This is a genomic window from Streptococcus suis (assembly GCF_002960445.1).
Taxonomy (GTDB): Bacteria; Bacillota; Bacilli; order Lactobacillales; family Streptococcaceae; genus Streptococcus; species Streptococcus hyiners.
Genome location: NZ_POJD01000066.1, coordinates 115,344 through 173,014 on the forward strand (window position 1 = coordinate 115,344; position 57,671 = coordinate 173,014).

Below are 57,671 nucleotides of genomic sequence, written 5' to 3' on the forward strand. Positions count from 1 at the left end.
AAAAGAAATGATGGAGGAAATGAAAGAGTGACATTTACAATCGTAACCGATTCGACATCGGATTTGCCAGTTAGCTGGCTGCAAGAAAATGATGTAACCGTGCTTGGTTTGACCATAAACCTTGACGGTGTGACCTATGAAACCGTTGGGGAAAACCGCTTGACTTCTGGGGAATTGTTGGAGAAAATGGCAACAGGGGGCCAGCCGACAACCAGTCAGGTCAATGTTGGTCAATTTGAAGAAGTATTCGAGGTGGCAGCCAAGGAAGGCAAAGAGGTACTTTACCTCGCTTTCTCAGCAGCACTTTCAGGGACCTATCAGAGTGGAGTCATTGCACGCGATATGGTTTTGGATGCTTATCCTGATGCTGCCATTGAAATTGTAGATACCAAGGCTGCTGCTATTGGTGAGGGGTACTTGGTTATGCAAGCAGCTCAAGCGCGTGCAACGGGCAAGTCGTTAGCTGAAACCAAGGCGCTCATCGAGGACTTGGTCCCACGTTTGCGGACCTATCTCTTGGTTGATGACCTCAACCACCTCGTGCGTGGTGGTCGCTTGTCCAAGGCAGCTGCTCTGATTGGCGGTTTGGTCAATATCAAACCTCTTCTTGCTCTCAATGCGGAAGGGAAGTTAGAAGCCATTGCCAAAATCCGTGGCCGTAAAAAAGGGATTAAGGAAATGCTAAACCTGACCTTGGATAATTTGGATCATTCTACGGTCATGGTGGCCTATACAGGTGATTTGGAAGCTGCGACAGCCATCAAAGCGACCTTGTTGGAAGATAGCCGTGTCAGCGATGTTCTTTTGACTGAGTTGGGACCAATTATTGCCACCCATACAGGTACAGGCGTTTTAGCTATCTTATCCATCAGTAAGAAAGAGAGATAATCTCTTTTCTTTTCTCAACAAAAGAAAGCGATTACAAAAAAGTTATACTTATCCATTTGGAGGTTCTTATGAAACGTTTATTGTCATGCTATGCCAGTGATATGGTGGGAGCGACCAAGGAGGAGCTCAAGCAGTCCATTCTATCCAGTGAAGGTCGGATTATCATGGGGGAAACGGTGGTGACGGCGGCTCCCTTGATTGCAGGGGTGACCAATGCGGAGATGATGGCTGCTTTTGGTTGTGACCTCTTGGTGCTCAACGAATTGGATGTTTTTCATCCGGAGATTGTTGATTTTTACGACTGCGACAATCCCATCGCTGAAATTAAGCGGTTGACAGGTCGATTGGTTGGGATTAACTTGGAGCCTGTGGATACTAGTCAGGAAGTTCAAGACCAGCAGGTCTTTCTTAAACCTGGGCGTCAGGTCAGTCCAGAAAGTCTGGGACAGGCCCAAGCCCTGGGCGTAGATTTTATCATGCTGACAGGCAATCCTGCTACGGGTGTGTCTATGGCTGCAATACGCTCTGCTATTGGCCTTGCCAAAGAACACTTTGAGGGCCTGATCTTTGCAGGAAAGATGCACGGTGCAGGTCTAGGGGAGTCGGTCGTGGACAGCCAAGCTCTGCTGGATTTTGTGGACTTGGGGGCTGACGGTGTCCTCATTCCAGCGGTCGGAACAGTACCGGGTGTGCGGGAGGAAACCGTGGCACCTATTATCAGTCAGGTCAAGGCGCGTGGAGCTTTGGTTATTTCGACCATTGGGACTAGTCAGGAGAGTGCGGACAGTCAGACGGTGCGGGAGTTTGGGCTCAGCAACAAACGGGTGGGTTCGGATATTCACCATATCGGAGATGGGGGCTATGGTCGGATGCCAGACCCTGAAAATATCTTGTCCTTGTCCTTGGCGGTCAGAGGCAAGCGGCACACTTATTTTAAAATGGGGCAATCGGTGAGGAGATAGGATTTGGCGTCATTTTTCTGCTATTAAAGCTCGTTTTTTCTATCCTTGCTTTAGGGTGAAGAAAAAATAAAAAAAGTAAAGTAAAATAACTTGACGGAGAACAGTAGTTTTGATAGAATGGTAGACGGTATTGTTTACCCCATTTGAAAGGCCCCGGAACCTTCCAAATACCCGCGGACCGGAACATCCGCCCAGTAAACAAAAACGATTCGTATAGGAGAAATCATGAACAAAACAACATTTATGGCTAAACCAGGCCAAGTTGAACGTAAATGGTATGTAGTAGACGCTACTGATGTACCTCTTGGACGCCTTTCAGCAGTAGTTGCTAGCGTTCTTCGCGGTAAAAACAAACCAACTTTCACACCTCACACTGATACTGGTGACTTCGTTATCGTTATCAATGCTGAGAAAGTGAAATTGACTGGTAAAAAAGCAACTGACAAAGTGTACTACACTCACTCATTGCACCCAGGTGGTTTGAAATCAATCACAGCTGGTGAATTGCGTTCTAAAAACGCTGTTCGTTTGATTGAAAAATCAGTTAAAGGTATGCTTCCACACAACACACTTGGTCGTGCACAAGGCATGAAGTTGAAAGTGTTTGTAGGTGCTGAGCACACTCACGCTGCACAACAACCAGAAGTACTTGATATTTCAGGTCTTATCTAAGGGAAAGGACGTAATCTAAATGGCACAAGCACAATACACAGGTACTGGTCGTCGTAAAAACGCGGTTGCACGCGTACGTTTGGTCCCAGGTACTGGTAAAATCACAGTAAACAAAAAAGATGTAGAAGAGTACATCCCACACGCTGACCTTCGTTTGGTTATTAACCAACCATTCGCAGTAACTTCAACACAAGGTTCATACGACGTTTTCGTTAACGTGAACGGTGGTGGTTACGGTGGTCAATCAGGTGCGATCCGTCACGGTATCGCGCGTGCATTGCTTCAAGTAGACCCAGACTTCCGCGATTCATTGAAACGCGCAGGCCTTCTTACACGTGACGCTCGTATGGTTGAACGTAAGAAACCAGGTCTTAAGAAAGCACGTAAAGCTTCACAATTCTCAAAACGTTAATTATCAGCGATATATCAACGTTTCAAAGCACTCAAGAGTTTACCTCATGGGTGTTTTTTTTGTGGTTTTTTGAAAAGTTCACCTCAAAATTTACCTTATTTTTACCTTATTGTTTCAGAGAGTTTAAGGCAAATTCTCCAACCGCCATAGGGATGACATTGGAGGTATTGACATAAATTTGAGTTGTAGTGGTATCGCTGTGGGTTAGAGCCTGTGAAATAGCTTCTAAGCTCATACCTGCTTGTTTAGCAAGTGTTGCACCAGTGTGCCGTAATTTATGAGGTGTAGCGTGTGTCAAATATGGGTGACGATTTTTAACTGTTCTCATCTTATTGTTAAGATAATCTGCGTGTAGGGGTTTATTTACGTTTCCTTTAGTATCTACATAGGTAAATACAAATTGCTCATAGTTCGTAATGATACCAAACTTTGCAAGTTCTTGCCTTTGTTGTTTTTTCCAATTCTGGAGAAGTTGAAGTAAGTCAGATGAAATAGCAAAGGTTGTTTTCTTGTTTCCTTTGGTTGATTTCACATCTCCATACCTATCTAGTGCTTGGAGTAATTGAATTTGGGATTTTTCAAAATTAATGTGTTTCCACTGCAAAGCATAAGATTCAGATTTTCGGTCTCCTAAAAAGAAGGTAAGATAAAATAGAACGTAGTCCTTAAGTGAAATTTTTCTGCTAGCCAAATCATCTTGGAAGGCTAAGAACCATTCCTGTAACTGCTCATGTGTTAGGTAGAGGTCTTCATCTCGCCTAGCTTCTGCCAACTGGATTTTCTTAGTTGATTTGATACGACGTAAGGTTTTAGCGATTTTATTTGATTCTATATATTCTAATTCCTCTGCCCAATCAAATATGGAAATTACATAGCTTCTCAAGGTCTTGAAATTGGCGTATTCATTAGCTTTAGCAGTCATCAAGTTTAGAATAACTTGCTTGTTCTGATTGAGAAATTGAATAGTGTAATTACCTAACATAGGTAAAATATGTTTTCTGAAACAAGTTTTTGTATTGGATATAGTTGACCTGCTTGGGGGCTTTGTAGTTGAAGTTGTCTGTCCTGCTTTATAATACTCCCACCAGACATTTTCGTAAAAATCTTTGAATAGAATTTCTCCCTTGCCTAACCCTGTAAATTCGTTATTCTCAATCTGATTGATTTTTGTTAGAAGGTCTATCTCTGCTTGCCTTGCCTCCTTTTTTGTCTTAAAACGCTTATCAAAGTAATTATTATTCACGATTCCGAGAGGCATTCGTGCTTCAGTTGGAATATATACCTTTAAGCGATATGTTCCATTTTTGGTTTTTGTGATAGTCATGATATTCTCCTTTTTGTCGAACCAGAAAATACCATGCTAATTATAAGATAAAAATACAGATATTTCTAGTTTTGTGCTAGTAGCCATGCATCAATGGATTGTTTGTTGAAACGAACCGTTTTTCCGATCTTAATAGATGGAAGCCCTTTGCGAATCCATTCGTCTAAAGTATTATTTGAAATCCCGAGATACTCGCATGCTTGTTTTTTGTTTAAATACGAATTGCCAATATTTTGATGATGAATTTGTTTTTCAATTTCTGATGTAATTAAACTTGAAATTAATTGTAAATGAAATTTAAGTTCTGTTCATGCTTTGACTTTTTTGAGAGCTAAATTACATTATTTCAAGGAACTTCAAACACTCTCAGAAATAGTTAAAGTTAGGCATAGAAAATGGTATAATAGGTGGAGATATAAACATTTTCAAGGAGTAGGTTTTGGAAGAGAGCTTAATTAAATCAAAACAACGTGTTCAAAAACATGGAGAAGTCTTTACACCTGCTTGGATGGTTCAGAAAATGCTGGATACTCCAGGAGTGAAAGAAGCTTGTGAAAGTGTATATAAGACCTTTTTAGAGCCATCTGCAGGCGATGGCAATTTTTTGCAAGCTATTTTAGAGAGAAAGCTAGAGGCTGTGGTCAGACAGTATGACAAACGAAATTGGAAAACAAAGTCTTTGATTGCTCTCTCGTCCATATATGGCATAGAGTTTTTAGAAGATAATTTGGAAGTGGCACGTTCACGGATGTTTCTTTGTTATTTAGACTGGTACGAGCAAGCTTTTGGAACTAGACTAAATAGCAAAAATGATATCTATCAATCAGCACACTATCTTATTCATAAAAATATTGTGAGAGGAAATACCTTGACTCAGCAGCATCCAGTCACAGGGGAGCCCATTAGGTTCAATGAGTGGCAACTGGTCAAAGGTCATCCAAGTTTGGTAAGAAAAATTTCTTTTGCACTTTCAGAACTTTTGGGTAAGGAAGTAGAAGACGATCGGACAGTCGTGGAAGGACAACTGAGTTTTTTTGATATAGATGATGAATTTATGATTGAGAATGAATCTGTTAAAAAAGCAGATACGATAAAAGAGATAACCATTCAAAAAGTGTATTTACTAGGAGATTAGGCTATGATTTCAAATTTTGATTTTTTGGCAATTGATATAGATACAGCCGAGCTTTTTAGAACCATAAATATGGCTGAAGAAAATTATACACATGGGGACTATGAAGGCACGCTGACTAAAGTGAGAAAAGTTGCTGAGAATACAGCGAGGTTGGTTGCCGATAGAGAATATTTAGATATTAGTGAGCGCGCCACCTTTAATGACGTACTAAGAGAGATAAGAGACTTTATTCCCAATAAAACAATCGTCGATCACTTTTATGATATCAAGGGAAGGGGGAATAATTCTGCCCATGTCCTTAATCCAGAAGATGCGACAAAAGAAAATGCATTAAAATCACTAAAACAAGTCTTTGACATACTAGCTTGGGTCATGTTAACCTATATTGAACCGGATATTAAAGCCAGTGCAATTGGTCATTTTTTAGAACCGAGAGCACAAGAAATGTACACTACGGCTGAGCGGAAGTTTATCTATATTCAAACAGTGAACAATGAAAGTGGACTATTTAATGCCTTCGAAGGAACTCAAAAAATTGGTGAGGGTAGCGTTTCTTCGGATGATATTGAGACAGATTGGTCGCCAAATAGTGACTTTTTACGTACTGTTGCCCCAAAACGTATTAATCAATACATGAAAACATCTGGTCTACCTTACACGCTTGGTTGGGTAGAGCTTGCTTACAAAAAGGCGACCAAGTCCTGGTTTCATGATTATGATGTGCATAATGTCTTGAAGCGTTCAGGGATTAAACAGGCTGAACAACTGGAAGGAACAGAGTGGTTCAAGACGGATTTAGAGACAGCTAAGGCTGCTATTAAAGCTGTTAAAGAAGGTAGAAATTATCTAAATATTACTGCCAAAGAATCATTTATTGAAGAACCAGTTATCACCCTTCGTCCAGAACAAGAGGCAGCGGTCGAGCAGACGCAAAAAGTCTTTAAGAAAAAAGACCGAATGCTCTGGAATGCTAAAATGCGTTTTGGCAAAACTCTGACGTCCTTGCAATTAGTCAAGAATGAGGCTTTTCAAAAAGTTCTCATCATGACTCATCGCCCTGTTGTGGCGCATTCTTGGTTTGATGATTTCAAGAAAATGAAGATGAGCGCCGATGGGTATGATTATGGCTCAGTCAATCAAGGAGAAACGCTTGAAAACCTGAAGCGAGGAGAAAAACCTTTTGTGTATTTTGCTTCAATCCAATTGCTTCGGTACAATGGCGGACAAACCAATCTGAAAGATTTTGCAGATGTGGATTGGGATTTGATTATCATTGATGAGGCGCACGAGGGAACGCAAACCGAGCTCAGTGACACCGTTATGAAAGAATTGGTCAAAGAGCATACAAAGATACTTGAATTATCAGGAACCCCCTTCAATCTTCTGGATCAATTTGACGAGGAGCAAGTTTATACTTGGGACTATGTCATGGAACAACAGGCTAAGAAGAAGTGGGAATTAGAACGTCCAAGTGAGCCAAATCCTTATGAAACTTTGCCAAAAGTATCAATGTACACTTTTGAAATGAAGCATAAGGAACGTTTTTCTGATGAGAGTAAATCGTTCAACTTTAGGGAATTTTTCCGTGTGGCTGAGGATGGTAAACTTGTTTATAAGCAAGAGGTTCGCCAATTCTTAGATAATATCACACATCCAGATAGTTGTACGAACTACCCTTTTTCATCGAAGTCTTATCGTGAAGAGTTGCGTCATACGCTTTGGCTTATGCCAGGTGTTAAGGAAGCTAATGCTTTTGAGGGCTTGCTTAAAGAACACCCTATTTTCGGGAAAGAATATAAAATTGTTAATGTTGTTCGAGGAGCAAGTAGTGATGATGGAATTGCTAACGATGCGGACATAGAGAAAGTTCGTTCTGCTATTGGTGAAGACCCTTCGCAGACAAAAACCATTACCTTGACTGTTCGTAAGCTGACAACAGGCGTCAATATCCCAGAGTGGACAGCTGTTCTCTTCTTGTCTAATACCAATAGTGCCATGAACTACCTACAAGCTGCCTTTCGTGCTCAGACGCCTTTTTCTCATGAGAAATTGGGAATGAAGACGAATTGTTATGTTTTTGATTTTGCCCCTGATAGAGCCTTGACTGTCATGGCGGAGAGTGCCCAGATTAACTCAGGTGTAGGGAAGAAAAATACGCAAGCACAAAAACAAGCTATGGCTCGTCTTCTAAACTTTATGCCAATCTTAGGCGCTTCAGACAATGGAATGAAGACCTACGATGTGGATAGAATGCTGACACAGCTCAAGAAAGTTTATGCTGAAAAGGCAGTGCGGTCAGGTTTTGAAGACGACAGTCTATATAATGACAATCTTTTAACTTTAACTGCTGATGATGCGAGCATGTTTACCAAACTCAATGCTATCGTTGGTAAGACACAGAGTCAAAAAACGCCTAAGAAAGTTGTAATCAATGAAAATGGATTGACAACTGAAGAGCATGAGCAAGCTGAAAAAGCTAAAAAGAAACCAAAAGCTAAACGAACAGCAGAAGATCTAGAGGTTATCGAAAAGCAAAAAGAAGCTAAGAAACAGCGGAAAAATATGATTTCTATTTTACGCGGGGTTTCTATCCGTATTCCAATGATGATTTACGGCATGGCGGTCGATTTATCAAAAGATATTACCATTCAAGACTTTATCAAGCAGGTGGATGATGAATCGTGGAAAGAGTTCATGCCAAAAGGCTTCACCAAGGGAATGTTTAGTGAGATTACCAAGTATTATGATGCTGAGGTCTTTATCGAGGCTGGTCGTATCATCCGTCAGCGTGCGAAATCATTTGATGACCTGGACTTCATCGAGCGGGCGGAGCAGATTGCGGAGCTGTTTGGGACCTTTAAAAACCCTGATAAGGAAACGGTACTGACACCGTGGCGCGTGGTCAATCTACAAGTATCTAAGTCTGTCGGTGGTTTGAACTTCTATGATGATAACTTTGAGTCGGCGACAGATGGTGCGAGGTCAAATCTTCACTGGGTGTCTAATGAAGTGACTCCATCAATCTATCAACGAGATACGAAAATCTTAGATATCAACTCAAAGACAGGTCTCTACCCTCTTCATAGTGCCATTAGCTTGTATTATCAAAGAGTGGCAGAAAATGATGACAACCATTTTGAAGCTGACCAAGTCTATCAAGAGATTTTAGCGAATAATATCTACGCTATTGCCAAAACACCAATGGCAAAAACCATTACTGAACGTACACTGACAGGCTATCGGAAGTACAAAACCAATGTGACTTATATAGAAAGCCTGACAGATACCCTAAAAACAGATAGTGAACAAGGTAAGAAACTAGTTGAGGAGGCATTTAACAAGGTGAAATTTGATGTAGTGATAGGAAATCCTCCGTATCAGGAAGAAACGAAAGGAACAAGTGATAATCCTATTTATCATAATTTTATTGACTTATCTTATCAAATAGCAGAAAAGGTCTGCTTGATTACTCCTGCTCGCTTCCTATTTAATGCAGGAAAGACTCCAAAAGTATGGAATCAAAAAATGCTGTCTGATGAACATCTTAAAGTGATTTACTTCTCTCAAAAGTCAGATGAAGTCTTTCCAAATACAGATATTAAGGGTGGTGTAGCGGTTACTTACCGAGATTCAAACGAAGTTTTCGGTGCGATTGAAACATTTACTCCATTTGATGAATTAAATGAAATGTATAGATTAGTTACCCATCATAAAGATTTTTCATCTTTAAGTGAATTGGTATATGCACCTGAAAGTTACAAACTGACAAGCCAATTACATGAAGAATTTCCACAATTGGAATCTCGATTGAGTAAGGGGCATAAATTTGATGTCACAACAAATATTTTTGAGAAACTTCCTGAAATTTTCAAAGATATCAAGTCGGATTCAAATTATGTAGAAATAATTGGACGTCAAAATAATGAGCGAGTAAATAAGTTTGTGAGAGCCGATTATATAAAGGGACCTGATAATTTTGAGAAGTATAAAGTCTTTCTTCCGAAAGCAAACGGAAGTGGGGCGATAGGCGAGGTTCTATCGACCCCACTCGTGGGTACCCCACTCGTGGGTCACACACAGACGTTTTTATCTATTGGTTCATTTAATACTGAGTACGAAGCTCATTCATTATTGAAGTACATAAAAACCCCTTTTGCTAGAACGTTGTTAGGTATTTTAAAAATCACTCAAGATAACAAGAAATCAGTTTGGAAATATGTTCCAGTGCAAAATTTTACTAATAAATCTGATGTTCCATGGGATAAGTCAATTGATGAAATTCATGATTATCTGTGCAGTAAATATGATTACGAAGAAAGCCATCGAAAATTTATGGATTCTTATATCAGTAAAATGGATTAGAAATTGCGTCTAACTCGGACATTGATTGGTCACAATCAATAGCTGAGTTAGACGCACAACTCTATCGAAAATATGGACTTTCGGATGATGAGATTGGATTTTTTGAAAGTAAAGTGAAGGAGATGGGGTAAGAATGGAAATCTTAACAGCGTTTATTACATCGGGTATTGTTGGAACGCTTGTAGCAGAATATTATCAACGAAAAATGTTAGTGAAGATAACAAAGCGCAATTTTGTGATTGAATTATTTAGTTTACGCCATACGCTAAATCAGGGGTATAATGGGGATTATTCCGAAATAAATAAAGCTTTAGGAAAAATTCCAATTATCTTTTCTGATAACAAAGACGTTCTATCTTGTTATGATGAAATACTGACTGGTGCAGATAATAAAAAATTTCTACGCCTGTTAAAAGCGATGTGTAAAGATAAAAATGTCAAAATAAATATTTCTGACTGGGACGATGAAATGCTGATGAGGACTCTCTTTGTTTAATATTTTGAGATACTCAGGAGCGGTATTAATTATTAAAAATTAGAAATACAGGAGGAACCGTGGAAAAAGGAAAATCAACCAATGCATTGATGAAGCATATTAGAACGATGCATGGAATAGATATAGGTGGTTCTAATCATAAGAAAATGTTGTTGCGAATGGGCTATTATCATGGATATAAGGGCTATCGTTTTTATCAAGAAAGAAGGAATTTATTCTCCTTTAGCCATTTTGATGAAATTATTGCTGTTTATAACTTTGATACTGCTCTCAAAGATTTATTATTTTCACCCTTAGTATCTATTGAAACCTCCATTAAAAATTATATTTTAGATGAGTTGGTCAGTGAGTCAAATCCAACATTTGAAAGTATCTACAGCGAAAAGTTAACAGACTACCATCGTTTTAGTGGTTCAGATAAAACGATGATGTTGAATAATCGGTTAAACCTTCAAAAAAATATTCACAGTAGCGTCCATATGAATTATGGTAAGAATAAAATGGTAACACATAAAATTAATTCAGGGGAACCTATACCGCTATGGGTAATGTTTGAGATTGTTTCACTTGGTAAGCTGGGCGATTTTGTAAAACAAATGCATAAAGAGGATCGAAAAGAAGTGCTCACTAATCTTGGAATATATGACCATATGGATACGAATGCAGATCATTTAACGAATCATATCTTTATTTTGAATGAATTAAGAAATGGTATTGCACATAATCATATTATTTTTGATACTCGCTTTAAGAATCGCAGGATAAATAATACTTTATTAAATGATTTGAGGATTAAATTTGGTATTACCAATATATCATTTAAATCTATAGTCGATTATTTATCTCTTATCATCATGTATCTAAAAGCTTTTGGTTATTCAAAGACGGAACTAAAAAGATTAACAAGAGAATTTAAACGAATTATCATCGATTTGAAGAATGTAATTCCAACTAGTGAATTTAATAGAATTCTTGGGACGGATGCTTTTAATAAACTGAAAAAAATCGATGATTACATTTAAAGAAGTAAGGATAAATAGTTGACGAAAAAATTTTCAAATGGTAAAATAGTAACATCGATAGCGGTGTAGATTGCTAGAGACTACACCTAGTGGCTTCTGAATTCATTTCGGGAGCCATTTTATTTTGCTATCATCACGTAAGGGTTCGTGAGATGAATAAAGGTGTTAAACGTATCTACTCGGAAATGGAATCAGCCTTTCTCCATGAACCAAAATACTCAGAACCTGGAAACAAGGTTGTTCTGACGCTTGAAAATAATATTGTCAGCCGACACCTACGAACCAGAGACAGTTTAGAGAAACAGTTTACTGATTTTGGCGACCTTAATGCGGATGAGCAACTGATTGTCCACTATATGTATAATTCAGGCGAGAGAATGACAACGGCAAAAGCCATTGAGCTTACAGGTAGGAGTCGATCATTTGTTGTTAAATTACTTCATAATCTTCGTGACCTAGAAATCATTACTTGGTTTGGTTCGAGTAAGAATGACCGCAATCAATATTATCTTTTGGTTGATAAGTGATTGCAGTCAGGGTACTATTAGTAATAAGAATACAGTAGAATACAGTAGAATACAGTAGAATACAGTAGAATACAGTAGAATACAGTAGAATACAGTAGAATACAGTAGAATACAGTAGAATACAGTAGAATACAGAAAAAGCGGTTATCAACAATCAGGTCGATAACCACTTTTTTTCATTTTAGGCTTTATTTCAAGAATCGGCTGTGAATCTGTCAAATATACTTAGTTAGAAAAATCATTTATCCACCAATTCTTTCAATAGTTCATTATATTGGTTCATAGCATTTTCTAATTTTTTGTCAAAGTCAACAGTTGGCTCAGCTTTGAGAATACTAGTTTCTACATTAGGTTCCTCTTTGCAAACTTTTGTAGTACTGATACTCAGTGGAGCATTCATTAGCTACGCCTCCTAATTTTGTAACTATATTATACATGGTATGCGTGAAAATTAAAAGTGAATATTTTTAGTTGATGTATTTTCTAGAATCAAGAATAAGGTAAACTTTTATATTTTCTGGTCCGATTTTGATTATTTTGATTGAAAATTTACCTTATTTTGATGAAATTAGTTGAAATTGGATGAAATTTTAAGTTTTGAAAACCCGTGAAAACGTTGATATTAAAAGCTTTTGAAATTGGTTGAAACAAAAGATGCCCCAACCAGGTCTTAAGAAAGCACGTAAAGCTAGCCAGTTCTCAAAACGTTAATCAAAACCTTATTATACCAACGATTATGGCACTTTTTTGGTGCCAGTTGGTGTTAATTATAATGATAAGTCGTTTAAGAGACTTAAAGCATCGGCATCTTGCTGGTGCTTTTTTTCTGGCATCAATTCTAGATAATACTGTTGTGTTGTTAAGATAGAGTTATGACCTAGACGACGAGAAATATAGTCTAGGCTAATATCTTTTGAAAAGAGAAATGAGGCATGCGTGTCACGAAGTCCATGAAATGTCGTTTTTGTTAATCCCAGCTGTTTTAACAGCTTTTGAAGTTGACTAGCTTGCTTGAATCCATTCCAATCAAAGATATAGCCTTCTTTTGTTTGTGCAAGTTTTGTCACAGCTTGATAAACATCTTCGTTGATGGAAATATCACGCTTAGAATAAAATATATGCGTAGGAACGAGGAAATTCCTCTGGTCTATTGTGTCCCAGAGCCTTTGTCACAATTTTACAAGCTTTTCTGTCGAGTGAGATGCCAACTAACTCTTTACGCAGATGGATAACTTCTTTACGATTTCTAATCTTGGAGATTTCGCGTGCTACACTGCGATAAACACGCTCTGCATACTCAGCACGATACTTATGTGGCTTTAATGCAGTGGGAACTTTCTTTCCATCAAAATCGTCGAGAATTAAATCTTTGGGAACATGAAAGACTTTCTTTTCTCCTGCTCGTTGGAAAATAGCAACTAACCACTCTTCTTCCTCTTGACTAGTAGCCATGATGGGAGACCAGCGATCTCTGCGTCCTTTTGTGCGATGCTTATGGCCGTCTAAATTTAAATACCAACGGCCATCACGGCCGCGTTGCAGAGCATCACCAGTGACGTGGATCAATTCACTTTTTCGTAAGCCTGTTGCGGTAACTACTTTATGCCAGTAGTCGTTATTTTTGTTGGATAAACGATAGTCTTTATGCACTACACGATTATTCATACGATTTGCACGAGTACGTGGTTGTGTAGCGATGAAATTAGTTGAGGAAACTCCGAGAACTTTGGCCAATGCTGCTTTGTAGGTCGCTTGTGTATATGGACTTAAACCAATCTCTATACAATATTGTAAGTATTGATTGACAAGTTCTATCCAACCTTCCGTATCTTTTTCAACATGACCTAATGCCATTAACTGTTCTGGCGAAATGTTAATCGAAACCCATTTTGCAAAACAGTGCCATGAACCCGAATAGTTAGAGTTTCCCATTTTATCGCTAAATGTGGAATAGTAAAGAAGTCCAAGTTTTCTTAAAAAGTGGATTTGAATAGAGGTCCATTATGATAGAAATAATGGTGTATTAGAGTAGCCCACGTCGATTTGCGATATGGACTTTTAGAATAATCCATATTTTCAATAATGTTGGAATACTAAAGAAAACCAAGAAAACTTAACTTGTTGGTTCATAGAGGAATCCATTTTTCTATGAAAGATGGGCCATTAAAGTAACCGATTCAGTCGTAAAAGATGGCTAACTTAAAACCACATTTAGTTTATGTTTATGGACGAATATAACCATCCATTATTTCTCAAAAAGTGGAATAGTAAAGAAGTCTGTGGAATAGGTAAAAGGCAGGAGATTTCGATATTTTCTGCCTATTTTTATTTATTCTACTGATGTTATTATTGAGATAATCTCATTTTTGATGAGATACGTGTTTAGCGTGAGTAAACTATCGTTACTCATCGCTAAACACGTAGGCTTGCAGCCCAAAAAGAAAGCACCATGCTTTCTTTTTTCCTTGCAGTCGGTTCTAACGAACCGATGTTTTGCGAACCGCGCAAAACCTGCTCGCGAAGATTGCTCGCATAATAAAGTTGTAATTATCATTTAAAACAAATGTTCAAAATTCCAACATATTCTTGTTTATTTTTGATATAATGTAAAAAAACAACAAAGGATTAAACATGAATAAACGAGAACGACTGGAAGAAATTACACGATTGGTAAACAAAAAAGGCACAGTTCGAATTTCTGAGATTGTTGAATTGCTAAATGTTACTGATATGACTGTTCGACGTGATTTTATTGAATTGGAAGAGCAAGGTGTCTTAACAAAAATTCACGGCGGTGCTAGAAGTAATAAGGCTTTTCAATATCGGGAATATTCCCATTCTGAGAAACACATTCAGAATAAGGAAGCCAAGCAAGAGATAGCAGAAAGAGCTGCACAGCTGATAGAAGATGGAGATACGGTATTTTTAGGCCCAGGAACAACAGTTGCCTTTCTGGCTGAGGCCATTAAAAATCCTCGCCTAACAGTCATCACAAACTGTATGCCTGTTTTTACCATCCTATCTCAAAAAAAGACCGAGGAGTTTCAAGTCTTTCTCTTGGGGGGAGAATATCGCCAAGTGACAGAATCTTTTGTAGGAGAAATTACCAATACAAGTTTAGAAAAAATGCGATTCAGCAAGATTTTCTTTTCAGGTAACGGACTTAAGGGAACTGATGTCATGACCTCTACCCTAGCCGAAGCCTATACGCAAAATATTGCTATTAAACATTCTTTAGAAAAATATCTACTTCTGGATGCCTCAAAAATTGGAAAAGATGATTTTACTTCCTTTTGTGATTTGAATGATGTAACTGCTCTAGTGACCGATATGAATGCAAAGGATGAAAATTACCAATTATTAAGTAAGCACATCGAAATTATTTCTACAAAATCATAAAGTTATCAAAACCAACAGAGAAATGTTGGTTTTTTGTTTGCATACGAAAAAAATAAACAAAAATAAAACAAAATATGTTGACTTTGTGTTTGTTTGGTTGTATAATTTAAACATAAAAAGCGAAAACGCTTTTTCTAAGTTTTGCAAAACAAAGATTTTCTGCCAAATATGGCTACAACTTTCTATTTTTGTTAGGAGATAGGTTATGACAATCATTATCGGTGCTGATCCAGCGGGTTCAAAACTAAAAGACGTTATTAAAGATTATTTGCTAGAAAAATCATATGACTTTAAAGATGTCAGTGATGGAAGTGATTTTGTTGATACAACTTTGGCAGTAGTTGCAGAAGTTAATCAAGAGGAAGGAAATCTTGGCATTGTGATTGATGCTTATGGTGTTGGTCCATTTATGACCGCAACTAAAGTCAAAGGGATGATCGCTGCAGAAGTTTCAGACGAACGTTCTGCCTATATGACAAGAGGACACAACAATTCTCGTATCATTACAATCGGTAGTGAGATTGTAGGAGAAGGAATTGCTAAAAATATCGTTAAAGGATTTGTTGAAGGTGAGTATGATGGCGGCCGTCACCAAATTCGTGTCGATATGCTAAATAAAATGTGCTAATTGTTGTAAACGAAGGAGAATAAGAGATGAAAATTGCAATCGGTTGTGACCACATTGTAACCTATGAAAAAATCGCTGTGGTAGATTATTTGAAAAATCAAGGATATGAAGTATTGGACTTTGGGACTTATGACAATGTTCGTACTCATTACCCAATCTTTGGTAAAAAAGTTGGTGAAGCTGTTGCAAGCGGACAAGCAGATTTGGGAATTTGTATTTGTGGAACAGGTGTTGGAATCAACAATGCTGTAAACAAGGTACCTGGTGTTCGATCAGCCCTGGTTCGTGATATGACCTCTGCACTCTATGCAAAAGAAGAGTTAAATGCCAACGTCATTGGTTTTGGAGGAAAGATTACAGGTGAGTTGCTCATGTGCGACATCATTGAAGCCTTCATTAAAGCAGAATACAAACCAACTGAAGCAAACAAACGCTTAATTGAAAAGATTGCTGCAGTTGAAACGCTCAATCAAGAGCAGGCTAATCCAGAGTTCTTTACGGAATTTCTTGAAAAGTGGGATCGTGGAGAATACCACGACTAGGAGGCTCACATGATTTTGACAATCACTTTAAATCCGTCGGTTGATATTGCCTATCAATTGGATACCTTTCATTTGGATACGGTCAATCGAGTAGAAAAAGTTCAAAAAACAGCTGGTGGTAAGGGGCTTAATGTCACACGAGTTTTGAAGCAAATTGGTGAAGATGTTGTAGCAACAGGCTTTATTGGCGGTGAGATTGGAAGCTATGTCAAGAAACAACTCACTCGAAATGCTATTAAAAATTCCTTTGTGGAAATTGGGAGCGAAACACGTAACTGTATTGCGGTTCTTCATGATGGCAAACAGACGGAGATTTTAGAACAAGGCCCAACTATTCATGAACACGAAGCCTTGAATCTTATCGAACATCTTGAAATTATTCTGAACAATGTAGATGTAGTTGTCATTTCAGGAAGTTTGCCTAAGGGACTTGCTAGCAATTATTATGTTGAGATTGTAGAACTTTGTAAAAAATACGGTGTAGCTGTTGTTTTGGATTGTTCTGGTGAGGCGCTGAAAAACGTTTTAGAAAGCCAGCAGAAGCCGACAGTTATTAAGCCGAATACAGAGGAATTATCACAACTGATTGGTAAAGAAGTTACTGATGATATTCAAGAGTTGAAATCAGTTTTGTCTGGTCAACTTTTCCAAGGAATTGATTGGATAGTCGTCTCATTAGGGGCGCAGGGGGCTTTTGCCAAGCACAATGACAAGTTCTATCGTGTTAGAATTCCAAAAATCAAAGTCGTCAATCCAGTAGGTTCAGGAGATTCAACAGTTGCAGGTATTGCAGCAGGTTTGGTACATGCTTTACCTGAAGCAGAATTATTAAAAAATGCTAATGTTTTAGGCATGTTAAATGCCCAAGAAGAACAGACAGGTTACGTCAATTTAGAAAATGCAGAATCGTTGTATTCTCAAATCGAAGTCGAAGAGGTATAATATGGTAGTAACAGCAGATAAAAGAAAATACATGGAAAAAGTAAGCAATGAAGCAGGTATTATTTCAGCTTTAGCTTTTGACCAACGTGGAGCCCTGAAAAAAATGATGGCAAAACATCAGACAGAAGAACCTACTGTGGAGCAGATGGAAGAACTAAAGAAACTAGTTTCAGAAGAATTAACACAGTTTTCTTCCTCAATTCTGTTAGATCCTGAATTTGGTTTGCCAGCATCACGCGCCCGTGATGAACAATGTGGTCTACTTTTAGCTTATGAAAAAACTGGCTATGATACCAGCTCTACTAGTCGCTTACCAGATTGCCTAGTAGAGTGGTCTGTAAAACGACTAAAAGAAGAAGGGGCAGATGCTATCAAGTTCTTACTCTATTATGATGTTGATGGAGACCAATATGTCAACCTTCAAAAATATGCCTATATTGAACGCTTGGGTTCAGAATGTCAGGCTGAAGGTTTACCATTCTTCTTGGAAATTTTGAGCTATGATGAAACGATTGAAGACAATGCCAGTGTGGAATTTGCAAAAGTCAAACCTCGAAAAGTAAATGAAGCCATGAAAGTCTTTTCGGATGAACGTTTTGGAGTAGATGTTCTCAAGGTAGAAGTACCTGTAAACATGAATTTTGTAGAAGGCTTTGGAACAGGGGAAGTCGTCTATACAAAAGAAGAAGCAGCTGAATATTTCCGTCAACAAGAAGCATCAACTCATTTGCCATACATTTATCTAAGTGCAGGTGTTTCTGCTAAGCTTTTCCAAGATACACTAGTGTTTGCACATGAAGCAGGTGCTAAATTTAACGGTGTTCTCTGTGGTCGTGCAACATGGGCAGGTGTTGTGCCAGTCTATATTGAACAAGGTGAAGAAGCTGCGCGTGAATGGTTACGTACTGTTGGTCGTGAAAATATCGAGGGACTTGATGCAGTCTTGTCTCAAACAGCAACTTCTTGGCTAGAAAAATAATTGAAAAAATAACCATTTTCTTAAAAGAAAGGGTTTACATTTTCTGAGAATATGCTATAATAATCTCATCAGCAAGAATAGAGTGGATTGTAACTAATTCGATTAGGCAAGACTACAAATGGATTTGAGAGTAGGATATTCTCGGTTTGTTTGTAGTCTTTTTTTGCTTAAAAATATAGGAGGGATATATGTTTAGGATTATACAGTCACTAAATAATAACGCTGCACTGGTGAAAAATGAACATGGGGAACAGGCAGTCGTGATGGGATTAGGTATAACCTTTCAAAAGAAGAAAGGGGATTTAATTGTCAAGGACAAGATAGAAAATATCTTTTCGCTAAAAAATGATGAAGCCAAAGAAAATTTTCTAACCTTATTAAAAGATATTCCCTTAGATTTTATTTCGGCAACCTACACGGTTATTAATCATCTGGTAGAAACTTATCATTACCCTGTACAAGAATATCTATATGTGACACTGACAGATCATATCTATTGTGCATATCAGGCGGTTTTAAAGAACAGTTATCAAGAGAGTAGGCTACCCAATATTTCAGCCGAATATCCATTGGAATATAAAATGGCGCGTGAAGCCTTAGCTATGTTTCGTGAAAAGTTGCTAGAAGATTTTCCAAATGATGAGATTGGTAAAATTGCACTTCACTTAATCAATGCAAAAGGTGAAACAATTCATCCCACAAGTGAAGAACATGACATCAGTAAGAAAATTATTGCTGAGGTTGAACAAATTTTGATAGAGAATGGGATTAAACGCTCTAAAGAAAATAGCAATTTTTATGATCGCTTTATGATTCATTTGTCCTATTTTCTGAATTACTTAGATAGATCCCATCAGTCAAATGAATCGATTGCTAGTTTGGAACAGTACATCAAGCTCCAGAATCCAAGAGCCCATCAGGTTGGAAGTCAGATTTTTGAGATGATTACATCATTGGTTGATGAGCCAGTAAATGATAGTGAAAGGTTCTATATTGTATTACATATTCAACGGTTATTGTAAATCAATTCAATTTTAAAAGGAGGTTCATATTATGAACAGAGAAGAAATTACTTTATTAGGTTTTGAGATTGTTGCATTCGCTGGTGATGCTCGTTCTCGTTTGATGGAGGCACTGGCTGCTGCTCAAAAAGGTGATTACGCAAAAGCAGAAGAACTAGTTGAGGCTGCCAATACTTGTATTGTTGAAGCCCACCATGCTCAGACAAGTTTGTTGCAGAAAGAAGCGGCTGGTGAGGATTTAGCCTTTAGTGTGACGCTCATGCATGGTCAAGACCATCTCATGACGACATTATTATTGAAAGATATGATGAGTCATATGATTGAACTTTACAAACGAGGTGATAAGTAATGAATAAATTGATTGAATTCATTGAGAAAGGGAAGCCTTTCTTTGAAAAGATTTCGAGAAACCCTTATTTAAGGGCTATCCGTGATGGTTTTATCGCTGCCATGCCGGTTATCTTGTTCTCAAGTATCTTCCTATTGGTGGCTTTTGTTCCTAATATCTTTGGTTTTACTTGGTCTGATGAAGCAGTTGCGGCTATCATGAAACCTTACGGTTATACAATGGGTATTGTAGCTGTCTTAGTTGCAGGAACGACCGCAAAATCTTTGACAGATGCGTTTAACCGTCAATTGCCAAAAACCAATCAAATCAACTTCATCTCAACCATGATTGCCTCAATTTCAGGTTTCTTATTACTGGCTTCTGATGGTATTGAAGGTGGATTTGCCAATGGTTACATGGGAACTAAGGGACTTTTGACAGCCTTTCTAGCAGCCTTCATTACGGTTAATATCTATAAAGTCTGTGTGAAAAACAATGTCACCATTCGTATGCCAGACGAAGTTCCACCGAACGTATCCCAGGCATTTAAAGATGTAATTCCATATGCATTATCTATCTTTGTCTTGTATGGAATTGATCTTGTGACACGTCAATTCCTTGGAACAAACGTTGCTGAGGCGATTCTGAAATTATTTGAGCCTCTATTTACAGCCGCAGATGGTTATGTTGGTATTACAATTATCTTTGGTGCCTATGCTTTGTTCTGGTTTGTAGGGATTCATGGTCCATCTATTGTTGAACCAGCAATTGCAGCCATTACTTATGCTAATATTGAAACCAACTTCCAGCTTTTACAAGCCGGTCAACACGCGGACAAAATCCTGACTTCAGGTACTCAAATGTTTATCGTGACAATGGGTGGTACAGGTGCTACCTTGGTTGTGCCATTCATGTTTATGTGGTTGACTAAGTCTAAACGAAATAAAGCAATTGGACGTGCTTCAGTTGTTCCAACTTTCTTTGGTGTAAACGAACCAATCTTGTTTGGTGCACCACTTGTACTCAACCCAGTATTCTTTGTTCCATTCATCTTAGCTCCAATTGCTAACGTATGGATTTTCAAATTCTTTGTTGATACGCTAAAAATGAACAGTTTCAGCGTCAACTTACCATGGACAACTCCAGGACCGTTGGGGATTGTAATGGGAACAAACTTTGCTCCACTCGCCTTTGCACTAGCTATCTTATTGGTGGTTGTCGATGTACTTATCTATTATCCATTCTTGAAAGTTTATGATGAGCAAATTCTCGCTGAAGAACAATCAGGGAAAGTTGAAAATAGCTTGAAAGAGAAAGTGGCGGCTAACTTTAATACTGCAAAAGCGGATGCTATTCTTGAAAAAGCTGCAGTCGATACCGAAATTTCTGAACAAACCAATGTTTTGGTACTTTGTGCAGGGGGTGGTACAAGTGGATTACTTGCCAACGCTCTAACTAAAGCTGCAAAAGAATATGGTGTTCCAGTTACAGCTACAGCAGGAAGCTATGGGGCACACCGTGAGATTTTGCCAGAGTATCAATTAGTCATCCTTGCACCTCAAGTAGCATCAAACTACGATGACATTAAACAAGAAACCGATGCATTGGGTATTAAACTTGCCAAAACTGAAGGGGCTCAATACATTAAACTCACACGTGATGGTCAAGGTGCTCTTGACTTTGTCAAACAACAGTTTTAGAACCTATATTCACGGTTTAGCACTTCCATCTAAGGCTAGTTTTTCAGCTACTCATCGTTAGTTTTTTTCAAAATACAGTCAGTATTCCCTCAAAAAGCCGCCTTGATTAGCGAAAAACTATCTCTTATATACAAGCACTTCACTTGTGAATACAGGTTCTTAATCAAAAGGGGAGGGAGTAATAAATCTCCAACTCCTCCCCCTTTATCGTCATTTGGTTTATCTTTTATTACTTCGTTAACTCGCTTTGCCGTACTCTAGTACAGCCTGCATCTCGTTGCCTAGTACTAAAAGCAAACCAAAAGACTTTAGTTTTATATAGAAGAAGGTAGGCATATGGTTAAAACATTACCAAAAGATTTTATATTTGGTGGAGCAACTGCTGCATATCAAGCAGAGGGTGCTACACAGACGGATGGAAAAGGTCGTGTTGCGTGGGACAAGTATCTAGAAGATAATTACTGGTACACTGCGGAACCAGCTTCTGATTTTTATAATCGTTATCCAGTTGATTTAGAACTAAGTGAGCAGTTTGGTGTGAATGGCATTCGGATTTCAATTGCGTGGTCTCGTATCTTCCCAACAGGCTTTGGAGAAGTGAATCCAAGGGGAGTAGAGTATTACCATAAATTATTTGCGGAATGCCATAAACGTCACGTAGAACCATTTGTAACGCTTCACCATTTTGATACACCAGAAACGCTACATTCTAATGGTGACTTTCTGAATCGAGAAAATATTGAGCACTTCGTCAATTACGCAGCGTTTTGCTTCAAAGAATTCCCTGAAGTGAATTACTGGACAACCTTTAATGAAATCGGTCCAATTGGTGATGGGCAATATCTAGTTGGGAAGTTCCCACCAGGGATTCAGTATGACTTAGCTAAGGTATTCCAATCTCACCACAATATGATGGTTTCACATGCTAAGGCGGTTAAGCTCTACAAGGATGCTGGTTATAGTGGAGAAATTGGTGTTGTACACGCATTGCCAACGAAATATCCTTATGATCCAACCAATCCTGACGATGTTCGTGCAGCGGAACTAGAAGATATTATTCATAATAAATTTATCCTCGATGCTACATACTTGGGTTACTATTCTGAAAAAACGCTTGAAGGCGTTCGACATATTCTGAAAGTGAATGGTGGAGAATTAGACCTTCGTGATGAAGACTTCGCTGCCTTAGATGCCGCAAAAGATTTGAACGACTTCTTGGGCATCAATTACTATATGAGTGATTGGATGAGGGCTCATGACGGTGAGACTGAAATTATCCATAATGGTAAAGGTGAAAAAGGAAGTTCTAAGTATCAAATCAAAGGAGTTGGTCGTAGAGAATCCCCAGTCGATGTTCCAAAAACGGACTGGGATTGGATTATCTATCCGCAAGGCCTTTATGATCAAATCATGCGTGTGAAAAATGACTATCCAAACTATAAGAAAATCTACATCACTGAAAACGGCCTAGGCTATAAAGATGAGTTTGTAGATGGTACAGTCTATGACGATGGTCGAATCGACTACGTGAAAAAGCATTTAGAAGTGATTTCAGATGCCATCTCAGATGGTGCCAATGTTAAAGGTTATTTCATCTGGTCCTTGATGGATGTATTTTCGTGGTCAAATGGATACGAGAAACGATATGGATTGTTCTATGTTGACTTTGAGACCCAAGAACGCTATCCAAAGAAAAGTGCTTATTGGTATAAAAAAGTAGCAGAAACACAGGTTATTGAATAAAACTAATACAAGGATGCCTAGCTCAAGTTAGCATCCTTGTTTTCATATAAGGGAGGCAGTTTTTATGTTCGAATTAAAAAATGAGAACTTAACAGTACAATTTTCTGAATTAGGTGGACAAATTATTTCTATTAAAGACAAGGATGGAATCGAATATCTTTGGCAAGGCGATCCGACCTATTGGAGCGGTCAAGCACCAGTTCTATTTCCGATTTGTGGAAGTTTACGAAATGATTGGGCTATCTATGAACCTGCAGAAAGGCCGACATTTACAGGCACAATTCCAAGGCATGGACTTGTGAGAAAAATGATCTTCAAAAATGTAAATAGTACAGAGAACTCTTTGGAATTTTCTATTTCATCAAACGAAGAAACCGTAAAAAATTACCCTTTTGAATTTGAACTTTCCATTAACTACTCACTACTTGGCAATACAATTCGAACTGAATATCGGGTGAAAAACCTTGAGGGACATAGAAAGCTACCTTACTTTATTGGGGGTCACCCAGGTTTTAATTGTCCCTTGTTGGATGGTGAGAGTTATGAAGACTATTATTTAGAATTTGAAAAAGTAGAATCTTGTACAGTACCTAGAAGTTTTCCAGAAACTGGCTTACTTGATCTGCGAGACCGCCGGCCATTCTTGGAAAATCAAAAGACCTTGGACTTGTCCTATCAATTGTTTGAGCATGATGCCATCACATTGGATCAATTAGCATCACGAAAGGTAACCTTGAAATCAAAAAATCATCAGAAGAAACTTTCGATTGCATTTGATGATTTTCCATATTTAGTGATTTGGTCAACTACAAATCAGAGCCCCTTTATCGCATTAGAACCATGGAGCGGACTCTCTACTTCATTGGAAGAATCTGATATTTTCAATGCCAAACGAAATATTAGTTACGTTGCTCCAAAAGAAGTTGATACAAAATATTTTGATATTATTATCGACATAATGCCACCTCAAATCATGAGATAGCTGACTAGTCTATTCTATGGTGTTAATTGGTGTCAATTTTATCCAAACCAGTGGATTTTAGTCCATTTTCATGGAAGTTTTATTTTCGTAAATGTTGATATAACGGGATTTATAAGGGTTGAGAATTCTTCGTTTTCAATAGCGAAATTCTCAAAACGTTAAGAACCAGCTACAATACAGCATTTATCAGCACTTCATGGTTCACACCATGGGGTGTTTTTTGTTACTTACTCAAGGTACTCAGGCTAAGTTTGTTTTTGTCGCATTTGTCGAAGTACTTACAGCTTGGCCGTTCCGTGAGTAGCTGTGAAGCCGTGCACACAAAGAGCAGCACACCAACAAGTTCGGCTAACATGTACATTAGAATTATCTCCCCCACTTGCACTGCATGGTGAATGGGACTTAGATAATATACTATAAGATTAAGAAAAGAGGTAGTCTAACATCTGAGCTGCTCTTAATGACGACCATAGATATTAGCGAAGAAATGTTAGCGATAGAGCCCTCTGGTCTTCTTAGGCCCCTCTTGAAAGCCTTCTAATAGAGTGGCGGGTTTGTCCTAACCACGTTCAGAAAAATCCATGTATGAGCAAATAGTCCATACCAAGGTTAGGGCAGAGGTCTCAACTTCACTGTATTGTGCAAGTAGCCTTCCCCTTTTGAATAAACAACAATAAATATATACACACTGAAAGCAAGTTGAATATTTTTGCTCCTACATCAGCTAGTCTGTGTTAAAATAGGAATAGCAAATTGAAAGAGAACGCTTACGAATGAAATCTTGGGTTGAGAATGTGACCATAAAAAAATACGAAGATCGGTCTGGCTTGACTGGTTTGAAACAGGGGCCGTTGGTGTGGACAGAGGTCTTTTTGCGCGAGGTCAATCGTCAGACCGATACAGGCATTTTGCATTTTTGGCCCATGGATAAAACGGTCATTCTAGGTATGATGGATAGTCAGGTCGTCCAGCTGGACAGGGGATTGGCCAGTATTGGTCGGGCGGGCTACAGTCCTATTATTCGGAGTTTGGGCGGTTTGGCAGTCGTTGCAGATGAGGGGATTTTAAATGTCACTCTGATTTTGCCCAATCCTTCTGGTCACAAGGTTGATTTGAGGGAATCCTATCAGGTCATGGTGGATTTGATTGCTCAGGCGCTTTCGGATTTTCCCTTCGATGTGGTCAGTGGTGAGGTGGCAACTTCCTACTGTCCTGGGACCTACGACCTTAGTATCAAGGGGCGGAAGTTTGCTGGATTGGCCCAGCGGATTTACCAAGAGGCTATTGCCATTTCTGCCTATATCAGTGTGTCAGGCAATCAAGTCAAACGTGGGCAAGTAGTGGCGGATTTTTATGCAGCAAGTTTTGCTCCGCAAGAAGTATCGGACAGATTTCCACAGGTAGATCCAGCTTCGATGGCCAATCTGTCAGACTTGGTCGGTCAGGATGTGACGGTGGAGGATATGAAGAAACGGATTGAGCAAGTCTTGGTTGAAAATGGGGCCAGTCTGTCTACTTTTTATCCTTCGTCGGACAACATGGCTGATTTTATGGCGCTCGGAAAGACCATCAAGCAGTCTATGGAAAAATATGGTATCTAGGAGGAAATATGGAAACCTATCAAGCATTATTTGAAGCTCTGCCATTGCACCAAACCGTCCTAGCCAATCGTTTTGTCCTGTCGCCCATGGTGACCAATTCCTCCACAGCAGATGGCTTGGTGACCCAGGATGATTTGGACTATGCGGAGCGGCGGGCGGATGCGGCTCCATTGCAAATCACAGGGGCGGCTTATGTGGACCCCAAGGGACAATTGTTCGAGTTTGGCTTTAGCGTGGCCAAGGATGAGGATGTTGATGGTTTGCGAAAACTGGCCCAGGTCATGCAGTCCAAGGGGGCAAAGGCAATCTTGCAACTGACCCATGCTGGTCGTTTTTCCAGCCACACCCTTCAGCGGGACAAGCTGGTCTATGGTCCCAGTCCCATGAAACTCCATGCTCCCTTTCCCCATGAGGTCAAGGAGTTGACCATAGCAGAGCTGGAAGAGCTGGTAGAGGCCTATGGTCAGGCGACGCGACGGGCTATTGAGGCGGGTTTTGCAGGAGTTGAGATCTCTTCTGCCCAGCGCTTGCTGATTCAGACCTTCTTTTCGACTTTTTCCAATCAACGTCAGGACCGCTATGGCTGTCAAAACTTGGAAAATCGTTCCCGTTTTGGTTTAGAAGTCTTGCGGAAGGTTCAGGAAATGATTGACCAGTTGGCGCCAGCTGACTTTATCCTTGGTTTTCGGGCAACGCCTGAGGAAACAAGAGGAGCCAGTATCGGCTATTCTATCGAGGAATTTTTACAGTTCATGGACATGGCTTTGGATGTTGCAAGGATTGACTACCTAGCCATCGCTTCATGGGGGCATGATGTTTTTCGCAATCAGGTTCGAGGGGCTGGGCGCCATCAGGGGCGCTTGGTCAATCAGGTGGTTCACGATACCTTAAAGGATAGGCTGGTGGTTATGGCGACAGGGGGAATCAATTCGGCGGAGAAGGCTATTGAGGCCTTGGAGCATGCGGATATGGTTGGTTTGTCAACACCTTTTATCACCGATCCTGAGTTTGTCCACAAGATCGCGGCCGGCAAGCCAGAAGACATCCAACTGCGGATCAAGTCAGAAGACCTGTCCAAGCTGGCTATTCCCCAGGCTTCTTTCAAGGATATTGTTCCCTTGATGGACTATGGGGAGTCGTTGCCGAGGGAATCGCGAGAGGTTTTCCGTAGCCTAGAAAAACACTACGAGGAGGAAAGGTATGAAGATTAGTCTCTTGGACTATGGGCTTTTGGATGAGGGCCGGACCTATCAGGAGGCCTGGCAGGATAGTTTGGCGCTGGTGCAGGCGGCGGATCGCTTGGGCTACCATCGGTTTTGGTTGGCGGAGCACCACAATGTCCATGCCCTGACCATCGGCAGTCCCGAGGTCGTGATTCCTTACTTGGCCAGTCGGACCCAGCGGATTCATCTGGGTTCGGGCGGCATCATGGGCTTGCATTATTCGCCTTATAAAATAGCAGAGCTGGCAGCCAGTTTGGAAACTCTGTTTCCAGGTCGGGTGGACATCGGCTTGGGAAATTCTACCGGAACGGCTCTGGTTAAAGAGCACATGCGTAGCCAGTTTCAACCCAGTCAATTTGACAAATGGATCCAGCAGTTTACAGGCTATCTGACAGGAAGAGATGAAGTCATTGGTCTGTCGCCCAAGCTGGCAAGCTACCCAGAAATCTTCACCTTGGGGATGGGTGGGCAGTCCATGGCTCTGTCTGCTAAGGAGGGCTTGGGCTATGTCTTTGGTAGCTTCCCTTACATTCCCCATGATCCTGTGGAAACAGCTGGAAAATTGGCTCAGGATTACCGTAGGGAGTTTCAGCCGTCAGACATCATGGCGCAACCGCATTTTGCCCTGGCCCTCTTTGTAGTGATTGCGGAAACCAGTCAGGAGGCAGAAAATCTGGCAAAATCGCTAGATATTTGGATGTTGGGCAAGCAAGATTTTAATGAATTTACCCATTTTCCAAGCCTAGCCACCTATCAGGCCTATGATCTGACGGAGCAGGATAGGGAAAGAATTGCCCAGCACCGCAGTCGGATGATTATTGGCAATCCAGCAGAAGTCAAGGAGCAACTTGAAAGACTGGTTGCAGCTTGTCAGCCAGACGAACTCCTCTTTATCCCCTTGGTTTCAGGGATTGATAACCGCTTGAAAGCCATCGAATTACTAGCACAAATTGTAGAAAGTGAGACACTATGAAAAAAATTGCCAACTACCTCTGGGTAGAAAAAGAAGATGCTATTTACACTATTCGTATGACAGCAGAGTTGCAGGATGATGTCGGTACACTTGGTTTTGTTATTTTTTCCGACAAGGAAGTCTTAGAAGTCAATGATGAGATTCTCAATCTCGAAGCCTCAAAAACAGTTATGGCTATCCTGACCCCTATTGCAGGTCGGGTGGTAGAGCGCAATACGGCTGCTCTGGAACAACCAACCTTGCTCAATTCGGAAAAACCAGAAGAAAACTGGTTGATTCGCTTAACCGATGTGTCTGAAGAAGCCTTTTTAGCACTTGAAGATGCTTAAGGAAGAGATGCTAGACTTGCTGGGGTCTATGATTGCCATCTTGAAGACTGAGAATGGTGATCTACAGTCAGCGGAGCTTGAATTGACTAGTCTTGAAGAAGCTATTCCGATTTGGAGAGGTTTGGTCAATCAACGACCAGCGGGACCGATTGGGGCGGACTATCTGGTAGCGGAGGAGGCCTTTCTAGCAGCCTATCATGAGGAACATATGCAGGATGTGTCAGTCTGTCAGCCGACGAGCGACCCTCAGATTTTTCTCTATCCAGGAGATTTGTGTCATTTGCAGGTTGATGCAGTGGTCAACGCTGCCAATAGTCAGATGCTGGGCTGTTTTATCCCCAACCACGCCTGTCTGGACAATGCCCTCCATACCTTTGCTGGTTTGGAGTTACGCCAGTTTTGTGCCAAGAAAATGGAAGACCAAGGTCTTCCAGCAGCAGTTGGCAAGGTCATGGTGACACCTGGTTTTCACCTGCCAGCTGGTTTGGTCTTTCACACGGTGGGACCCTTTATCCCAGAAGGTAAGCCAGTTTCGGCTATTCGGAGAGGGCTCTTGGAGCAGTGCTACCTGTCCTGTTTAGAGGAGGCTCAGGCGCGTGGTCTTAAAGCAATCGCCTTTCCAGCTCTATCAACAGGGGAATTTGGCTATCCCAAGGACCAGGCGGCGGAAGTGGCAGTTCGAACTGTCCGCAAGTGGCTGACGGAAACAACCTATCCCCTAAAGGTCATTTTTTCGACCTATACGGTGGAAGACCAGAGCTACTATACAGCCTTATTAGGAGAAAAGGAGGATGTCCATGTGGCAGACGCTTAAACAAGAAGAAAAAACTCAGGCGGAGCTGCTTGCAGGTTTGCTGGCTGAAGCTGATGCGGTGGTGGTGGGCATTGGAGCAGGCATGTCTGCGGCGGATGGCTTTACCTACATCGGTCCACGTTTTGAAACAGCCTTTCCAGATTTTATCGCCAAGTACGGCTTTTTGGATATGTTGCAGGCTAGCCTTTTTGACTTTGAAAGCACGGAGGAATATTGGGCCTTTCAGAGCCGCTTTGTTGCCCTTAATTATCTGGACCAGCCTGTTGGTGCCTCCTATATCCATTTGCGGGAGCTTTTAGAAACCAAGCCCTATCACATCATCACCACCAATGCAGACAATGCCTTTTGGGTTGCCGACTACGATAGGAATAAGGTTTTCCACATTCAAGGGGAATACGGTCTCTGGCAATGCAGTCGCCATTGCCATGACCAGACCTATCGAGATGATGCCCTCATTCGTCGGATGATAGCAGAGCAGGAGGATATGAAGATTCCCTATGACCTAATTCCGCGTTGTCCAGTCTGTGATGCCCCTTTCGAGATTAACAAACGCAATGCCGAAAAGGGCATGGTTGAATCGCCAGATTTCTTTGCTCAAAAAGCCCGCTACGATGCCTTTTTAGAAGACCATCAAACAGGCAAGGTTCTCTATCTGGAAATTGGGATTGGCTTTACCACGCCGCAGTTTATCAAGACACCTTTTCAAACAAGAGTTCAGCAAAATCCACAGGCCCTCTATGTCTGTCTTAATCAAAAACACTATCGCCTGCCCCTGCCTATCAGGGAACGAAGTTTGACCCTGGCAGAAGACAGTGCCCAATTATTAAAAGAAACCCATAAAATTTATTTTAAAGGAGAAAAACATGTATCTAATCGAACCAATTCGTAACGGCCAATATGTCAGCGATGGAGCAGTTGCTCTAGCTATGCAGGTCTATGTTCAGCAAAATGTCTTCTTGGATGATGATATTCTCTTTCCCTATTACTGTGACCCTAAGGTAGAAATCGGCAAGTTTCAAAATGCCCTGGTCGAAATCAATGAAGACTACCTCAAAGAGAACAATATCCTTTTGGTTCGTCGGGATACAGGTGGCGGTGCTATCTATGTAGACAAGGGCTCTGTCAATGTCTGCTATTTAATTCAAGATAACGGGATTTTCGGAGATTTCAAACGTGCCTATCAGCCTGCAATCAAGGCCCTGCATGAGTTGGGAGCTGTTGAGGTAGAGCAAACAGGCCGCAATGACCTAGTGATTGAAGGGAAAAAGGTATCAGGTGCAGCTATGACCATCAGCAACAATCGTGTTTATGGTGGCTACTCTCTTCTTTTGGATATTGACGAAGAAGCCATGTCCAAGGTCCTCAATCCCAATAAGAAAAAGATTGAATCAAAAGGCATCAAGTCTGTCAAAAGCCGTGTGGGAACCATCCGTCCATATCTGGCAGAAGAATATCAGTCTGTCACAACAGAGGAATTTAAGAACCTCATTACCTGCAAGTTATTGGGTATTGAGTCCATTGACCAGGCAAAACGCTATGTCTTGACTGAGGAAGACTGGGCAGCCATTGACAAGTTGGTGGCAGACAAGTATAAGAACTGGGAATGGAACTACGGCAATTCGCCACAGTATAGCTACCACCGTGATGGTCGTTTTGTTGGGGGAACTGTGGATATTCACCTCGAAGTTGAAAAAGGCCGCATTGCCAAATGCCGTATTTACGGAGATTTCTTTGCCAAGGGCAATATTGATGAAGTTGAAAATAAGCTAATTGGCACACGCTTGCTCGAAGAAGACCTTCAAGCAGCCTTGGCGGATTTAGATATGGCCCATTATTTCGGGAAGATTAGTGCAGAAGAATTGGTCGGCTTGATGCTGAGCGAAGGATAAAAGCAGAAATAGAGGTCCCTATGGAATGGAAAGATGCGACAGCCATGGCTCAGGCTGTCAATCAGAAACAGGTTTCTGCCAAGGAATTGGTGCAAGAAACCATTGACAGAATAGAAAATCTCAATCCCACCCTCAATGCGGTTGTCAGCAAGCAGTATGAAGAGGCCTTGAAAGAAGCGGAGAAAGAAGACTATCTGGGCAAGCCATTTGCAGGGGTTCCCTTCTTGCTCAAGGATTTGGGGCAAAATGAAAAGGGGCAGCCATCTTCTGCAGGTTCTCGCCTGCTTGCTGGTCGACCAGCAGGCCATACCGATACCTATGTCCAACGCTTGAAGGACTTGGGTTTTATCATTGTCGGTCGAACCAACACGCCAGAATTCGGCTTCAAAAATATCTCAGACGCCAGCATACATGGAGCAGTCAATCTTCCCTTGGATACTAGCCGTAATGCCGGTGGCTCAAGTGGTGGTGCAGCCGCAGCACTAGCTTCAGGCATGGTTTCTATTGCAGCTGCATCGGATGGCGGGGGGTCTATTCGCATCCCTGCCTCCTTCAATGGCTTAATTGGGCTCAAAACCAGTCGTGGTCGGATTCCAGTTGGACCTAAGTCCTATCGTGGCTGGCAGGGGGCATCTGTCAATTTTGCCCTGAACAAGTCGGTACGCGATACCCAGCGCCTGCTCTATCATTTCCAGGACTATCAGCTAGAAGCTCCCTTTCCCCTTGCCAAGCTGAGTGAAGAGGAGGTTTTTGGAAAAGGTTCACGCCCCCTTAAAATTGCCTATTATACCAAGTCGCCAGTAGGCAGCAAGGTCAGTCCTGAAGCGGTAGAAGCGGTTCAAAAAGCCTGTCATCACTTGGCAAATTTGGGGCATGAAGTGGTGGAATTATCAGAATATCCTCTGGATGGAGTGGCCCTGATGAAATCCTTCTACCTGATGAACAGCGTGGACACAGCCCAGATGTTTGACGACATCGAAGCAGCTTTTGGGCGTCAGATGACCTTGGATGACATGGAAGTCATGTCCTGGGCTATTTACCAGAGCGGGCAAACCATTCCAGCCAAATTGCACTCCAAGGCCCTCTTGGACTGGGACCAGTTTGGAGCCAGAATGGCACGTTTCCATGAGGAATACGACTTGCTCCTGACGCCGACAGTGGCGGATGTAGCGCCCAAGCATGGGCAATTTGACCTGCCAGCAGATTTGCTGGACCGCCTCAAGCAGACCCAGAATTATTCTATGGAAGAGCAGCAGGACCTGATCTGGCAAATGTTCGAGGATAGTCTGGCCCTAACCCCCTTTACGCAGCAGGCCAATATTTGTGGTCAGCCAGCTATTTCTCTGCCAACTTATGTGCGGGCTGACGGCTTGCCAATTGGTATCCAATTGACAGCAGCCAAGGGACGAGAAGATTTGCTCTTACAGTTGGCAGACCAAATGGAGGCAGCAGGTTTACTCAACTTGTAAGGGAATTCATTTTTCAGATAAAATACTTGCCAAATCTCTTTAAAAGTGTTACCCTATAAAAGTTGGTGGGTTAACACCAAGAAAAAGAAAAAAGAGAAGCCTAAGCTTCCAAAGGAGATTAGAACCTATGTTGAAAAAATTGTTGGCATCAGCCCTGCTTGTTTCATCAATTACTCTTGCAGCTTGTTCAAATACTTCAACAAGCACAGAAAGCTCTTCTTCAGCTAGCCAAACCCAGTGGGAAAAAGTACAAGAAGCAGGTGTCTTGAAAGTTGCTACACCAGGAACCCTCTTCCCAACTTCTTACTACAACGATGCCAAAGAATTGGTCGGTTATGAAATTGACATGATCAATGAAATTGGTAAGCGTTTGAAACTGGAAATTGAATACCAAGAAATCGGTGTGGCAGAAGCCTTTACAGCGGTTGACAGTGGTAAGGTAGATATTTCTGTTAACAACTTTGACATGACCGAAGCTCGTAAGGAAAAGTATAACTTCTCTATCCCTTATAAATATTCAGTTGGTGGTTATATCGTCCGTGAAGATGGTTCATCAGGGATCGAAGCAGCTGACTTGAGCGACTGGACTGGCAAGAAAGCTGGTGGTGGCGCAGGTACTCAGTACATGAAAATTGCTGAAAAGCAAGGTGCAGAGCCAGTTATCTATGACAACGTAACCAACGATGTTTACTTACGTGATGTATCAACAGGTCGTACAGACTTCATTCCAAACGACTACTATACACAAGTAATGGCTATCAAGTGGGCAAATGCTAACTTCCCAGACATCAAGGTGAAGATGGGTGATGCTAAATACAACCCAACAGAACAAGGGATTGTTATGAGCAAGGCTGACACAAGCTTGAAAGAAAAAATTGACGAAGCTCTTGAAGCGATGAAAGCTGACGGAACTTTGAAGGCAATTTCTGAGAAATACTATGGAGGACAAGACTTGACCGTCCCTGTTGAAAATGCAGACCAATTGCCAGTTATCGAAGTTGAATAAGATTTGGTAAGAAATTAAATTGTATGTTGTATAGACTTTGTCAGTTAAAGACTGGCAAGGTCTATCTGGTTTTTAGGAAAGAGGAGAAGATATGGAAATCAACTGGCAGGCAGTTTTTAATGTAGAGATTGCGAAGGAAGCCGTTCCGCAGATTTTGGAAGGCTTGCCTTACACTCTTTCTCTGTCTTTGATTGGTTTTGCCTTGGGTACCTTTTGTGGTTTCTTTGTTGCCTTACTTAGAATGTCCAAGTTAGCGCCCTTGCGTTGGCTGGCTATGACTCATATTTCTCTCATGAGGGGCATTCCTCTCATGGTTCTCCTCTTTTTCATCTATTTCGGTCTGCCCTTCATGGGCCTACAGTTAGATGCTATTTCGGCCTCCATAATTGCTTTTACTTCCATGTCCAGTGCCTACATTTCTGAAATTATTCGTGCATCTCTTTCAGCCATTGATAAGGGACAGTGGGAGGCGGCGCGTTCCTTGGGCTTGCGGACCAATGTGATTTACAGAAAAATCATCATTCCCCAAGCCTTCCGAATTGCCCTACCACCTCTTAGCAATGTGCTTTTGGACATGGTAAAAAGCACCTCTCTGACAGCTATGATTACAGTGCCAGAGATTTTCAATAAGGCCAAGATAGTAGGTGGAGCCAAGTCCGACTACATGACAGTCTATATCTGTGTAGCCCTCATTTATTGGGTGATCTGTACACTATATGCTGTCGGTCAAGTACACTTGGAAAAACGATTGGCGACTTATTAGAAAATTCCTCGGTTCTTTTGAATCGAGGAATTTTATTTAATTATTTAAAGTACAAGAGTCTCAACCCATTCAAAATCACCAAAATGGTAGATCCTTCGTGGCCAACCACACCGAGCGGCAGATTGATAGACTGGAAGAGATTGGAAATGATAAGAAGGGCAATGACAGACAGGGCAAAGACGATATTTTGCTTAATGATGCCCCGCATTTTTTTAGACAGACGGATGGAGTAAGGAATTCTCGTCAAATCCTCCATGAGTACGATGTCAGCTGACTCCATAGCGATGTCCGTACCGCTTCCCATAGCATAGCTGACATTGGCTTGAGCAAGGGCAGGAGCATCGTTGATACCGTCCCCCACCATACCGACAGACGCAAACTCGGTTTGCAGTTCTTGGATAACAGCAGCCTTATCCGTCGGCAGACAGTTGGCAATGACCCGATCAATGCCGACCTGACTCGCTACGTAACGAGCCGTCTTTTCTTGGTCACCTGTCAAGAGAATGGGTGTCACTCCCATCTCTTTCAGCTGAGAGATAAGGAGTTTACTCTCTGGCTTCAAACTATCTTCCACCATAAAAATCGCCACAAGGACATCATTTTGGCTGACATAGACCAGGGTTTTCCCAGTACTTTCCGCCTCATCGATCTGTGCCAGCAAGCCAGTAGACAGAGGACTCACCAGGCTGTCTACCACAAATCCCGCCTTACCGATTTTCCAGCTGTCGCCCTCATAGCTTGCCACCAAGCCTTTTCCGGTCACATCTTCTAGGCTTTGGAGGGCAATAGCAGAGCTGTCAGCCGTATAGGTCATGAGAGCTTGAGCGATGGGATGGCTAGATTGTTTTTCAACTGCCTGAACAACTTCCTTGATCAGTTTTTCATCGCCAAGATAGGTTACACCTACAACTTCAGGTTTACCAATGGTTAGGGTACCCGTCTTGTCAAAGACGATTGCTTCTAGATTGGCGATATTGTCCGCAATGTCACCACCCTTGATAATCATGCCCTTACGTGCCGCACGGCTGATGGCAGAAAGTGTTGCCGGTGAAGAAGAAGCTACAAGTGCACATGGAGAAGCAATGGTCAAGAGAATCATGCCACGATAGAAGGCGGTCAACCAGTCCCAGCCCAGTGCAAAATGAGCAAGGAGGATAAAGAGAGGCACCACAAGCAAGACAACTTTCACATAGGTATCTTCCATGTTTTCAATGAAAGTCGCTGTTTTTGATTTGGATTCTTGGGCATTTTCGACCATCTGGACGATTTTATCGAAGAGGGCATCGCCTTTTTCAGCCGTAACTTGAACGGTCACAGTTGGCCCTTGGTTGATGGTGCCGCCGATAACAGCCTGTCCAGCCATTTTTTCCGCAGGGAGCGGCTCGCCTGTAATCATGGATTCGTCAAAGATAGATTGGGGACTGATGAGAGTAGCATCCAGTGGTACAGTGTCGCCCTTGCGAACTTGCAAGAAATCACCGATGTGAATGTCAGCCGTGTCCAAAACAGTGATGTCACCATTTTCCTCGATTTTACGAGCCGTAGGCGGGGTCATGTTCATCAAAGCAGCGATAGCGTTCTTGCTTTTTTCCATAGCCAATTCTTCTAAAGTAGAAGACAGGGAGAAGATGAAGATGAGCAGGGCTCCTTCCATCCAGTAGCCGATGAGGCCAGAGCCGATCGCCGCCAAAATCATGAGGAGATCAACAGACAGGTGCTTGTCCACAAACAATTCTGTCAGTCCTTCCTTGGCTGACTGGTAGCCTCCGATGACAAAGGCTGAAATGAAGAGGAAGGGTGCCCATCCTTGCCCGGTCTGTAGCAGGATTATCCCTACCAGGATAAATACTAGGCAGACAGAAGTCGTGATAATGTGACTATTTTGTTTAAATTGTTGTGTTAGAGTCATAAATCATTCCTCGAAATATCTTTTTATATTTTAATTATAACAATTATAAATAAAATGTCAAGTTTAATTATAATAATTCTAAATAAGAGTTTTCAGACAATTCCAAGGAAAGAAAAAAGAGCGAAATATTTCGCTCTGCTATTTTATGACTTATTAGATTGGCAATCAGGACAGATACCATAGATAGCTAGGACCTCTTTTGTGACCTTGTAACCTGTCTGGTCTTGGGCTTCTTTTTTCAGACTAGGTAGTTCGATATCCATAAAATCTGTAATTTTTCCACACACTTCACAAATGATATTGAGGTGATCATGACCCATAAAGTCATAATAGGTCGTATTATCATTGGTTCGTTTGATTTCTGTTACAAATCCTTCTTCCAACAGAAGTTTCAGATTGTTGTAAACAGTTGCTAGGCTCATTCCTGGATAGTCTGGTAGAAGATCTTGGTAAATCATCTCAGCACTCGGGTGGTCATCGCTTTCTATGATGTAGGCTACAACAGCCTTACGAGTCGAAGTGATACGCACTCCTTTTTCCTTAAGGTGCTGGATGACGTGGTCGAAATCCGCTTGATGGTCACTACTATGGTGGTGGGTCATGCTTCCCTCCTTTCTACGATGTAATAATAACAATTCTAAATTTCAATTCCTGCTTTCATTATAGTGTATTTTCTTAGCTCTGTCAATCTAATAGGAGGTCGAACATCTGTGCTAGGACAGTCGTTGTTTTATAGGCTTGTTTTACTAAGTTTGCTTATGCTACAATCAGAACATGACACGATATAAGGCAATTATTTCCTACGACGGCCATGACTTTTCTGGTTTTCAGCGCCAACCCCATGCCCGTACCGTTCAGGAAGAAATCGAAAAAACACTAGTAAGACTGAACAGCGGCCAGCCGGTGACCGTTCATGGTGCAGGTCGTACAGACGTAGGAGTGCATGCTTATGGTCAGGTGATTCACTTTGACTTGGCTGGTAGTCGAGATGCTGAGAAGCTCCGCTTTGCTCTGGATACTCAAACACCAGAGGATATTGATGTGGTCAGTGTGGAGCAGGTAGCGGATGATTTTCATTGCCGCTATGCCAAACATAGCAAGACCTACGAGTTTCTTGTGGATATTGGGCGACCCAAGAATCCCATGATGCGCCACTATGCGACCTTTTACCCCTATGATTTGGACTTGAGCTTGATAGAAGAAGCTATTCAGGACTTGGTGGGGACCCATGATTTCACAGGCTTTACGGCTTCAGGGACCTCGGTGGAGGATAAGGTGCGGACCATCACGGCGGCGACAATGGAGTATGACCAGCGGCGGCAGTTTTTGATTTTTACCTTTTCAGGCAACGGTTTTTTGTATAAGCAGGTGCGGAATATGGTTGGGACCTTACTGAAAATTGGTAACGGTCGCATGCCTGTTGGGCAGATTAAAAGGATTTTAGCAGAAAAGGATCGTGGTTTGGCGGGACCGACTGCGGCAGGCAATGGCCTCTATCTAAAGGAGATTATCTATGAAGACTAAGTATATTTTGGCGCTTTCGGGCAACGATATTTTCAGCGGTGGCGGTCTCCATGCGGATCTGACCACCTACGCTGTCCACAAGCTGCATGGCTTTGTGGCCGTGACTTGCTTGACAGCTATGACGGAAAAAGGCTTCGAGGTCATTCCGACAGATGCGGCGGTGTTTGCCCAGCAGCTGGCTAGTTTGAAGGATGTGTCCTTTTCTGCGATTAAGATCGGCTTGCTTCCCACGGTGGACATAGCAGAGCAGGCTTTGGAGTTTATCAAGGCTCACCAGGAGATTCCTGTGGTCTTGGATCCAGTCTTGGTCTGCAAGGAAACGCATGATACTGAGGTCAGCCAGTTGCGAGATGAATTCTTGAAGTTCCTTCCCTATGTCAGCATCATCACGCCAAATCTGGCAGAAGCTCAGCTATTGCTCCAAAAAGACATCAAAACGGTGGAGGAGATGAAGCAGGCGGCAGTAGCCTTGTATGACTTAGGAGCCAAGTCGGTGGTCATCAAGGGGGGCAATCGCTTGGGAGGTTTACAGGCTATCGATGTTTATTATGACGGACAGGAAGTGGTGGTGCTTAAGTCGCCTCTGCTTTCAGAAAACAATGTGGGAGCAGGCTGTACCTTTGCGTCCAGCATTGCCAGTCAGCTCTTGCTGGGTCAGGAGCCTTTGGAGGCTGTCAGACTGTCCAAGGATTTTGTCCATGCGGCGATTGAAAAATCAGATGATTATGGGGTGATTCAATATGAGAAATAAAAAAACACAAGAATTAGTATTATTAGCCATCTTAACAGCCTTGACCTTGGTCTTGGCCCATGTCCATATGCCGACCCTATCCGGCTTTGTCACACTTTTGGATGTGGGAGTTTACTTTACAGCCTTTTACTTGGGCAAGAAAGAAGGAGCCATTGTCGGCGGTTTATCTGGACTCTTGATAGATTTCTTGCTGGGCTATCCCCAGTGGGCATTCTTTAGTCTAGTCTTCCACGGGGCTCAGGGTTATTTTGCGGGTTGGACAGGTAAGAAACGGATTCTCGGTCTAGTCTTGGCGACGCTTTCGATGGTGGGGGGCTACTACCTAGCATCTCGGATTTATTTTAATGACCTCAAAGCTATTGAAAGTGTTTTTGGCAATAGCATGCAAAACTTTGTCGGGATGGGCTTAGGGTTTTCAGTGGCTAAATTAGTTGAGAAAAGTGGAGCTATTGGCTATGTCACTCGATAAGATCAAAGTTCAAACCCAGCAAGTTGTCGAAGAAGTCCTAGAACTCAGCAATCTTCAAAAGGGGCAGATATTTGTCCTTGGATTGTCCTCTAGCGAGGTCATTGGTGGGCATATTGGCAAAAATTCTAGTCTGGAAGTTGGTGAGGTGGTTGTTGAAACCATCTTGGAAATTCTGGAGCCAAAAGGTATTTACTTAGCTGTCCAAGGCTGCGAACACCTCAATCGTGCCTTGGTGGTGGAGCGTGAATTGGCTATTCAGAAAGACCTGGAAATTGTCAATGTCTTACCCACCCTGCATGCAGGTGGTTCTGGACAGTTGGCGGCCTTCAAGCATATGAAGGTCCCGGTCGAAGTCGAGTTTATCACTGCTCAGGCTGGTGTAGACATCGGCGACACAGCTATTGGCATGCATATCAAGCACGTACAAGTTCCGATTAGACCTAGCCTGCGTGAGATTGGACAGGCCCATGTCACCGCCCTTGCCAGCCGCCCAAAACTAATCGGTGGGGCACGTGCAGCTTATCAGGAAGATAAGATACGGAAGAATTAGGAGGCTGGGAAAAAGTCCTGGCCTCCTTAGTTTTTTTCAATAGTTAAACTTGACGCAGTGGTTGAGTGGCTTTAACAATCCAGTGGACTGTTAAAGGTTGGAGATAAGATTTGCACAGCAAATCTCAGCAATTCGTGTTTTACACTCCAAATCTGGCCTCTACGGCTGACGCGAACAAAGTTCGCTCTATTTCCAACCTCCAAAGGTTCCCCAAACCTTTGGAGCTGTGCGGGGGTGGGACGATAAAATCAAACCCTGCGGGTTACCGATTTTTGTCCCACTCCCTTTTTTGAGCCAAATTCTTGCCAAGAAGTCTGGCTTATGCTAAACTTGTTCCTGCAAATGATACAAGAACAAAGGGAGAAAACATGACAAAAGGATACCAACAACGATTTTCACTGTCCATTTTATTATGGATGCGTCAAGATAAACCGCGCCAAGAGGGAATGGACTACTGGAGTGGCGGGCATGCGCAGATTATCGCAGCTTCACCGGGTCTATTAGAATACCGCCAGCAACATTTGAGTGCGACAGAACATAGTTTTTGGCCGAAAGCGAAAGGCTTGGAGACGGCTGTTCCAGAAGACCGTCGGATTGATGGCATTGCGGAAGTGACCTATCAAAAGTTATTGGCACCAATAGGCGGTCGCCGTCAGACGGCTCTTGCCTTTGAAGATGAGGTCAATGTTTTCCGTCGAACTTTGATGCACATGGGCTTCCCATATTCATCACGTTGGTATCATATTAGCACTCAGGCCCAAACCCAACTGCGTGATGTCCTTTACTTCCGTCGCAAAGATGGTGTGAAGAGCGGTAGTTTCAAAAAATTTGTTCAAGATGGCCTAGCCAGTCAACTGGCGACAATCTCTGGGGTAACGGAAGTACGGACACAGGTCTATCTTCCTTGGAATAAAGCGACTTGGAATACCCCAAATGTTGCTCATGACAATCCTAAGGAAGACCACCTTCATGCCTCCATCATCCTAGGTTTTGCGGATCAGGCGGCAAGAGAGGCCTTCTATGCCAACCTAGCTCCGCAGCTGAATGCAGAAGTGGTACAATACGCCTCCGCAGTCCACGCTTATCATATAGAAAAAACCTTGCCTTTCGTCCTAAACGGCAAACGCATGTAAGACAAGCAACTTCTTGGTAGAATGCTTAATAAAAAATATAGTCGAATGAATTAGCTTTCAGACAAGGAACCGAGGTGCAGGTTGCTAGCACAGCCTAGTGGCTGTGCTTGGTTGGAGATAAAACTTGCAAAGCAAGTCACTTCTGCAGAGTACGGCAAGCCGAAAGTGACGATGTATCAAAGTTAATTCAAATGACTATAAAGCAAAAGACTTGCCAAGAGGTCTAGCTTATGGTAAACTTGTTCTTGTGGTTGATACAAGAACAGAAAGGAGCACAAATGGATACAAAGTTTTCAGTAGCCCTTCATATACTGACCATGATCAGTGAGAGCAAGGAAATACTTAGCTCGCAAGCCTTGGCTGAGAGCGTTGGCACCAATGCCAGCTACATCCGCAAGGTGATTGCACTCTTGAAAAATGCAGGCCTAATCACTTCGCATCAAGGACGATCAGGCTACCAATTGAGCAAGTCCCCTAAGGATATTAGCTTATTGGAAATCTACCTTGCGACACAAGAAGTGGAGCATATTCGATTGTTTCAGATACACCAGAATGCCAATCTCACTTGTCCAGTTGGGCAGCATATAGAAGGCGCAATGGTTCCCATCTTTTCCAGCGTTGAACAAGAACTGGAAAATCAACTCAGTCGTCAATCCTTAGATAATGTCATTGATAATCTCTATCAATCCGCACAAGTAACCCGAATCTGACCTCGGTCAGATTTTATAAACTCAAACATAGACCTGTAAGTGATACAGGAACAATCTAAAGAATAGAAAAGAGAAGAACATGAAAGCAGCACAACACACATCTTATAACAAAAACAACATCGCCCTTAACCTTACAGAAATTGCTAAACCACAAATCAAGCCTAACCAAGTCCTTGTCAAAGTGACCGCAGCAGGCGTTAATCCATTGGACAATATGATCTCACGCGGAGATGTGAAATTGATTGTTCCTTACAAATTGCCACAAACAGCTGGAAATGAAGTAGTCGGCTTGGTTGAAGAAGTCGGTATAACTGTAACCAACTTTGCAGCAGGTGATCGTGTCTTCGGTCGTCTTCCGCTTGATAGTATCGGTGCTTTTGCTGAGTATGTAGCGGTTGACGCTCAAGCTCTTGCTAAGGTTCCTGCCTACTTGACAGATGAAGAAGCGGCTGCTGTTCCTCTGACAGCCTTGACTATCATGCAAGCCCTTGATCTCATGGGTGCTGAGGCAGGCAAGACCATCTTCATCTCAGGTGGAACTGGCGGTGTCGGCGGTATGGCTATTCCGATTGCCAAAGCCAAAGGCTTGACCGTCATTACTAATGGTGATGGGGCAAGTGCAGAGCGGGTGTTGTCACTGGGTGCAGACCAGTTTATCGATTACAAGACAGAAGATTACACCAAAACACTTAGCAATGTTGACTATGTCTTGGACACACTCGGTGGTGCAGAAACAGAGAAACAAATGACGATTATGAAAAAAGGTGAACAGCTGGTTTCCCTTCGTGCCATGCCAAATGGTGAATTTGCCAAACGCATGAATTTGCCAAAATGGAAACAAATCTTGTTTGGTCTAGCTGGTCGTTCATTTGACAAAATGGCTAAGAAATACGGTGTTCACTACCATTTCATTTTCGTAGAGAGCAATGGTCATCAACTGCAAGAGGTAGCAGACATTTTCAGCAAGCTCGAAATCAAACCATCTATCGATACCGTTTATCCATCTGAAGAAGTCAACGCAGCACTTGATAAGGTTGCCAACGGTCGTTCACGCGGAAAAACAGTCCTCAGTTTCAACTAAAAAAATAAAATATACAGGGAAAAATCATGTCATATATTACAACCAAAAACCAATACATCACCGTTTCAAACAATAAAATCGCCTATCGTGAGCTCAGCAAGGGCAAGTCTGACATCCCTTTGGTCATGCTGGTTCACCTAGCAGCGACCTTGGACAACTGGGATCCAAAATTGCTGGATTTGCTAGCTGAACAGCACCATGTGATTGTCCTAGACCTACCTGGCGTGGGAGCTAGTCAAGGCAAGGTGGCTCCAACTATTCCAGGAATGGCTGAGCAGGCTGTTGCCATTATCAAGGCTTTGGGTCATGAGAAAATCAATTTGCTGGGTCTGTCTATGGGTGGTTTTATTGCTCAAGAAATCGTTCGTCTGGATAGTCAGCTGGTCAACCGTTTGATTTTAGCAGGCACAGGTCCTCGTGGTGGTTTTGAAGTTGATAAGGTAACGGGAAAAACCTTCCGCTATATGCTGAAGGCTGGTTTAGAGCGTGTGGATCCAAAACGCTACATCTTCTACAATCATGATGAGGCAGGTCGTTTGGAGGCAGAAAAAGTCTTGGGTCGTATGGGGCAAAGAAGTGCTGCTCATGCAGACAAGGACATGAATGTTCCAGGATTTTTGACCCAGCTGAAAGCTATCAAACGCTGGGGAAGAGAGCCGCAAGATGACATGACCTTTATCACCCAACCAACTCTGATCGTCAACGGTGATAAGGATATGCAGGTTCCAACAGAAAATTCTTATACTATGCATGAGAAGATCAAAAATAGCCAACTGATTATCTATCCAAATGCAGGACACGGCTCGATTTTCCAAAATGCAGAAGAGTTTTCGAAAGCCTTATTAGCCTTTTTGGAGGAAAGCAATGCCTAAAACCATTTTAATCACAGGATCGACGGATGGAATCGGAAAACACCTAGCCATGAAACTGGCTAGTGAAGGTCATGAAGTGATCTTGCACGGGCGAAATAGCGAAAAGCTCCGTGTAGCCCTCAGTGATATTCAACTAAAAACAGGAAATAAAAAAATTCACGGCTACCTTGCAGACTTTTCCAAGTTAGCAGATGTCTATCGTTTCAGCCAAGAAATTAAACGCGATTTTGAGCAGATTGATGTCTTGTTAAACAATGCGGGTGCTTACTTTGGTGATGCCCGTGTGGCAACGGCAGAAAATATCGAGATGACCTTTATGCTGTCTGTCCAAGTTCCCTATATCTTGACGACGGAATTGCTGCCCTTGCTGGAAAAAGCAGGAGGCAGGGTCATTCACACCTCTTCCTTTATGCACCATTTTGCACAAACCAGAGGCTTGGATTTTGGTTTAGAGCAGAGCTATTCTGCAACCTTGGCTTACAATAATGCCAAACTATACACCATTTGGCTGGCCATTGCTCAGGCAGATGCTTTAGAAAAGCAAGGTTCATCTGTGACTGTCAATGCCTACCATCCTGGCTTGATTGCGACAAATTTGGGCAATGATGGTGTCAAACGCAACCTGAGAAGTCGAATTCTCACCAGTCTGATGAAACCATTTTCCAAAGATTTGGACCAGGGGATTGAAACGGGTTACTACTTAAGTTTGTCACCAGAGGTGGCTGGAGTATCAGGTCGTTATTTTTCAGAGAAAAAAGTGGCAGGGGTCAGCTTGAAAGGCTTTGATGTAGCAAAGAGCCAGGCCTTACTAGCCTATCTTGATAAGAAAATTCAAGTATTTAAGGAGAGCTACGGTGACTAAAATTTTGCTAGAAAACCTCCAACTGCCCAATGGTCAGGTCTTAGACAATCGCTTTTTCAAATCCGCCATGAGCGAAACTCTGGCAGATAGTCAGGGAGCTCCTTCAGGTGACCTGATTGCCTTATATGATTTTTGGGCCAAGCAGGGAATGGGTGTTTTAGTGACAGGTAATGTCATGGTGGACGGCCGCTACCTTGGTGAGCCGGGCAATGTGGTCCTTGATTCAGACAATCATCTGGCTCAATTTCGGAAATGGGCAGCCGTTGGGAAAAAGAACGGTGTGCCTATCTGGCTCCAGCTCAATCACCCTGGCAAACAGATGTATCGGTCAATCAATCAAACTCCGATTGCACCCAGTGCCATTCCGATTTCTGGAGGCTCAGCTTCGGCCTTTCGTCCACCGAGAGAAATGACCGTGTTTGACATCAAAGAAGCTAGAGATAAATTTATTGCAGCAGGCCTTCGGGCAAAAGCAACAGGATTTACAGGTGTACAGTTACACGCTGCACATGGTTACTTGATCAATCAATTCCTCTCGCCAGCAGATAATCAGCGGACGGACCGCTATGGTGGCAGTCTGGACAAGCGCATGCGATTTTTGGTGGAAGTCTATCAAGGTCTGCGTGACAAAGTGGGACCAGATTTTACCATCGCCTTGAAATTGAATGCTTCTGATTTTAAGGAAGAGGGCTTTGGTTTTGAGGATTGCAAGCATGTGGTGAAAACCATGTCTGACTTGGGTATCGACCTGATTGAAATTTCAGGTGGCAATTATGAGACACCTGTTTTTGGTAGTGAATATGAGAATGGTGCTGGATTTGTCACCTATGCCCTTGCTCTAGCAGATTTGACTTCTGTTCCTATTGTTTCAACAGGCGGTTTCCGAAAAGTCACTCAGATGGAGGAAGCTATCAAGGATGGTGTGTCCATGATTGGCCTTGCCAGACCCTTTGTCCTTCGTCCGAGTCTTGTCAATGATTACCGTCAAGTCGGTGATGTGGAACTGACAACGCCTCGCCTGACAACAGGTCTTCCAAAACTGGATAAGGCTCTTGGTCCCATTATTGGCGTCAGTTATTACGAGGCCCAGATGAAACGCTTGGCCAAGGGAAAATCTGTCACCGTCAGTCAAAACGCCTGGCCCTATCTTCTCCAAACCGTCAAGGCCCACGGTCTGTCAGCCTTGAAACCGAGGAGGAAGTAGAATAGACTAGAAAAGATTTGAGAGTTCATCTCAGATCTTTTTTCTGTGATAAATGAACCTGCCAACAATTTTCGAAAAAGTTGTAACAAAACAATTTACAACAAAAAACATTTCGGAGGAAAAGAAAATGAAAATAGCAGTAGTAGCAGCGAACGGTAAAGCAGGTAGCCTGATTGTGAAAGAAGCGGTAGCGCGTGGTTTTGAAGTAACGGCCATCGTTCGTGGTGAAAATAAGACAGTCGCACAGCAGGTTCTTCAAAAGGATGTTTTTGACCTGACAGCCGATGATGTGATTGGTTTTGATGCGGTAGTGGATGCAGTAGGTGCCTGGACAGCAGACACTGTGCATATGGTTCCTGATGCAGCCAAACATTTGGCGGCTATCCTAAGAGGTTCACAAACACGTTTGCTTGTGGTTGGTGGAGCAGCAAGCCTCTATGTTAATCCAGAGCATACCTTGACTGTGGCAGATGTAACAGAGTTTCCAGAGGAAGTATTGCCTGTGCTAAATGCTCACAAGGAAGCACTTGAGGCCCTTCGTCAAGTAGATGATGTCAACTGGACCTATGTAAGCCCGGCAGGTGATTTCCAAGCAGACGGCGAACGGACAGGTCGCTATATTCTTGGCGGTGAAGAGTTGGTCTTGAACAGCAAGGGAGAAAGCGTTATTTCCTATGCAGATTATGCCATTGGTATGATTGACGAGATTGCATCAGGTAATCATCTCAAAGCACGTATTAGCCTTGTCAGCGAGTAAAAGAGTGTTATGCAGATCTCAAATAAATTTACCATTGCCATTCACGCCTTGGCCTTTATCCATCTCTTTCAAGACCAGCAACGTGTCACCAGCAAGGTTTTGGCAAACAGTATTCAAGCCAATCCCGTTATCATTCGCTCGGTTCTATCTGGTTTGAAGGATGCGGGAATTGTAGATGCCAAGCAGGGTAGCGGCGGTTTTCGTTTGGCAAAGCCACTTGATGACATTAGCCTTTATGACATCTTTGTTACGGTGGACAATATTGATAAGAAAGGCTTGTTTAATTTTCATGAAAATCCCCATCCCGACTGTATCGTGGGAGGGAATATCCATGCTGCTGTGGATGACAAACTAGTCCAAGTCCAGACAGCTATGGAGAAAGAATTGAAAACCATGTATATGTCTGATGTTCTGGTTGACCTAGAAAAAGCCATAGAAGAAAAAGTGAAAAGGACTTAAATGGGAGTGGGAAAGAACTCGACCATTCATAGAAGAGTTCGTCAACAAGTCCTTATTTCCAGTTGTTGAGCTGAAACAGTCTATCCCCAGACATCAATTTATGTGAGCTGACTACCGTCAGCTTATATCTCCCACTTTAAAAGGTCTCCCAGACCTTTTAAACTCCCACCCCCGCGTAGCTCCAAAGGTTTGGGGAACCTTTGGAGGTCGGAGATAGAGCGAACAGAGTTCGCTACAAAACAGTCAGAGTAGTGACTGTTGGAGGTTGGAAATGAAGCGAACTCTGTTCGCATCAGTCGTAATGGTCAGATTTGGAGTGTAAAACACGAACAAATCTGCCAATCAACCACTGCGCTGAGATGTTGACACGAACTCTGAGTAGTGGTCTTGGGCTTGAGCCCATCCTCACTATATATACAAAAAGACTTAGAGTGACTGAACATCAGTTGCCTAAGTCTTTTTGCTTGGTCTGGTCAAGACAGTTGATAAGCTTGCCCTATTGCTCACCCATCAACCGCATGATGTCATCGGGGCTTTCCTTACAGCCTCTAGCAACCCAGGTTTTAAGCACTCGGAAAAATCCTCCCACAATGAATTGCAGGTGAAAATCATCGGTCATGTCCCCCAGTCTTTCTTTGAAATAGCGATCCAAGACCTCCTCGAGCAAGTAGTCCAAATGGTTGGCAGTCAATAAGCGAATCTTATCCTGTTGCTCATACCAAAAGTCAAAAAATTGCCGTAAAGCTAGTAAGAGATGAGCATCTGACCAATCAGACAAGTCAATCTGCCTCTCTGACAACCAGGTTTGTAACTCCAAGTTGAAGGAACGTTCGAGGACCTCTTCCTTATTGGAAAAGTTGCGGTAAAAGGTCACCCGACCGATGCCAGCTCGCTCCACCAACTCAGACACACTAATCTTTTCAAAGGATTTGTCTTCCAGCAACTCCCACAAAGCCTCCACGATACTCTCCACAAATAATGATTCTTTCCGCTTCACTCTTTCCACACGAAACACTTCCTTTCATTTGTTTCCTTTTGGGCAAATAGCAGAGCTGGGACTAGTTTTCCCACTGTTCATCTACTATACTAATAAAAAACGAAACACTTGTTTCTAAAAATATACCATAAAGGACAGAAAAAAGAAAGTATGAAAAAAGTTTGGAAAATAGTAGCAGCTGTAACAGTTGTTCTAGCCTTGCTTGGTTTTATTGCCTACAAAAAGACGTTTGGCTGGTCAGCTCCTGAGCTTGTTGATCAGACCCCACAAGTGAATGAATGGTACCGCCTCAGTCCCGAAGGGGTTGTAGATTCTCAAGGCAATCAAGCACACGGCCTGCTTCGTATCGGCAAAGAGAAGAATAAGGTGATGGTCTATTTCTTCGGTGGTGGTGTGAGTATCAATGAAGAGACTGCTAGTGGTGGCACACGCTATTTTGCGACCACAACTGGCCATCAAGATTATGTCGCAACTTGGGGAATTGGAAGTCCGCAGGAAGATAATCCATTTAAGGACTGGACTATGATTGTCCTTCCGTATGGGACAGGAGATTTTCATGCAGGGACCCAAAACTTTTCTTATATAGATGATAACGGAAAAGAGCAGGTAGTCCATCACCAAGGTTATTCCAATCTGATGAGTATATTAGCAGCAGCCAAACCGCACGTTGGCAATCCCGATACGCTTCTGGTAACTGGATTTTCAGCTGGTGGGTTTGCGACCTCACTGCTAGCGGATGATGTCATTTCTCATTTTCCAACAGCGAAAAATGTCACAGTTGCAGTGGATAGTTCCTTTTTGAGACATGATAATTGGAAAAGCATAGCGGAAAATGTCTGGAAAACACCGACTTCTATTAGTGACCGCCTGCATTCAGACAATATTGTTTTGGATAGCTTAGTAGCCCTCCATGAGAAACGCGGGGATAGCGTTAAGATTTTATTTGACATTTCCTATCGAGATGGGATTCTTCAGCAATATCAAGCCTATATTGACCAAGGGAAACTAGCAGATGCAACAGAAGAGAGCAGTGAGCACTTTCAAAAAGAACTTAAAAAAATGATTCAAGAACTGCAATCTAAGATTGATGGCGTGGGTATTTTTATCTGGAATTATGGGCAAGATGAAAAAACTACCGCTACTCAGCATACTACCATAAACTTTCCAACGTTTTTCACTCCTATGTCTCAAGACAAGAGTGTGGCAGAATGGCTGGATGATGCTGTCAATGGACAGGTAAACAGTTATGGATTAGAACTATTAGATTAGGAGAACTCATGAAAAAATTCAAAAAAATTATCTTATGGGCCTTTGGGATTGTAGTTAGTCTCGGTATCATTGCTTATGTGTCTGTTACCAATCATCCGCAGTTGGTAGTCGGTGTTATTCAATCGTTTATGTACAAGGAGAGTTCGCCCAACTCTTACAGTCCCCTTTACGAACCCATTGATGGTCTGAAAGAGAATGGTCAGTATCTGAAAAGTGAGATTGCCTATAGCAAGGACTACCCTAACAGCTTTTTAGATATTACCTATCCAGACCAAAATTTTGAAGCTGACCGTCCAACCCTCTTCTATTTCCACGGCGGTGGTTTCTTTGGGGGGAGTAAAAATATGGGGGACCCTCTGGCTGCCAGCCAAGCCACCTATCTCATTGACGATATCGTGTCAAAAGGATATAATGTGGTCAATGTGGACTATGCCCTTGTTCCAGACTATCATTTTCCAACGCCAGTGATTCAGATGAATCAGGCCATTGCCTACATGAAGGAACACGCTGAAGAATATCACTTGAACATGGACAATGTCGTCTTAATGGGTTCATCAGCAGGTGCCATCATGGTAGCACAATATGGTAGTGTCTTAGCCAATCAAGAGTATGCTCAGCTATTGAACATTGAACCAAGTATTGCAAAAGAACATGTCAAGGCTCTGGTCATCGACGATGCTCCTTTAGATTATGCCAAGTTTAGCTTAAGCACGAAGATTTTGGTTGGAAATTATGTTTCAGAAACCATTTATCTAAGTGAGGAAGAAATCAATGCCTATAACCCGATTTCCCATGTGACCAAGGACTACCCAGCTAGTTTCCTTCTGGGAAGCGAGTATCGAACAGATATGGTATCGCTCAACAAGGCTTTGAAGCAAGCGGGAGTTGAAAATGAATTGGTCGATCCTTTGGCAGAAGAAGGGCTTGAAAAGCCGCATGGCTTTGTGGCGAATTTACGAAATGACCCGGTGTCTGCCAAAGCATTTGAGCGGATGATGACTTTTATAGATGAACGAACTAAGGAGTAACATGAACACTAAGAATTTTTACTGGGTGCGAGAACCAGAAAACTATCAGATTTCGGAAAAAGAAATTAGAATCACGACCCAAGCTCATACAGACTTGTGGCAGAAGACCTATTACCATTTTGTCAATGACAATGCACCCCTGCTCTTGATGGACACGGAGGAAGAGTATTTTTCCTTTACGGTTAAGACGGATTTTTCCAATAGCCATACCCGCTTTGACCAGTGTGGTGTCGTGGTCTATCAGGATTCGGAAAACTGGATTAAGGGCTCGATTGAGTATGAAAATGAAGATTTTCAGCATTTGGGTAGTGTTGTGACCAATCAGGGCTTTTCAGATTGGGCAACCCAGGAAATTCCTGCTTCTGTCAAGTCAATCTACTACCGTTTGAGCCGACGGGGTAGTGATTTCTGCATCGAAAATTCTAAAGACGGTGTTCATTTTGAGCAGATGCGGATTTGCCACTTACTTGAAGGCGGCGGGAAAATTCGTTTTGGTATCTATGCCTGTTCACCAGAAGACTCTTCTTTTGAAGCGGTCTTTACAGAAATGACCTTGACAGACTGCAAATGGCTAGCCCACGACGGTCAACAGCCAGATTAGAGGATAGGGTAGAAGCTCCGCCATTTCCCAAAAGTCCGTTATAAAATCGTTGAAATCCTTGTCAATTGTGTTATAATGAAGAGTATGCAATAAAATTTTAAGGAGAATGACAGAATGTCTGTATCATTTGAAGCAAAAGAAACAAACCGCGGCGTTTTGACTTTCACAATCGGTCAAGATGCGATTAAACCAGAATTGGACCGCGTTTTCAACAAAGTTAAGAAAGATATCAATCTTCCAGGTTTCCGTAAAGGTCACTTGCCACGTGCCGTTTTCAACCAAAAATTTGGTGAAGAAGCTCTTTACCAAGATGTTGTAAATGCATTATTGCCAGCAGCTTATGAAGCAGCGGTTGCAGAAGCTGGTCTTGAAGTCGTTGCACAACCAAAAATCGACGTTGTGTCTATGGAAAAAGGCCAAGACTGGACAATCACTGCGGAAGTTGTGACAAAACCTGAAGTAAAATTGGGTGACTACAAAAACTTGGCAGTCTCAGTAGAAGCTACTAAAGAAGTAACAGATGAAGAAGTTGATGCAAAAATCGAGCGTGAGCGCAACAACTTGGCTGAATTGGTCATCAAAGAAGGTCCAGCAGCTGAAGGCGATACAGTTGTGATCGACTTTGTAGGTTCAATCGACGGTGTTGAATTTGACGGCGGTAAAGGCGAAAACTTCTCACTTGGACTTGGTTCAGGTCAATTCATCCCAGGTTTTGAAGCACAATTGGTAGGCCACGCAGCTGGTGAAGAAGTAAACGTTGAAGTGACTTTCCCAGAAGACTACCAAGCAGCAGACCTTGCTGGTAAACCAGCCCTCTTCGTAACAAAAATCCACGAAGTAAAAGCAAAAGAAGTTCCAGCTTTGGATGACGAATTGGCAAAAGACATCGACGAAGAAGTAGAAACACTTGATGAGTTGAAAGCTAAATACCGCAAAGAATTGGAAGCAGCAAAAGAAGTTGCCTTTGACGATGCAGTTGAATCAGCAGCTCTTGAATTGGCTGTAGAAAACGCTGAGATCGTTGAATTGCCAGAAGAAATGATCCACGAAGAAGTTCACCGTGCAATCAATGAATTCTTGGGTGGTATGCAACAACAAGGTATCTCACCAGACATGTACTTCCAAATCACTGGTACAACTCGTGAAGACTTGCATAAGCAATACGAAGCAGATGCTGAAAAACGTACTAAGACTAACTTGGTTGTTGAAGCAGTAGCGAAAGCAGAAGGCTTTGAAGCAACTGACGCTGAAATCGAGAAAGAAATCGAAGACTTGGCAGCTACTTACCGTATGGAAGTGGCACAAGTTCGTAGCTTGCTTTCACCAGAAATGCTTAAACACGACATCGCTGTTAAGAAAGCTGTAGAAGTGATTACAAGCACTGCAACTGTAAAATAATATAGTGAAAATTGGAAACTCGACTTAGTCGGGTTTTCTTTTTGTTTTTTGATAAAATAGTATATATTTTTCAAAAATACTTGACTGGTTAATTGTTTTGTGATATAAACTTAACTGGTTAATGTTTTTTTGTGAAAAGGAGGAAATATGCTAAAGAAAATACTTGGAGCCTGTCTTTTTGTTCTAGCTGGTTTGTGCTTGATGGCTTGTTCGGTTCAGAAAGAGGCTAGTCAGGTTCAGTCAGGTATGCGGATTGTGACATCGTTTTACCCTATTTATTCACTGGTTAAGGAAGTGTCAGGAGATAAGAATGATGTTCGGATGATTGGTTCGCGTTCAGGAATTCATTCATACGAACCATCAGCGGCAGATATACGAGCCATTTACGATGCAGATGTCTTTATTTATCACTCACGGATTTTGGAGTCCTGGGCAGGGCGCTTGGATCCGAATTTACAGGGTTCGTCTGTCCAGGTCTTAGAAGCATCTACAAGCCTGCCTTTGTCAAAAGTGCCTGGCTTAGAAGATATGGAAGTTGGTCAGGGGATTGATGAGGCTAGTTTGTATGATCCCCACACCTGGCTGGATCCGGTCTTGGTCGGACAGGAAGCCCTTGAAATTGGGGAACTTTTGGCAGAGAGTGATCCTGAAAATGCGGATTATTATCGGAAAAATGCTAAGGCTTTGGATGAGAATGCCAAAAAGTTGGCGGACAAATATATTCCAATCTTTGCTAAGGCCAGTTCAAAAACCTTCGTGACCCAACACACTGCCTTTTCCTATACTGCCCAGCGCTTCGGTCTAAAGCAGTTGGGGATAGCAGGGGTATCTGAGGAAGAACCTAGCCCAAGGCAGTTGGCAGAGATTAAAGAGTTTGTCGACACATATAAGGTACAAACGATTTTTACCGAAAAGGGAACGTCGGATAAGTTGGCCAAGGCTCTGGCAACTTCGACAGGTGTAGACTTGAAGGTCTTGGATCCTCTGGAGGCAGATCCAGAAAATAACTTGACCTATTTAGAAAACTTAGAGCAGGTTTTAGAGATACTTGCTCAAGAATTGAAATAATAATCACATAAAGGAGAGAAGATGAAGAAGAAAGCTCTTGTTGGTTCGGTAGCAGCCCTTGTTTTGGGGATGAGTGTGTGTAGCTACCAGTTGGGTCGTTATCAGGCGACAGAAGAACAAAAAAATCGAGTGTCCTATATTGAAGATAGTCAGAAGGAGCAGTCACTGGTCGCGGAGCAATTAACTCCGGAACAGGTTTCGGCAAAGGAAAATATTGATGCTGAGCAGATTGTTGTCAAAATCACAGACCAAGGTTATGTGACCTCTCACGGAGATCATTTCCATTATTACAATGGCAAGGTGCCTTTCGATGCCATCTTTAGTGAAGAATTGGTCATGAAGGATCCGAATTATGTCCTTCAAGATAGTCACATTATCAATGAGGTTCAAGATGGCTACGTTATCAAGGTAGATGGGAAATATTATCTATACTTGAAAGATGCCAAACAGCAGAAAAATGTTCGGAGCAAGGAAGAAGTGGAACGACAGAAAGGGATTACATCGGCTGATAGCAAGCAACAGGCGACAGGTTCTAGCCATTCAGACGGTCCTTACAAGACTGACGATGGTTATGTCTTTAATCCGACAGATGTCATCGAAGATACCGGTGATGGCTTTATTGTTCCTCATGGGGACCATTTCCATTTTATTCCTAAAAAAGACCTCTCTGCCTCTGAATTGAAAGCGGCTCAGGATTATTGGAATAAAAAGGGGAACAGTCAGTCAACCACTGGAAATCATTATGGAAATCACACCCAGAAAGTTCGGCAGGAAACTCCTGTTTCAGTACAGGGACAAGATTTGGCCAGCTTGTTGGCTCAGCTGGATGCGACACCTTTATCCCAACGTCATGTGGAAGCAGATGGCCTGGTCTTTGATCCACGAACCATAACTAAGAAAACTGCGACAGGTGTTGTTGTTCCTCATGGAGATCACCATCATTTCATTCCTTATAGTCAGATGTCGACCTTGGAAGAAAAGATTACTCGGATGATTGGTGTTGGTGGAGGAGTTGTTTCATCTCCGAGCCAAAATGTGCAGGTGGGAGGTGTAGCCAATTCTACTCATTCTATGATTTTGATAGATTTTGTAGAACCGACTCAATCAAGTCATTCCACTGATATGCCAATAGCTGGTCAGGGTAAGGATAAAGTCATTTCTTATATGGGACGTCCGATTACTGTATATGGAAAGGGATTGGATGGTAAGGCCTATTTTACCAGTGATGGATACATCTTTAGTAAGGATTCGATTACATCAGTGGATGAACACAGTTTAATTGCTAGTCACGGAGACCATTTCCACTATGTCAATTTAGGCGAATTGGAAGATTTTGAAATTAAACAAGTAGAAGAATGGGTTAAAGAGCAATCAGGAAAATCGATTGTCGCTAAGGACCATGGCCAAGTTGGAAATAATGAAGGAAATGATAAGGTGATTCAGCAACCGGCTATTTTATTAGCTCAGAATCAAGATTTAGCTAGTTTGTTGGCCCAATTGGACCGTACCCCTCTATCTGAGCGCCATGTTGAAGCAGACGGTTTGGTCTTTGATCCAAGAGCTATCAGTAAAAAAACAGCCACCGGTGTAATCGTGCCCCACGGAGATCATTTCCACTTTATCCCATACAGCCAGATGTCGGCCTTGGAAGAAAAGATTGCTCGGATGATTGGCACAAGTGGTGCAAGCATCGGCCAGGCCAATGGTGGTACCAGACACCAAGCTACTAGTCATCAGATTCACTCTAATCCAACACCAAGTCCAATCTTGCCGACTAGTTCAACCAAACCGATAGGGATTGCCAAACAAAAGACTCGTATTTGGCAGGGACGCCCGATTGCTGTATATGGTAAGGGGTTGGATGGCCAGACTTACTTCACTAGTGATGGCTATCGCTTTACGAAGGAATCGATTACCTCTGTTGATGAACATGGCTTGGTTGCGAGCCACGGAGATCACTTCCATTATGTTGGCTTTGGTGAATTAGAAGAATTTGAGTTGAAGGAAGTTGCAGCATGGTTGGCTGAAAAATCCCAGGCCAATGCTGGCGGTCATTCGACAACGGCTCCATCAAAACCAGTAACCCTTCCGTCGACCGAGGAACAAGGGAGTCCTGAAAATCGCCCTGAATTTGATAGCCAGGCAGTTTTGCGCAAGACTAGTCATCGAGGTCAGGTGGGCTATTGGATGGAAGTGGATGGCAAGGCTTATTTCTATGCCCGTCAGGAATTAGATTTGATGAAGATTTCATTTGCAGAATTGCATCTGATGGAGAAGGATTCGTCCTATTTATTTGATGTCAGCCCTGCTAAAGAAGGGGATCTGACACCAGCTCTGCTTGTGCCAATTCATAAGCTCCCAATGCGTGGTGGAAATGCCACCTATGATACCGGGGAAGTCTTTGTCATTCCGCATATTGACCACATCCATGTCCTGCCATATACCTGGTTGAACAAGGAACAAATTGCGACCATCAAGTACCTCATGCGACACCCAGAAGTCCGTCCTGCAGCCTGGACCAGTAGCGGTCATAGTCAGGATGAGGCAGCGGATCAGATTGCCTCAATTCTCAATGCGACGGCACTTGATAAGAGAGCTGGTTTGAAAAATTGGCAAATTATCCATACAGCAGAAGAGATCGGGGCAGCTCGGGCCCAAGGGCGATTTGCGACAACTGATGGTTATATCTTTGCGGCCGAGGATGTATTGGACTCTAGAAGTTTTGTCTTTCGAGATGCCTTCAGCCTGCCACGTGCAGATGATGATAGCCTGCGTTCAGTGAAAAAAAGCGAACTTTCAAGTCAGGAATTGGCTGCGGTTCAGGAACTTTTAGACAAGCGTGACCGAGATGAATTGGCTAAACGTGTGACACCACAAGAACAACGGAAAGGATTGAAGAATTGGCAGATTGTCCACAGTTATGAGGAAATTGAAGCTGCCAAGGCGGCTGGTAAATTTACAACCAAGGATGGTTATATCTTTGATCCACAAGATGTTGTCGATCCAAAAACAAAGGTTTCTCAAACGGCCTACCGCATCCCGAGACCAGATGGTTCAGGCTTCTACCGGGTGGAAAAGGCTGCGCTCCATCCGCAAACGGAATTGGCGCCAGCAGAAGCTTTGCTAGCGGCAACTCAACCGGCCCCAACCCAGCCTGCAAAACCAACAGAAGCAACAACTCAACCAACCACCTCTTCGATTATTGCAACGCCTGCCCAACGCTTCACTCCTGAGGAAACAACGGAGGCAAGCGGTACACCAACAAGTGACCAAGCGCAAGAATCCAAGAGTGAGACCGCCCCAGCAACTGCATCACCATTGGATGCTGAGTCAGTTGCAAAAACGGCTAGCGAAGAGGCCTCCAGCGAACCGGCAGTAGCTGCTGAATCAGTTCAATCCTCGACAGATGCAGCTGGAAGCAAGCCAGAGGAGGCGCTAGATTCTGTCTCAGAATAAAAAACATATCCCCGAAATGGTTAGCAAGCACTGTCGACCATTTTGGAAGAAGTTGGGTAATTCCAGAAAGAATGTCTAGTTTGGCAGTGCCGACTAGGCTTTTCTTTTCTAAAAAAAATTTCACTTATCTTTGACTAATTAAGAGTTTTAGCGTAAAATAGAAAGGAAAGACAAAAAAGGAGAAGAGCCTTGGAATTAAACGTATTTGCAGGACAAGAAAAAAGTGAACTTTCCATGATTGAAGTAGCCCGTGCTATTTTGGAAGAACGCGGACGTGACAATGAAATGTACTTCAATGATTTGGTCAATGAAATTCAAAATTACCTTGAAAAATCAAATAGCGAGATTCGAGCAGCCTTGCCAACTTTTTATTCAGATTTGAATGTGGATGGTAGCTTTATTCCGCTCGGTGAAAATAAATGGGGATTACGTTCTTGGTATGCTATTGATGAAATTGATGAAGAAGTGATCACCCTTGAAGAAGATGATGAAGATGCGCCAAAACGGAAGAAAAAACGCGTCAATGCCTTTATGGACGGAGATGAGGATGCCCTCGATTATGGTCATGATGATCCAGAAGATGAGGATGATTACTCTGATAGATTGTCATCTGAATATGATGATGAAAATCCTGATGATGAAAAAGATGAAGTAGAATCATACGACTCTGAAATCAACGAAATTATCACGGATGATGAATTGGATGATGAACAAGTTGATGTGGGTGAGGTCGATGATGACTACTCAGATGAAGAGTCTGTAGACGAATAGTCACATAAAATTGTATTTGACAAGACAATGAGATTGCGATAAGATATTATCGGGCACCTCTTTTGAGGTCGGAGCTCCCTATTCGTAGGGAGCTATTTTTGTTTTTTCTTCATCATTATTGAATCTACCCCCATCATGATGATGACAGTAGAGAAGGAGTTTGCATGACAAAATATATTTTTGTAACTGGTGGCGTGGTGTCATCGATTGGTAAGGGAATTGTAGCAGCAAGTTTGGGTCGCCTCTTGAAAAACAGAGGCTTAAAAGTTACCATTCAAAAATTCGATCCCTACATCAACATCGATCCAGGAACTATGAGCCCCTACCAACACGGGGAAGTATTTGTGACAGATGATGGCGCAGAAACGGATTTGGACCTTGGTCACTATGAGCGTTTTATCGATATCAACCTCAACAAATACTCCAACGTCACAACTGGTAAAATTTACAGCGAAGTCCTTCGTAAAGAACGCAAAGGTGAGTATTTAGGAGCCACTGTTCAGGTCATTCCACATATCACCGATGCTCTCAAGGACAAAATCAAGCGAGCAGCCCGTACGACAGATGCGGATGTCATCATCACAGAAGTAGGTGGAACTGTCGGAGATATTGAAAGTTTGCCTTTCCTTGAAGCTCTCCGTCAGATGAAGGCAGATGTTGGCTCTGATAA

55 protein-coding genes and 3 pseudogenes (2 of these 58 cut by a window edge) are annotated in these 57,671 nt (G+C 42.3%); 50 read left to right on the forward strand and 8 right to left on the reverse strand.

Annotated elements, in window-relative coordinates; genetic code table 11:
* From C1G53_RS00970 to rpsI, 5 genes are all read left to right on the forward strand, one after another.
* Positions 1-31: the end of an NYN domain-containing protein gene (locus tag C1G53_RS00970; RefSeq protein ID WP_024412889.1), read on the forward strand. It extends 491 nt beyond the left edge of the window; the window shows 31 of its 522 coding nt (coding positions 492-522); its start codon lies off the left edge, out of view; it ends in the stop codon at positions 29-31.
* Positions 28-888 carry a DegV family protein gene (locus tag C1G53_RS00975; RefSeq protein WP_105117330.1) on the forward strand — a complete coding sequence of 287 codons (861 nt, stop codon included), beginning with the start codon at positions 28-30 and terminating at the stop codon, positions 886-888. Before C1G53_RS00970 ends, C1G53_RS00975 begins: the two co-directional genes overlap by 4 nt.
* 68 nt (positions 889-956) lie before the next feature.
* Positions 957-1,850: a PEP phosphonomutase gene (locus C1G53_RS00980; protein ID WP_105117331.1), complete on the forward strand. Its 894-nt coding sequence runs from the start codon at positions 957-959 to the stop codon at positions 1,848-1,850.
* Between the two features lie 225 nt (positions 1,851-2,075).
* Positions 2,076-2,522 carry a 50S ribosomal protein L13 gene (rplM, locus tag C1G53_RS00985; protein ID WP_027972471.1) on the forward strand — a complete coding sequence of 149 codons (447 nt, stop codon included), beginning with the start codon at positions 2,076-2,078 and terminating at the stop codon, positions 2,520-2,522.
* A 19-nt stretch (positions 2,523-2,541) separates the two neighbouring features.
* Positions 2,542-2,934, forward strand: coding sequence for a 30S ribosomal protein S9 (gene rpsI, locus C1G53_RS00990; RefSeq protein WP_002942223.1), 393 nt, complete (start codon positions 2,542-2,544; stop codon positions 2,932-2,934).
* A 106-nt stretch (positions 2,935-3,040) separates the two neighbouring features.
* Here the strand turns inward: rpsI and C1G53_RS00995 are convergent, their stop codons facing one another.
* Entirely contained in the window at positions 3,041-4,258 is a 1,218-nt protein-coding gene (locus C1G53_RS00995; RefSeq protein WP_105117332.1) for a site-specific integrase, read from the reverse strand.
* A gap of 65 nt (positions 4,259-4,323) precedes the next feature.
* Positions 4,324-4,539 carry a helix-turn-helix domain-containing protein gene (locus C1G53_RS01000; protein WP_105117379.1) on the reverse strand — a complete coding sequence of 72 codons (216 nt, stop codon included), beginning with the start codon at positions 4,537-4,539 and terminating at the stop codon, positions 4,324-4,326.
* Positions 4,540-4,697: 158 nt separating this feature from the next.
* On the opposite strand from C1G53_RS01000, the gene C1G53_RS01005 reads away from it, so the two are divergent.
* From C1G53_RS01005 to C1G53_RS01030, 5 genes and pseudogenes are all read left to right on the forward strand, one after another.
* Positions 4,698-5,393 carry a hypothetical protein gene (locus tag C1G53_RS01005; protein ID WP_044693901.1) on the forward strand — a complete coding sequence of 232 codons (696 nt, stop codon included), beginning with the start codon at positions 4,698-4,700 and terminating at the stop codon, positions 5,391-5,393.
* A 3-nt stretch (positions 5,394-5,396) separates the two neighbouring features.
* Positions 5,397-9,755, forward strand: coding sequence for an Eco57I restriction-modification methylase domain-containing protein (locus C1G53_RS01010; RefSeq protein WP_105117333.1), 4,359 nt, complete (start codon positions 5,397-5,399; stop codon positions 9,753-9,755).
* Positions 9,756-9,888: 133 nt separating this feature from the next.
* Positions 9,889-10,251 carry a hypothetical protein gene (locus C1G53_RS01020; protein WP_105117334.1) on the forward strand — a complete coding sequence of 121 codons (363 nt, stop codon included), beginning with the start codon at positions 9,889-9,891 and terminating at the stop codon, positions 10,249-10,251.
* A gap of 59 nt (positions 10,252-10,310) precedes the next feature.
* A complete protein-coding gene (locus C1G53_RS01025; RefSeq protein WP_105117335.1) occupies positions 10,311-11,273 on the forward strand; it encodes an Abi family protein in 963 nt (320 codons plus the stop codon).
* Positions 11,274-11,416: 143 nt separating this feature from the next.
* Positions 11,417-11,800, forward strand: a pseudogene (locus C1G53_RS01030) (ATP-dependent DNA helicase); the annotation flags it as partial.
* Between the two features lie 238 nt (positions 11,801-12,038).
* Here the strand turns inward: C1G53_RS01030 and C1G53_RS13230 are convergent.
* From C1G53_RS13230 to C1G53_RS01045, 3 genes and pseudogenes are all read right to left on the reverse strand, one after another.
* Positions 12,039-12,200 (reverse strand): hypothetical protein, encoded by a 162-nt coding sequence (locus C1G53_RS13230; protein WP_238139079.1) that lies wholly within the window; start codon positions 12,198-12,200, stop codon positions 12,039-12,041.
* A gap of 367 nt (positions 12,201-12,567) precedes the next feature.
* Positions 12,568-12,912 (reverse strand): annotated as a pseudogene (locus C1G53_RS01040) (tyrosine-type recombinase/integrase); the annotation flags it as partial.
* Positions 12,905-13,654 carry a hypothetical protein gene (locus C1G53_RS01045; protein ID WP_105117337.1) on the reverse strand — a complete coding sequence of 250 codons (750 nt, stop codon included), beginning with the start codon at positions 13,652-13,654 and terminating at the stop codon, positions 12,905-12,907. The pseudogene C1G53_RS01040 and the gene C1G53_RS01045, both read right to left, overlap by 8 nt.
* Before the next feature lie 777 nt (positions 13,655-14,431).
* On the opposite strand from C1G53_RS01045, the gene C1G53_RS01050 reads away from it, so the two are divergent.
* The 20 genes from C1G53_RS01050 (at position 14,432) to C1G53_RS01150 (ending at position 34,132) form a co-directional block, all read left to right on the forward strand.
* On the forward strand, positions 14,432-15,199 hold the full coding sequence (locus C1G53_RS01050) for a DeoR/GlpR family DNA-binding transcription regulator (RefSeq protein WP_024418727.1): 768 nt from the start codon (positions 14,432-14,434) through the stop codon (positions 15,197-15,199).
* Between the two features lie 205 nt (positions 15,200-15,404).
* Positions 15,405-15,827 carry a galactose-6-phosphate isomerase subunit LacA gene (lacA, locus tag C1G53_RS01060; RefSeq protein WP_002941127.1) on the forward strand — a complete coding sequence of 141 codons (423 nt, stop codon included), beginning with the start codon at positions 15,405-15,407 and terminating at the stop codon, positions 15,825-15,827.
* Between the two features lie 26 nt (positions 15,828-15,853).
* Positions 15,854-16,369, forward strand: a complete 516-nt coding sequence (lacB, locus tag C1G53_RS01065) for a galactose-6-phosphate isomerase subunit LacB (RefSeq protein ID WP_002941130.1) — start codon at positions 15,854-15,856, stop codon at positions 16,367-16,369.
* A gap of 9 nt (positions 16,370-16,378) precedes the next feature.
* A complete protein-coding gene (locus C1G53_RS01070) occupies positions 16,379-17,311 on the forward strand; it encodes a tagatose-6-phosphate kinase (protein WP_105117338.1) in 933 nt (310 codons plus the stop codon).
* A gap of 1 nt (position 17,312) precedes the next feature.
* The gene (gene lacD, locus C1G53_RS01075; RefSeq protein ID WP_105117339.1) at positions 17,313-18,290 is read left to right on the forward strand and encodes a tagatose-bisphosphate aldolase; all 978 of its coding nucleotides are present in this window, start codon (positions 17,313-17,315) and stop codon (positions 18,288-18,290) included.
* A gap of 188 nt (positions 18,291-18,478) precedes the next feature.
* On the forward strand, positions 18,479-19,312 hold the full coding sequence (locus C1G53_RS01080) for a PRD domain-containing protein (protein ID WP_105117340.1): 834 nt from the start codon (positions 18,479-18,481) through the stop codon (positions 19,310-19,312).
* 31 nt (positions 19,313-19,343) lie between these two features.
* On the forward strand, positions 19,344-19,661 hold the full coding sequence (locus C1G53_RS01085; RefSeq protein WP_100881101.1) for a PTS lactose/cellobiose transporter subunit IIA: 318 nt from the start codon (positions 19,344-19,346) through the stop codon (positions 19,659-19,661).
* Positions 19,661-21,340: a lactose-specific PTS transporter subunit EIIC gene (locus C1G53_RS01090; RefSeq protein ID WP_002941140.1), complete on the forward strand. Its 1,680-nt coding sequence runs from the start codon at positions 19,661-19,663 to the stop codon at positions 21,338-21,340. The genes C1G53_RS01085 and C1G53_RS01090 overlap by 1 nt, the downstream gene beginning before the upstream one ends.
* A 336-nt stretch (positions 21,341-21,676) precedes the next feature.
* Positions 21,677-23,083 (forward strand): 6-phospho-beta-galactosidase, encoded by a 1,407-nt coding sequence (lacG, locus tag C1G53_RS01095; protein WP_105117341.1) that lies wholly within the window; start codon positions 21,677-21,679, stop codon positions 23,081-23,083.
* A 64-nt stretch (positions 23,084-23,147) separates the two neighbouring features.
* Positions 23,148-24,065, forward strand: a complete 918-nt coding sequence (locus C1G53_RS01100) for an aldose 1-epimerase family protein (protein ID WP_105117342.1) — start codon at positions 23,148-23,150, stop codon at positions 24,063-24,065.
* Between the two features lie 773 nt (positions 24,066-24,838).
* Positions 24,839-25,666, forward strand: a complete 828-nt coding sequence (locus C1G53_RS01105; protein WP_105117343.1) for a lipoate--protein ligase family protein — start codon at positions 24,839-24,841, stop codon at positions 25,664-25,666.
* Positions 25,667-25,674: 8 nt separating this feature from the next.
* Positions 25,675-26,877 (forward strand): NADH-dependent flavin oxidoreductase, encoded by a 1,203-nt coding sequence (locus C1G53_RS01110; RefSeq protein WP_105117344.1) that lies wholly within the window; start codon positions 25,675-25,677, stop codon positions 26,875-26,877.
* On the forward strand, positions 26,867-27,862 hold the full coding sequence (locus tag C1G53_RS01115) for an MsnO8 family LLM class oxidoreductase (protein ID WP_105117345.1): 996 nt from the start codon (positions 26,867-26,869) through the stop codon (positions 27,860-27,862). Before C1G53_RS01110 ends, C1G53_RS01115 begins: the two co-directional genes overlap by 11 nt.
* Positions 27,859-28,191, forward strand: a complete 333-nt coding sequence (locus C1G53_RS01120; protein WP_023369315.1) for a glycine cleavage system protein H — start codon at positions 27,859-27,861, stop codon at positions 28,189-28,191. Before C1G53_RS01115 ends, C1G53_RS01120 begins: the two co-directional genes overlap by 4 nt.
* Positions 28,184-29,005 carry a protein-ADP-ribose hydrolase gene (locus C1G53_RS01125; RefSeq protein WP_105117346.1) on the forward strand — a complete coding sequence of 274 codons (822 nt, stop codon included), beginning with the start codon at positions 28,184-28,186 and terminating at the stop codon, positions 29,003-29,005. The genes C1G53_RS01120 and C1G53_RS01125 overlap by 8 nt, the downstream gene beginning before the upstream one ends.
* Positions 28,983-29,894, forward strand: a complete 912-nt coding sequence (locus tag C1G53_RS01130; RefSeq protein ID WP_105117347.1) for an SIR2 family NAD-dependent protein deacylase — start codon at positions 28,983-28,985, stop codon at positions 29,892-29,894. The genes C1G53_RS01125 and C1G53_RS01130 overlap by 23 nt, the downstream gene beginning before the upstream one ends.
* A complete protein-coding gene (locus C1G53_RS01135) occupies positions 29,869-30,894 on the forward strand; it encodes a lipoate--protein ligase (RefSeq protein WP_105117348.1) in 1,026 nt (341 codons plus the stop codon). Before C1G53_RS01130 ends, C1G53_RS01135 begins: the two co-directional genes overlap by 26 nt.
* Before the next feature lie 20 nt (positions 30,895-30,914).
* Entirely contained in the window at positions 30,915-32,363 is a 1,449-nt protein-coding gene (locus tag C1G53_RS01140) for an amidase (protein WP_105117349.1), read from the forward strand.
* 127 nt (positions 32,364-32,490) lie between these two features.
* Entirely contained in the window at positions 32,491-33,369 is an 879-nt protein-coding gene (locus C1G53_RS01145) for a transporter substrate-binding domain-containing protein (RefSeq protein WP_105117350.1), read from the forward strand.
* 91 nt (positions 33,370-33,460) lie between these two features.
* Positions 33,461-34,132 (forward strand): amino acid ABC transporter permease, encoded by a 672-nt coding sequence (locus C1G53_RS01150; RefSeq protein WP_105117351.1) that lies wholly within the window; start codon positions 33,461-33,463, stop codon positions 34,130-34,132.
* Between the two features lie 40 nt (positions 34,133-34,172).
* Here C1G53_RS01150 and C1G53_RS01155 read toward each other — a convergent pair whose 3' ends face one another.
* Entirely contained in the window at positions 34,173-36,041 is a 1,869-nt protein-coding gene (locus C1G53_RS01155; RefSeq protein ID WP_105117352.1) for a heavy metal translocating P-type ATPase, read from the reverse strand.
* A gap of 143 nt (positions 36,042-36,184) precedes the next feature.
* Positions 36,185-36,643, reverse strand: coding sequence for a Fur family transcriptional regulator (locus tag C1G53_RS01160; protein WP_105117353.1), 459 nt, complete (start codon positions 36,641-36,643; stop codon positions 36,185-36,187).
* 172 nt (positions 36,644-36,815) lie between these two features.
* Between C1G53_RS01160 and truA the strand changes: the two genes are divergently transcribed.
* The 12 genes from truA (at position 36,816) to C1G53_RS01225 (ending at position 46,413) form a co-directional block, all read left to right on the forward strand.
* Complete coding sequence (truA, locus tag C1G53_RS01165; RefSeq protein ID WP_105117354.1) at positions 36,816-37,565, forward strand: tRNA pseudouridine(38-40) synthase TruA; 750 nt, start codon at positions 36,816-36,818, stop codon at positions 37,563-37,565.
* Positions 37,555-38,316 carry a bifunctional hydroxymethylpyrimidine kinase/phosphomethylpyrimidine kinase gene (locus C1G53_RS01170; RefSeq protein WP_105117355.1) on the forward strand — a complete coding sequence of 254 codons (762 nt, stop codon included), beginning with the start codon at positions 37,555-37,557 and terminating at the stop codon, positions 38,314-38,316. Before truA ends, C1G53_RS01170 begins: the two co-directional genes overlap by 11 nt.
* Entirely contained in the window at positions 38,306-38,785 is a 480-nt protein-coding gene (locus C1G53_RS01175; protein ID WP_105117356.1) for an ECF transporter S component, read from the forward strand. The genes C1G53_RS01170 and C1G53_RS01175 overlap by 11 nt, the downstream gene beginning before the upstream one ends.
* Positions 38,772-39,335, forward strand: a complete 564-nt coding sequence (locus tag C1G53_RS01180) for a TIGR01440 family protein (RefSeq protein WP_105117357.1) — start codon at positions 38,772-38,774, stop codon at positions 39,333-39,335. Before C1G53_RS01175 ends, C1G53_RS01180 begins: the two co-directional genes overlap by 14 nt.
* Positions 39,336-39,703: 368 nt before the next feature.
* Positions 39,704-40,468 (forward strand): hypothetical protein, encoded by a 765-nt coding sequence (locus C1G53_RS01190; protein ID WP_105117359.1) that lies wholly within the window; start codon positions 39,704-39,706, stop codon positions 40,466-40,468.
* A gap of 278 nt (positions 40,469-40,746) precedes the next feature.
* Entirely contained in the window at positions 40,747-41,178 is a 432-nt protein-coding gene (locus C1G53_RS01195) for an Rrf2 family transcriptional regulator (protein WP_014637453.1), read from the forward strand.
* Positions 41,179-41,257: 79 nt separating this feature from the next.
* Positions 41,258-42,259, forward strand: coding sequence for an NADP-dependent oxidoreductase (locus tag C1G53_RS01200; protein ID WP_105117360.1), 1,002 nt, complete (start codon positions 41,258-41,260; stop codon positions 42,257-42,259).
* A gap of 26 nt (positions 42,260-42,285) precedes the next feature.
* Entirely contained in the window at positions 42,286-43,131 is an 846-nt protein-coding gene (locus tag C1G53_RS01205; RefSeq protein ID WP_105117361.1) for an alpha/beta fold hydrolase, read from the forward strand.
* Entirely contained in the window at positions 43,124-43,993 is an 870-nt protein-coding gene (locus tag C1G53_RS01210) for an SDR family NAD(P)-dependent oxidoreductase (protein WP_105117362.1), read from the forward strand. The genes C1G53_RS01205 and C1G53_RS01210 overlap by 8 nt, the downstream gene beginning before the upstream one ends.
* Positions 43,986-45,197 carry an NADH:flavin oxidoreductase/NADH oxidase family protein gene (locus tag C1G53_RS01215; protein WP_105117363.1) on the forward strand — a complete coding sequence of 404 codons (1,212 nt, stop codon included), beginning with the start codon at positions 43,986-43,988 and terminating at the stop codon, positions 45,195-45,197. The genes C1G53_RS01210 and C1G53_RS01215 overlap by 8 nt, the downstream gene beginning before the upstream one ends.
* 127 nt (positions 45,198-45,324) lie before the next feature.
* Complete coding sequence (locus tag C1G53_RS01220) at positions 45,325-45,954, forward strand: NAD(P)-dependent oxidoreductase (protein ID WP_105117380.1); 630 nt, start codon at positions 45,325-45,327, stop codon at positions 45,952-45,954.
* Positions 45,955-45,963: 9 nt separating this feature from the next.
* Complete coding sequence (locus C1G53_RS01225; protein WP_029187645.1) at positions 45,964-46,413, forward strand: Rrf2 family transcriptional regulator; 450 nt, start codon at positions 45,964-45,966, stop codon at positions 46,411-46,413.
* Between the two features lie 496 nt (positions 46,414-46,909).
* On the opposite strand, the gene C1G53_RS01245 is transcribed toward C1G53_RS01225, so the two are convergent.
* Entirely contained in the window at positions 46,910-47,419 is a 510-nt protein-coding gene (locus tag C1G53_RS01245) for a TetR/AcrR family transcriptional regulator (RefSeq protein WP_161941339.1), read from the reverse strand.
* 141 nt (positions 47,420-47,560) lie between these two features.
* On the opposite strand from C1G53_RS01245, the gene C1G53_RS01250 reads away from it, so the two are divergent.
* The 8 genes and pseudogenes from C1G53_RS01250 to C1G53_RS01285 all read left to right on the forward strand — a co-directional run.
* Complete coding sequence (locus tag C1G53_RS01250) at positions 47,561-48,679, forward strand: pectin acetylesterase-family hydrolase (protein ID WP_105117366.1); 1,119 nt, start codon at positions 47,561-47,563, stop codon at positions 48,677-48,679.
* 8 nt (positions 48,680-48,687) lie between these two features.
* Positions 48,688-49,707, forward strand: coding sequence for an alpha/beta hydrolase (locus C1G53_RS01255; protein ID WP_105117367.1), 1,020 nt, complete (start codon positions 48,688-48,690; stop codon positions 49,705-49,707).
* A 1-nt stretch (position 49,708) separates the two neighbouring features.
* Entirely contained in the window at positions 49,709-50,308 is a 600-nt protein-coding gene (locus tag C1G53_RS01260; RefSeq protein WP_105117368.1) for a DUF1349 domain-containing protein, read from the forward strand.
* Positions 50,309-50,422: 114 nt separating this feature from the next.
* On the forward strand, positions 50,423-51,706 hold the full coding sequence (gene tig / locus C1G53_RS01265) for a trigger factor (RefSeq protein ID WP_105117369.1): 1,284 nt from the start codon (positions 50,423-50,425) through the stop codon (positions 51,704-51,706).
* A 147-nt stretch (positions 51,707-51,853) separates the two neighbouring features.
* A complete protein-coding gene (locus tag C1G53_RS01270) occupies positions 51,854-52,774 on the forward strand; it encodes a metal ABC transporter solute-binding protein, Zn/Mn family (protein WP_105117370.1) in 921 nt (306 codons plus the stop codon).
* 21 nt (positions 52,775-52,795) lie between these two features.
* Positions 52,796-56,110 (forward strand): annotated as a pseudogene (locus C1G53_RS01275) (pneumococcal-type histidine triad protein); the annotation flags it as partial.
* A 309-nt stretch (positions 56,111-56,419) separates the two neighbouring features.
* Positions 56,420-57,001, forward strand: coding sequence for a DNA-directed RNA polymerase subunit delta (gene rpoE, locus C1G53_RS01280; RefSeq protein WP_105117372.1), 582 nt, complete (start codon positions 56,420-56,422; stop codon positions 56,999-57,001).
* Between the two features lie 164 nt (positions 57,002-57,165).
* Positions 57,166-57,671, forward strand: partial view of a CTP synthase gene (locus C1G53_RS01285; RefSeq protein WP_105117373.1) — the 5' portion only. 1,099 nt of this gene lie beyond the right edge of the window; the window shows 506 of its 1,605 coding nt (coding positions 1-506); the start codon lies at positions 57,166-57,168; the stop codon falls past the right edge of the window.

Excerpts from the sequence above, each read along its gene's own strand:
- C1G53_RS00980 (WP_105117331.1), top strand. The coding sequence starts at position 957 with ATGAAACGTTTATTGTCATGCTATGCCAGTGATATGGTGGGAGCGACC.
- rplM (WP_027972471.1), top strand. The coding sequence starts at position 2,076 with ATGAACAAAACAACATTTATGGCTAAACCAGGCCAAGTTGAACGTAAA.
- rpsI (WP_002942223.1), top strand. The coding sequence starts at position 2,542 with ATGGCACAAGCACAATACACAGGTACTGGTCGTCGTAAAAACGCGGTT.
- C1G53_RS00995 (WP_105117332.1), bottom strand. The coding sequence starts at position 4,258 with ATGACTATCACAAAAACCAAAAATGGAACATATCGCTTAAAGGTATAT.
- C1G53_RS01010 (WP_105117333.1), top strand. The coding sequence starts at position 5,397 with ATGATTTCAAATTTTGATTTTTTGGCAATTGATATAGATACAGCCGAG.
- C1G53_RS01020 (WP_105117334.1), top strand. The coding sequence starts at position 9,889 with ATGGAAATCTTAACAGCGTTTATTACATCGGGTATTGTTGGAACGCTT.
- C1G53_RS13230 (WP_238139079.1), bottom strand. The coding sequence starts at position 12,200 with ATGAATGCTCCACTGAGTATCAGTACTACAAAAGTTTGCAAAGAGGAA.
- C1G53_RS01045 (WP_105117337.1), bottom strand. The coding sequence starts at position 13,654 with ATGGCATTAGGTCATGTTGAAAAAGATACGGAAGGTTGGATAGAACTT.
- C1G53_RS01050 (WP_024418727.1), top strand. The coding sequence starts at position 14,432 with ATGAATAAACGAGAACGACTGGAAGAAATTACACGATTGGTAAACAAA.
- lacA (WP_002941127.1), top strand. The coding sequence starts at position 15,405 with ATGACAATCATTATCGGTGCTGATCCAGCGGGTTCAAAACTAAAAGAC.
- lacB (WP_002941130.1), top strand. The coding sequence starts at position 15,854 with ATGAAAATTGCAATCGGTTGTGACCACATTGTAACCTATGAAAAAATC.
- C1G53_RS01070 (WP_105117338.1), top strand. The coding sequence starts at position 16,379 with ATGATTTTGACAATCACTTTAAATCCGTCGGTTGATATTGCCTATCAA.
- lacD (WP_105117339.1), top strand. The coding sequence starts at position 17,313 with ATGGTAGTAACAGCAGATAAAAGAAAATACATGGAAAAAGTAAGCAAT.
- C1G53_RS01080 (WP_105117340.1), top strand. The coding sequence starts at position 18,479 with ATGTTTAGGATTATACAGTCACTAAATAATAACGCTGCACTGGTGAAA.
- C1G53_RS01085 (WP_100881101.1), top strand. The coding sequence starts at position 19,344 with ATGAACAGAGAAGAAATTACTTTATTAGGTTTTGAGATTGTTGCATTC.
- C1G53_RS01090 (WP_002941140.1), top strand. The coding sequence starts at position 19,661 with ATGAATAAATTGATTGAATTCATTGAGAAAGGGAAGCCTTTCTTTGAA.
- lacG (WP_105117341.1), top strand. The coding sequence starts at position 21,677 with ATGGTTAAAACATTACCAAAAGATTTTATATTTGGTGGAGCAACTGCT.
- C1G53_RS01100 (WP_105117342.1), top strand. The coding sequence starts at position 23,148 with ATGTTCGAATTAAAAAATGAGAACTTAACAGTACAATTTTCTGAATTA.
- C1G53_RS01105 (WP_105117343.1), top strand. The coding sequence starts at position 24,839 with ATGAAATCTTGGGTTGAGAATGTGACCATAAAAAAATACGAAGATCGG.
- C1G53_RS01110 (WP_105117344.1), top strand. The coding sequence starts at position 25,675 with ATGGAAACCTATCAAGCATTATTTGAAGCTCTGCCATTGCACCAAACC.
- C1G53_RS01115 (WP_105117345.1), top strand. The coding sequence starts at position 26,867 with ATGAAGATTAGTCTCTTGGACTATGGGCTTTTGGATGAGGGCCGGACC.
- C1G53_RS01120 (WP_023369315.1), top strand. The coding sequence starts at position 27,859 with ATGAAAAAAATTGCCAACTACCTCTGGGTAGAAAAAGAAGATGCTATT.
- C1G53_RS01125 (WP_105117346.1), top strand. The coding sequence starts at position 28,184 with ATGCTTAAGGAAGAGATGCTAGACTTGCTGGGGTCTATGATTGCCATC.
- C1G53_RS01130 (WP_105117347.1), top strand. The coding sequence starts at position 28,983 with ATGTCCATGTGGCAGACGCTTAAACAAGAAGAAAAAACTCAGGCGGAG.
- C1G53_RS01135 (WP_105117348.1), top strand. The coding sequence starts at position 29,869 with ATGTATCTAATCGAACCAATTCGTAACGGCCAATATGTCAGCGATGGA.
- C1G53_RS01140 (WP_105117349.1), top strand. The coding sequence starts at position 30,915 with ATGGAATGGAAAGATGCGACAGCCATGGCTCAGGCTGTCAATCAGAAA.
- C1G53_RS01145 (WP_105117350.1), top strand. The coding sequence starts at position 32,491 with ATGTTGAAAAAATTGTTGGCATCAGCCCTGCTTGTTTCATCAATTACT.
- C1G53_RS01150 (WP_105117351.1), top strand. The coding sequence starts at position 33,461 with ATGGAAATCAACTGGCAGGCAGTTTTTAATGTAGAGATTGCGAAGGAA.
- C1G53_RS01155 (WP_105117352.1), bottom strand. The coding sequence starts at position 36,041 with ATGACTCTAACACAACAATTTAAACAAAATAGTCACATTATCACGACT.
- C1G53_RS01160 (WP_105117353.1), bottom strand. The coding sequence starts at position 36,643 with ATGACCCACCACCATAGTAGTGACCATCAAGCGGATTTCGACCACGTC.
- truA (WP_105117354.1), top strand. The coding sequence starts at position 36,816 with ATGACACGATATAAGGCAATTATTTCCTACGACGGCCATGACTTTTCT.
- C1G53_RS01170 (WP_105117355.1), top strand. The coding sequence starts at position 37,555 with ATGAAGACTAAGTATATTTTGGCGCTTTCGGGCAACGATATTTTCAGC.
- C1G53_RS01175 (WP_105117356.1), top strand. The coding sequence starts at position 38,306 with ATGAGAAATAAAAAAACACAAGAATTAGTATTATTAGCCATCTTAACA.
- C1G53_RS01180 (WP_105117357.1), top strand. The coding sequence starts at position 38,772 with ATGTCACTCGATAAGATCAAAGTTCAAACCCAGCAAGTTGTCGAAGAA.
- C1G53_RS01190 (WP_105117359.1), top strand. The coding sequence starts at position 39,704 with ATGACAAAAGGATACCAACAACGATTTTCACTGTCCATTTTATTATGG.
- C1G53_RS01195 (WP_014637453.1), top strand. The coding sequence starts at position 40,747 with ATGGATACAAAGTTTTCAGTAGCCCTTCATATACTGACCATGATCAGT.
- C1G53_RS01200 (WP_105117360.1), top strand. The coding sequence starts at position 41,258 with ATGAAAGCAGCACAACACACATCTTATAACAAAAACAACATCGCCCTT.
- C1G53_RS01205 (WP_105117361.1), top strand. The coding sequence starts at position 42,286 with ATGTCATATATTACAACCAAAAACCAATACATCACCGTTTCAAACAAT.
- C1G53_RS01210 (WP_105117362.1), top strand. The coding sequence starts at position 43,124 with ATGCCTAAAACCATTTTAATCACAGGATCGACGGATGGAATCGGAAAA.
- C1G53_RS01220 (WP_105117380.1), top strand. The coding sequence starts at position 45,325 with ATGAAAATAGCAGTAGTAGCAGCGAACGGTAAAGCAGGTAGCCTGATT.
- C1G53_RS01225 (WP_029187645.1), top strand. The coding sequence starts at position 45,964 with ATGCAGATCTCAAATAAATTTACCATTGCCATTCACGCCTTGGCCTTT.
- C1G53_RS01250 (WP_105117366.1), top strand. The coding sequence starts at position 47,561 with ATGAAAAAAGTTTGGAAAATAGTAGCAGCTGTAACAGTTGTTCTAGCC.
- C1G53_RS01255 (WP_105117367.1), top strand. The coding sequence starts at position 48,688 with ATGAAAAAATTCAAAAAAATTATCTTATGGGCCTTTGGGATTGTAGTT.
- C1G53_RS01260 (WP_105117368.1), top strand. The coding sequence starts at position 49,709 with ATGAACACTAAGAATTTTTACTGGGTGCGAGAACCAGAAAACTATCAG.
- tig (WP_105117369.1), top strand. The coding sequence starts at position 50,423 with ATGTCTGTATCATTTGAAGCAAAAGAAACAAACCGCGGCGTTTTGACT.
- C1G53_RS01270 (WP_105117370.1), top strand. The coding sequence starts at position 51,854 with ATGCTAAAGAAAATACTTGGAGCCTGTCTTTTTGTTCTAGCTGGTTTG.